This window comes from Scleromatobacter humisilvae (assembly GCF_023231945.1).
In the GTDB taxonomy this organism is placed as follows: domain Bacteria; phylum Pseudomonadota; class Gammaproteobacteria; order Burkholderiales; family Burkholderiaceae_C; genus Scleromatobacter; species Scleromatobacter humisilvae.
The window spans coordinates 110,593-167,309 of record NZ_JAJLJH010000002.1 but is presented as its reverse complement, the minus strand read 5'-3'; the positions used below and the strand labels follow the sequence as shown (position 1 = coordinate 167,309).

52 protein-coding genes and 1 tRNA gene (1 of these 53 running past the window's edge) are annotated in these 56,717 nt (G+C 68.4%); 18 read left to right on the top strand and 35 right to left on the bottom strand.

What is annotated here, in order from left to right; all coding sequences use genetic code 11:
• From LPC04_RS10130 to LPC04_RS10120, 3 genes are all read left to right on the top strand, one after another.
• A protein-coding gene (locus LPC04_RS10130; protein ID WP_275682097.1) for a cobyric acid synthase crosses the window boundary here: on the top strand, positions 1–138 show its 3' end. Its footprint begins 1,353 nt before the window's first position; 138 of the gene's 1,491 nt are visible here — the last part of the coding sequence; its start codon lies beyond the left edge, outside the window; it ends in the stop codon at positions 136–138.
• A gap of 12 nt (positions 139–150) precedes the next feature.
• Positions 151–227: transfer RNA gene (locus LPC04_RS10125), tRNA-Pro, on the top strand.
• Positions 228–289: 62 nt separating this feature from the next.
• The gene (locus LPC04_RS10120) at positions 290–724 is read left to right on the top strand and encodes a hypothetical protein (protein ID WP_275682096.1); all 435 of its coding nucleotides are present in this window, start codon (positions 290–292) and stop codon (positions 722–724) included.
• Positions 725–756: 32 nt separating this feature from the next.
• Here the strand turns inward: LPC04_RS10120 and LPC04_RS10115 are convergent, their stop codons facing one another.
• Together LPC04_RS10115 and LPC04_RS10110 are read right to left on the bottom strand one after the other, a co-directional pair.
• On the bottom strand, positions 757–978 hold the full coding sequence (locus LPC04_RS10115) for an RNA-binding S4 domain-containing protein (protein WP_275682095.1): 222 nt from the start codon (positions 976–978) through the stop codon (positions 757–759).
• A gap of 219 nt (positions 979–1,197) precedes the next feature.
• Positions 1,198–2,928, bottom strand: a complete 1,731-nt coding sequence (locus LPC04_RS10110; protein ID WP_275682094.1) for a thiamine pyrophosphate-binding protein — start codon at positions 2,926–2,928, stop codon at positions 1,198–1,200.
• A 196-nt stretch (positions 2,929–3,124) separates the two neighbouring features.
• Here LPC04_RS10110 and LPC04_RS10105 point away from each other — a divergent pair, with 196 nt between their 5' ends.
• From LPC04_RS10105 to LPC04_RS10090, 4 genes are all read left to right on the top strand, one after another.
• Positions 3,125–3,844 carry a hypothetical protein gene (locus tag LPC04_RS10105; protein WP_275682093.1) on the top strand — a complete coding sequence of 240 codons (720 nt, stop codon included), beginning with the start codon at positions 3,125–3,127 and terminating at the stop codon, positions 3,842–3,844.
• A 79-nt stretch (positions 3,845–3,923) separates the two neighbouring features.
• Positions 3,924–5,051 (top strand): quinolinate synthase NadA, encoded by a 1,128-nt coding sequence (gene nadA / locus LPC04_RS10100; RefSeq protein WP_275682092.1) that lies wholly within the window; start codon positions 3,924–3,926, stop codon positions 5,049–5,051.
• A gap of 56 nt (positions 5,052–5,107) precedes the next feature.
• Positions 5,108–5,968 (top strand): carboxylating nicotinate-nucleotide diphosphorylase, encoded by an 861-nt coding sequence (nadC, locus tag LPC04_RS10095; RefSeq protein ID WP_275682091.1) that lies wholly within the window; start codon positions 5,108–5,110, stop codon positions 5,966–5,968.
• 106 nt (positions 5,969–6,074) lie between these two features.
• The gene (locus LPC04_RS10090) at positions 6,075–6,359 is read left to right on the top strand and encodes a late competence development ComFB family protein (RefSeq protein WP_275682090.1); all 285 of its coding nucleotides are present in this window, start codon (positions 6,075–6,077) and stop codon (positions 6,357–6,359) included.
• Positions 6,360–6,461: 102 nt separating this feature from the next.
• Here the strand turns inward: LPC04_RS10090 and LPC04_RS10085 are convergent, their stop codons facing one another.
• From LPC04_RS10085 to LPC04_RS10060, 6 genes are all read right to left on the bottom strand, one after another.
• Positions 6,462–8,714: an outer membrane protein assembly factor BamB family protein gene (locus LPC04_RS10085; RefSeq protein WP_275682089.1), complete on the bottom strand. Its 2,253-nt coding sequence runs from the start codon at positions 8,712–8,714 to the stop codon at positions 6,462–6,464.
• A gap of 358 nt (positions 8,715–9,072) precedes the next feature.
• The gene (nadB, locus tag LPC04_RS10080) at positions 9,073–10,716 is read right to left on the bottom strand and encodes an L-aspartate oxidase (RefSeq protein WP_275682088.1); all 1,644 of its coding nucleotides are present in this window, start codon (positions 10,714–10,716) and stop codon (positions 9,073–9,075) included.
• A gap of 476 nt (positions 10,717–11,192) precedes the next feature.
• Positions 11,193–13,784, bottom strand: coding sequence for an ATP-dependent chaperone ClpB (clpB, locus tag LPC04_RS10075; protein WP_275682087.1), 2,592 nt, complete (start codon positions 13,782–13,784; stop codon positions 11,193–11,195).
• Positions 13,785–13,950: 166 nt separating this feature from the next.
• Complete coding sequence (locus LPC04_RS10070) at positions 13,951–14,223, bottom strand: hypothetical protein (protein WP_275682086.1); 273 nt, start codon at positions 14,221–14,223, stop codon at positions 13,951–13,953.
• Positions 14,216–14,731, bottom strand: a complete 516-nt coding sequence (locus LPC04_RS10065) for a flavin reductase family protein (RefSeq protein WP_275682085.1) — start codon at positions 14,729–14,731, stop codon at positions 14,216–14,218. Before LPC04_RS10065 ends, LPC04_RS10070 begins: the two co-directional genes overlap by 8 nt.
• An 11-nt stretch (positions 14,732–14,742) precedes the next feature.
• Positions 14,743–15,168 (bottom strand): CrcB family protein, encoded by a 426-nt coding sequence (locus LPC04_RS10060; RefSeq protein WP_275682084.1) that lies wholly within the window; start codon positions 15,166–15,168, stop codon positions 14,743–14,745.
• 341 nt (positions 15,169–15,509) lie between these two features.
• On the opposite strand from LPC04_RS10060, the gene LPC04_RS10055 reads away from it, so the two are divergent.
• Positions 15,510–16,007, top strand: a complete 498-nt coding sequence (locus LPC04_RS10055) for a hypothetical protein (protein WP_275682083.1) — start codon at positions 15,510–15,512, stop codon at positions 16,005–16,007.
• 131 nt (positions 16,008–16,138) lie between these two features.
• Here the strand turns inward: LPC04_RS10055 and LPC04_RS10050 are convergent, their stop codons facing one another.
• From LPC04_RS10050 to LPC04_RS10030, 5 genes are all read right to left on the bottom strand, one after another.
• Positions 16,139–16,828 (bottom strand): hypothetical protein, encoded by a 690-nt coding sequence (locus LPC04_RS10050; RefSeq protein WP_275682082.1) that lies wholly within the window; start codon positions 16,826–16,828, stop codon positions 16,139–16,141.
• A gap of 325 nt (positions 16,829–17,153) precedes the next feature.
• Positions 17,154–17,522 (bottom strand): hypothetical protein, encoded by a 369-nt coding sequence (locus LPC04_RS10045; protein ID WP_275682081.1) that lies wholly within the window; start codon positions 17,520–17,522, stop codon positions 17,154–17,156.
• A gap of 168 nt (positions 17,523–17,690) precedes the next feature.
• Positions 17,691–18,407: a Crp/Fnr family transcriptional regulator gene (locus LPC04_RS10040; RefSeq protein WP_275682080.1), complete on the bottom strand. Its 717-nt coding sequence runs from the start codon at positions 18,405–18,407 to the stop codon at positions 17,691–17,693.
• Between the two features lie 81 nt (positions 18,408–18,488).
• Positions 18,489–19,064, bottom strand: coding sequence for a hypothetical protein (locus tag LPC04_RS10035; RefSeq protein ID WP_275682079.1), 576 nt, complete (start codon positions 19,062–19,064; stop codon positions 18,489–18,491).
• A 181-nt stretch (positions 19,065–19,245) separates the two neighbouring features.
• Entirely contained in the window at positions 19,246–20,694 is a 1,449-nt protein-coding gene (locus LPC04_RS10030; RefSeq protein ID WP_275682078.1) for a hypothetical protein, read from the bottom strand.
• Positions 20,695–20,830: 136 nt separating this feature from the next.
• On the opposite strand from LPC04_RS10030, the gene LPC04_RS10025 reads away from it, so the two are divergent.
• Entirely contained in the window at positions 20,831–23,707 is a 2,877-nt protein-coding gene (locus LPC04_RS10025) for an ATP-binding protein (RefSeq protein WP_275682077.1), read from the top strand.
• A gap of 9 nt (positions 23,708–23,716) precedes the next feature.
• Here LPC04_RS10025 and LPC04_RS10020 read toward each other — a convergent pair whose 3' ends face one another.
• Complete coding sequence (locus tag LPC04_RS10020) at positions 23,717–24,325, bottom strand: hypothetical protein (RefSeq protein WP_275682076.1); 609 nt, start codon at positions 24,323–24,325, stop codon at positions 23,717–23,719.
• A gap of 55 nt (positions 24,326–24,380) precedes the next feature.
• Between LPC04_RS10020 and LPC04_RS10015 the strand changes: the two genes are divergently transcribed.
• Both LPC04_RS10015 and LPC04_RS10010 read left to right on the top strand, forming a co-directional pair.
• Positions 24,381–24,680 (top strand): hypothetical protein, encoded by a 300-nt coding sequence (locus tag LPC04_RS10015; protein WP_275682075.1) that lies wholly within the window; start codon positions 24,381–24,383, stop codon positions 24,678–24,680.
• A gap of 555 nt (positions 24,681–25,235) precedes the next feature.
• On the top strand, positions 25,236–25,370 hold the full coding sequence (locus LPC04_RS10010) for a hypothetical protein (RefSeq protein ID WP_275682074.1): 135 nt from the start codon (positions 25,236–25,238) through the stop codon (positions 25,368–25,370).
• Positions 25,371–25,383: 13 nt separating this feature from the next.
• On the opposite strand, the gene LPC04_RS10005 is transcribed toward LPC04_RS10010, so the two are convergent.
• The 8 genes from LPC04_RS10005 to LPC04_RS09970 form a co-directional block, all read right to left on the bottom strand.
• Positions 25,384–27,009, bottom strand: a complete 1,626-nt coding sequence (locus tag LPC04_RS10005) for a peptide ABC transporter substrate-binding protein (protein ID WP_275682073.1) — start codon at positions 27,007–27,009, stop codon at positions 25,384–25,386.
• A 687-nt stretch (positions 27,010–27,696) separates the two neighbouring features.
• Positions 27,697–28,209, bottom strand: coding sequence for a molybdopterin synthase catalytic subunit MoaE (gene moaE, locus LPC04_RS10000; protein WP_275682072.1), 513 nt, complete (start codon positions 28,207–28,209; stop codon positions 27,697–27,699).
• A complete protein-coding gene (locus tag LPC04_RS09995) occupies positions 28,206–28,463 on the bottom strand; it encodes a MoaD/ThiS family protein (RefSeq protein ID WP_275682071.1) in 258 nt (85 codons plus the stop codon). The genes moaE and LPC04_RS09995 overlap by 4 nt, the downstream gene beginning before the upstream one ends.
• A complete protein-coding gene (locus LPC04_RS09990; protein ID WP_275682070.1) occupies positions 28,460–29,827 on the bottom strand; it encodes a molybdopterin molybdotransferase MoeA in 1,368 nt (455 codons plus the stop codon). The genes LPC04_RS09995 and LPC04_RS09990 overlap by 4 nt, the downstream gene beginning before the upstream one ends.
• A gap of 346 nt (positions 29,828–30,173) precedes the next feature.
• The gene (locus LPC04_RS09985) at positions 30,174–30,665 is read right to left on the bottom strand and encodes a hypothetical protein (RefSeq protein WP_275682069.1); all 492 of its coding nucleotides are present in this window, start codon (positions 30,663–30,665) and stop codon (positions 30,174–30,176) included.
• A gap of 5 nt (positions 30,666–30,670) precedes the next feature.
• Entirely contained in the window at positions 30,671–31,936 is a 1,266-nt protein-coding gene (locus LPC04_RS09980; RefSeq protein WP_275682068.1) for a hypothetical protein, read from the bottom strand.
• A complete protein-coding gene (locus LPC04_RS09975) occupies positions 31,819–32,157 on the bottom strand; it encodes a carboxypeptidase-like regulatory domain-containing protein (protein WP_275682067.1) in 339 nt (112 codons plus the stop codon). Before LPC04_RS09975 ends, LPC04_RS09980 begins: the two co-directional genes overlap by 118 nt.
• Before the next feature lie 297 nt (positions 32,158–32,454).
• Positions 32,455–34,626 (bottom strand): carboxy terminal-processing peptidase, encoded by a 2,172-nt coding sequence (locus LPC04_RS09970; protein WP_275682066.1) that lies wholly within the window; start codon positions 34,624–34,626, stop codon positions 32,455–32,457.
• Between the two features lie 193 nt (positions 34,627–34,819).
• Between LPC04_RS09970 and LPC04_RS09965 the strand changes: the two genes are divergently transcribed.
• From LPC04_RS09965 to LPC04_RS09955, 3 genes are all read left to right on the top strand, one after another.
• Positions 34,820–35,575: a glutathione S-transferase family protein gene (locus LPC04_RS09965; protein ID WP_275682065.1), complete on the top strand. Its 756-nt coding sequence runs from the start codon at positions 34,820–34,822 to the stop codon at positions 35,573–35,575.
• A 232-nt stretch (positions 35,576–35,807) separates the two neighbouring features.
• A complete protein-coding gene (ggt, locus tag LPC04_RS09960; protein ID WP_275682655.1) occupies positions 35,808–37,427 on the top strand; it encodes a gamma-glutamyltransferase in 1,620 nt (539 codons plus the stop codon).
• Positions 37,428–37,599: 172 nt separating this feature from the next.
• Positions 37,600–38,187: a PEP-CTERM sorting domain-containing protein gene (locus LPC04_RS09955; RefSeq protein WP_275682064.1), complete on the top strand. Its 588-nt coding sequence runs from the start codon at positions 37,600–37,602 to the stop codon at positions 38,185–38,187.
• Between the two features lie 67 nt (positions 38,188–38,254).
• Here LPC04_RS09955 and LPC04_RS09950 read toward each other — a convergent pair whose 3' ends face one another.
• From LPC04_RS09950 to LPC04_RS09930, 5 genes are read right to left on the bottom strand one after another with little or no spacing between them, the layout of a single operon-like run.
• Positions 38,255–39,256 (bottom strand): alpha/beta fold hydrolase, encoded by a 1,002-nt coding sequence (locus tag LPC04_RS09950; RefSeq protein WP_275682063.1) that lies wholly within the window; start codon positions 39,254–39,256, stop codon positions 38,255–38,257.
• 60 nt (positions 39,257–39,316) lie between these two features.
• Positions 39,317–40,732: a threonine synthase gene (gene thrC, locus LPC04_RS09945; protein WP_275682062.1), complete on the bottom strand. Its 1,416-nt coding sequence runs from the start codon at positions 40,730–40,732 to the stop codon at positions 39,317–39,319.
• Between the two features lies 1 nt (position 40,733).
• Positions 40,734–42,053 (bottom strand): homoserine dehydrogenase, encoded by a 1,320-nt coding sequence (locus LPC04_RS09940; RefSeq protein WP_275682654.1) that lies wholly within the window; start codon positions 42,051–42,053, stop codon positions 40,734–40,736.
• A gap of 23 nt (positions 42,054–42,076) precedes the next feature.
• Positions 42,077–43,087, bottom strand: a complete 1,011-nt coding sequence (locus tag LPC04_RS09935) for a DUF1176 domain-containing protein (protein WP_275682061.1) — start codon at positions 43,085–43,087, stop codon at positions 42,077–42,079.
• 1 nt (position 43,088) lies between these two features.
• Entirely contained in the window at positions 43,089–44,315 is a 1,227-nt protein-coding gene (locus tag LPC04_RS09930; protein ID WP_275682060.1) for a pyridoxal phosphate-dependent aminotransferase, read from the bottom strand.
• Positions 44,316–44,535: 220 nt separating this feature from the next.
• On the opposite strand from LPC04_RS09930, the gene LPC04_RS09925 reads away from it, so the two are divergent.
• The 3 genes from LPC04_RS09925 (at position 44,536) to LPC04_RS09915 (ending at position 46,389) form a co-directional block, all read left to right on the top strand.
• The gene (locus tag LPC04_RS09925; RefSeq protein ID WP_275682059.1) at positions 44,536–44,916 is read left to right on the top strand and encodes an Mth938-like domain-containing protein; all 381 of its coding nucleotides are present in this window, start codon (positions 44,536–44,538) and stop codon (positions 44,914–44,916) included.
• Between the two features lie 218 nt (positions 44,917–45,134).
• A complete protein-coding gene (locus tag LPC04_RS09920; RefSeq protein WP_275682058.1) occupies positions 45,135–45,608 on the top strand; it encodes a peroxiredoxin in 474 nt (157 codons plus the stop codon).
• A gap of 139 nt (positions 45,609–45,747) precedes the next feature.
• Positions 45,748–46,389, top strand: coding sequence for a LysE family translocator (locus LPC04_RS09915; protein ID WP_275682057.1), 642 nt, complete (start codon positions 45,748–45,750; stop codon positions 46,387–46,389).
• 58 nt (positions 46,390–46,447) lie between these two features.
• Here LPC04_RS09915 and LPC04_RS09910 read toward each other — a convergent pair whose 3' ends face one another.
• From LPC04_RS09910 to LPC04_RS09880, 7 genes are read right to left on the bottom strand one after another with little or no spacing between them, the layout of a single operon-like run.
• Positions 46,448–47,413: a peptidylprolyl isomerase gene (locus LPC04_RS09910; RefSeq protein ID WP_275682056.1), complete on the bottom strand. Its 966-nt coding sequence runs from the start codon at positions 47,411–47,413 to the stop codon at positions 46,448–46,450.
• A 21-nt stretch (positions 47,414–47,434) separates the two neighbouring features.
• Positions 47,435–49,147: a DUF885 domain-containing protein gene (locus LPC04_RS09905; RefSeq protein ID WP_275682055.1), complete on the bottom strand. Its 1,713-nt coding sequence runs from the start codon at positions 49,145–49,147 to the stop codon at positions 47,435–47,437.
• Between the two features lie 2 nt (positions 49,148–49,149).
• Positions 49,150–50,085: a dihydrodipicolinate synthase family protein gene (locus tag LPC04_RS09900; protein WP_275682054.1), complete on the bottom strand. Its 936-nt coding sequence runs from the start codon at positions 50,083–50,085 to the stop codon at positions 49,150–49,152.
• 3 nt (positions 50,086–50,088) lie between these two features.
• Positions 50,089–51,390: an NAD(P)/FAD-dependent oxidoreductase gene (locus LPC04_RS09895; RefSeq protein ID WP_275682053.1), complete on the bottom strand. Its 1,302-nt coding sequence runs from the start codon at positions 51,388–51,390 to the stop codon at positions 50,089–50,091.
• The gene (locus LPC04_RS09890; protein ID WP_275682052.1) at positions 51,383–51,622 is read right to left on the bottom strand and encodes a 2Fe-2S iron-sulfur cluster-binding protein; all 240 of its coding nucleotides are present in this window, start codon (positions 51,620–51,622) and stop codon (positions 51,383–51,385) included. Before LPC04_RS09890 ends, LPC04_RS09895 begins: the two co-directional genes overlap by 8 nt.
• Positions 51,619–52,749: an NAD(P)/FAD-dependent oxidoreductase gene (locus LPC04_RS09885; RefSeq protein WP_275682051.1), complete on the bottom strand. Its 1,131-nt coding sequence runs from the start codon at positions 52,747–52,749 to the stop codon at positions 51,619–51,621. Before LPC04_RS09885 ends, LPC04_RS09890 begins: the two co-directional genes overlap by 4 nt.
• A gap of 58 nt (positions 52,750–52,807) precedes the next feature.
• Complete coding sequence (locus LPC04_RS09880) at positions 52,808–53,761, bottom strand: proline racemase family protein (protein WP_275682050.1); 954 nt, start codon at positions 53,759–53,761, stop codon at positions 52,808–52,810.
• A gap of 80 nt (positions 53,762–53,841) precedes the next feature.
• Here LPC04_RS09880 and LPC04_RS09875 point away from each other — a divergent pair, with 80 nt between their 5' ends.
• Entirely contained in the window at positions 53,842–54,597 is a 756-nt protein-coding gene (locus LPC04_RS09875; RefSeq protein WP_275682049.1) for an AraC family transcriptional regulator, read from the top strand.
• A 42-nt stretch (positions 54,598–54,639) separates the two neighbouring features.
• On the opposite strand, the gene LPC04_RS09870 is transcribed toward LPC04_RS09875, so the two are convergent.
• Entirely contained in the window at positions 54,640–56,628 is a 1,989-nt protein-coding gene (locus tag LPC04_RS09870; protein ID WP_275682048.1) for an OPT family oligopeptide transporter, read from the bottom strand.
• Between the last annotated feature and the right edge of the window lie 89 nt (positions 56,629–56,717).

The window sequence follows — 56,717 nt, the reverse complement described above, 5'->3', positions numbered from 1 at the left end:
GAGTCGCCCGCCTTGCTGCGCGCGATGTGGGGCGCGAGCGCGCCGGCGCTGGACGACAGCTTCGACCGGCTCGCCGATCTCGTCGACGAACAACTCGATCGCGCGCTGCTGGATCGGCTGCTGTCCCCGAGCAGGTAGAATAGCGAGCTTCGGGGCGTAGCGCAGCCTGGTAGCGCATCTGGTTTGGGACCAGAGGGTCGCGAGTTCGAATCCCGCCGCCCCGACCATTCACTTCAAGACCTGACGGCAGCCCGCGCGGTGCGCGGCGCTGGCCGGGCACCGCACGAGGATGGACAGAAACCCGTACGAGCCGCCGCAGACGTCCGTCCAGGTCGCGGCATCGCCCGCCAAGGCACTGCCGTTCCCGTTCGACCTCGTGTTGCGCGTCGTGATCGGCGCGGCCTTGTGCCTTCTCGGCGCGTCCTCGCTGGTCTGGCTCCATGGCCAGTGGGATCGGCTCGCCGACCTGGCCATCATCCAGCCGTCGTCGAGCCCGTGGCTGTTCCTCGTGCCCTTCGTGGCCATGATCCTCACCGGCGTGGCGATGCTGATGCGCTCGCGATTCGCATTCATCCCGTTCGGCGTCTACACCGTGTTCTGCGCCGCGCTGGCGTGGCATCTGTTCGGCTGGCATCAGCCCCGAATCTTCCTGCTCGCTTTCGGCCTGCAACTGGCGTTGCTCGCCTTCCTCGTCAGGCTTCTGTCGCGCAACCTCCTGCGCTGACTCGCGCGATCGCGCGAGACGCAAGCGCCGATTCAGGCCGCCGGGCGCACCGCGACGCGCCGTTCGCCCACCGCGACCTCGTCGCCCGCGCGCACCTTGCGGCCGCGCCGCAGGTCGACCTCGCCGTTGACGCGCACGCCGCCCTGCTGGATCAGCATCTTGGCCTCGCCGCCGCTGCCGGCCAGGCCCGCGGCCTTGAGCAGCGCGTCCAGCGTGATGTGGTCGCCGCGCAGGTCGAAGGCAATGGGATCCATGGGATGTCTCGGCGAATCGAAAAGGGTCGCCAGCGTAACGCCATTTCGGGCGCACAAAGAAAAGAGCCCGGCACAGGGCCGGGCTGAGACCGGCGACCAAAGAGGAGGGAGGGAGGAGGTGCGCCGCCGGAAACCACAGTTTCGACCAGCGTGAATCGCCTTTGTGTAGGACAACGCCTCGCCGGCGTGCCCGGAAACAAACGTTACGCCACGGCCGTGCTAACCGCCCTTTCGAGCGAGCGCCGCCTCGCGCAGCGCGCTGAGCGTCGTCCGCGAGGTGCTGACGTCCGCCGGCAGGAGCACGTGCAGCAGCGTGGGCGCGCCCGCCTCCAGGGCGCGCGCGAAGGCCGGCTCGAACTGCGCGGTCGCCTCGACCCGCTCCGAGCGCCAGCCGTAGGCATGGGCGAGCTGGACGAAGTCCGGGTTGCTCAGCGCCGTGCCGCTGACGCGCGCCGGGAAGTCGCGTTCCTGGTGCATGCGGATCGTGCCGTAGGTGCCGTTGTCGACGACGACCACCACCAGCCGGCCGGCGCCCTGCCCGGCCCCGTGCGCGATGGCCGTCGCGAGTTCCTGCCCGGTCATCAGGAAGTCGCCGTCGCCGGCGATCGCGATGGCGGTGCGGCCAGGAAACAGCAGGTTGGCCGCGATCGCCGCCGGCACGCCGTAGCCCATCGCGCCCGCGGTGGGCGCGAGCTGGGTGCGGCCCTCGCGTTGCAGGCTCGTGTACTGGTGGAAGCGGTGCAGCCAGCCCGCGTAGTTGCCGGCGCCGTTGGTGTAGATCGCGCCGGCCGGGGCCAGCGACTCGATGGTCTTGACGACCACGGCCAGGTCCATCGGCTCGACCGGCGTCGCCTGCAGGTTGGCCAGGTAGTCGGCATGGGCCTGCGCGCCTTCGGCCGGGGAACGCGGCGTCGGGGGATCGACCTCCTCCAGCGCGCCCCCGATCGCCGCCATCGAGCACTGCAGCGCGATGGCCGGCTGGTAGACCCGCCCGAGCTCTTCCGCGCCCGCATGGATGTGCACGAGCGGCTGGCGCGGTACCGGCGCCTCGATCAATGTGTAACCACCGGTGGTCATTTCCCCGAGCCGGACGCCCACCGCCAGGATGAGATCGGACTCGCGGATGCGCTGCGCCAGCTTCGGGGCGATGCCGATGCCGACGTCGCCCGCATACAGGCGGTGGCGGTTGTCGAACACGTCCTGGAAGCGGAACGCGCAGCCCACGGGAATCTCCCAATCCTCGACGAAGCGCTCGAAGTCGCAGGCCGAATCGGCCGTCCAGCCGCTGCCGCCGACGATCGCGAACGGGCGCTGCGACTTGATCAGCAACTGGCGGAACTGCTCGACGACGTGCGGGTCGGGATGCGCGCGCGCCGGCTCGACGTGCGCGAGCACCGGCGCATCGGTGGGCGCCGACAGCATGTCCTCCGGCAGCGCCAGCACCACCGGCCCCGGCCGGCCCTGCATCGCGGTGCGGAAGGCGCGCGCGACGTATTCGGGCAGGCGCCCGGGCGCGTGCACCTCGCCGACCCACTTGGCCAGGCCCAGCGTGCCCGGGCCGAACATCTGCCGGTAGTCGATCTCCTGGAACGCCTCGCGATCGCGCTGGTCGGACGCGACCTGGCCCACCAGCAGGATCATGGGCGTCGAGTCCTGGAAGGCGACGTGCACGCCGATGCTGGCGTTGGTCGCGCCGGGGCCACGCGTGACGAAGCAGACGCCGGGCCGGCCCGTCAGCTTGCCGTGGGCCTCGGCCATGAAGGCGGCGCCGCCCTCGTGGCGGCAGGCGACGAAGCGGATGCGGTCGCGGTGCTCGTGGAAGCCGTCGAGCGCCGCGAGAAAGCTCTCGCCCGGCACGCCGAACACCGTGTCGACGCCTTGCGCGATCAACGCCTCCACGAGGGCATGGCCGGCGAGTCGGGCGGGGGTGCCGAGGGCAACTGAGGACATGGCGTGAGGCTGAACAGGCGTGGAAGGAAAGCGATGGTAGCCGGGTGCAAGCAGGTGCACGAAGCCCACTCCGGGAACAGCCATTGCCGCGCTCTTGGTGCACTGCAAGAACTATCGGCCGTTCCCGACAAGGAAGTCACATCCTTAAACAACTTGGATTCAGGTGCGAACGGCTCTCCGAGTAAGCTCATCTCCCATGTCGCGACCGTCCGTCCTCGCCTTCCCTGCACCTCTGCGCAAGCTGCGCGCGCAGCTGGCGCCGTTGGTGCTGCCCGGCAAGGATCGCCGCTCCGGCCCGGCCTCGATGTTCGACTCGGCGGGTGCCCTGGGCCAGACGGTGGAAGTGCCGGAGAGCGAGCAAGGCGCGCTGGCGCTGCATGCCCACCTGGCATCGTCGCCCGAAGTCAGCGCCATGCTGGTGATCGACCCGGCCGGCGTCTGGGCGCACGGCATGATGCAGACGCTGTCCGACGCCACCGGCTCGCCGGTCGACCGCCTGCGCGTGCATTCGCGCGGCGGCCTCCAGATCCGCGCGGTCGTCGACGAAACCCTGTTGCCCGCAGGCAACGGCCCGCACCGTCTGGTGCGCTGCCTGCACGGCGACGCCAAGCCTGTCGACCGCCGCGCCATCTTCGGCGCGCTGCTGTCGCACTCGCAGATCTGCTCGGTGCTGATCGGCCCGATGCCCAGCCACGAGGCGGTCTCGCTGATCGACGAGATGCACCGCCTGGCACAGCTGCCGTTCGCCGCCGGCGTGCGCTGGCAGTTCTACCTGAGCCCGGAGCACCGCGGCCTGGAAGACCTGGTCGAGGCCCGCGACTGGCCGGTGCGCCCGCGCCTGCTGCACGCGCGCCCGCTCACGCGTTCGGTCACCAACGTCTGGAACCAGCTCTACGAGGCCTGGGTCGGAAGTTGAGGCGGCTGAGCCCCTGACGCCCGGCATCCTTCTGCCCTTGGGCTACGATGGCGTGCCGCCGTCTCCGGCGGATGCAGCCATGACACAAGCCACGTACGAATATTCCCTCCAGGACGCCACCGGCGCCACCTGCACCGCCAATGCCTGGGCCAAGGTGATGCCCACGCCCAGCGCCGACCAGCGCACCCGGCTCAAGGCCCGCGCCAAGGAACTCCTCAAGCAGCATGACGCCGTCCTCGTCGCCCACTACTACGTCGACGGCGACCTGCAGGACCTGGCGCTCGAGACCGGCGGCTGCGTCGCCGATTCGCTCGAGATGGCGCGCTTCGGCCGCGACGCCCCGCAGAAGACGCTCGTCGTCGCCGGCGTGCGCTTCATGGGCGAGACGTCGAAGATCCTGTCGCCGGCCAAGCGCGTGCTGATGCCCGACCTCGACGCCACCTGCTCGCTGGATCTCGGCTGCCCCGCCGACGACTTCGCGACGTTCTGCGACGCCCATCCCGACCGCACCGTCGTGGTCTACGCCAACACCAGCGCCGCCGTGAAGGCGCGCGCCGACTGGATGGTGACGAGCTCGTGCGCGCTGGCCGTCGTCAACCACCTGAAGTCGCAGGGCAAGAAGATCCTGTGGGCACCCGACCGCCACCTGGGCCGCTACATCCAGGAGGAGACCGGCGCCGACATGCTGCTGTGGAACGGCGCCTGCATCGTGCACGACGAGTTCAAGGGACTCGAGCTCGAGCTGCTGAAGGAACAGCATCCGAAGGCGATGATCCTGGTGCATCCGGAGTCGCCGAAGAGCGTCGTGCAGATGGCCGACGTGGTCGGCTCGACCTCGCAGATGCTCAATGCCGTCATCCACGGCGACGCGGCCGAATACATCGTCGCCACCGACAACGGCATCCTGCACCGCATGCGCCAGCTGGCGCCGGGCAAGACGCTGATCGAGGCGCCCACGGCCGGCAACTCGGCGACGTGCAAGAGCTGCGCGCACTGCCCGTGGATGGCGATGAACAGCCTGCAGGGGCTGGTCGACTGCCTGGAGAGCGGCAGCGGCGCCATCGAGGTTCCCGAGCCGACCCGCGCCGAGGCGCTGGGCTGCATCGAACGCATGCTGGACTTCGTCGCCGCCAACCCGGCCGCGATCGCCAAGCCCGCCAAGAACAACACCGCGCCGGGCCTGGTGCCGGGCATCGGAGCCGCCTGAAACACAACAAGCCGCGACGGGCCACGAGTCCGGCACGACGGCGACGGAGACAAACGATGTTCGACCACGACGAAACCCTGGCAGAGGCCCGTGCCCGCAACGTGCGCGACGCGCTGTTCGAGGACATCGGCCGCCAGGACTGGACCGGCCTGCTGATCCCCGCGACCAAGCGCGTGCGCGCAGTCGTGCGCGTCCGCGAGAGCGCGATCCTGTGCGGGCGCGACTGGTTCTGCTCCGTGCTGAGCACGCTCGACCCGTCCAACCGCATCGACTGGAAATACGGCGAAGGCGCGACGATGACCGCGGACACCGACGTCTGCCACATCGACGCCAACGCGCGCGCGCTGCTGTCGGCCGAGCGGCCGGCGCTGAACTTCCTGCAACTGCTGTCCGGCACGGCGACGGTCACGCGCCGCCACGTCGAGGCCATCGAGGGCGCCGCCACCAGCCCGCGCGGCTGCGCCGTGCTCGACACCCGCAAGACGCTGCCCGGCCTGCGCCAGGCGCAGAAGTACGCGGTGCGCGTGGGCGGCGGCCGCAACCAGCGCATCGCGCTGTGGCACGGCATCCTGATCAAGGAAAACCACATCGCCGCGGCCGGCGGCATCGCGCCGGTGATGGCGCAGGCCTTCGCGCTCAACGCCGGCGTGGAGATCCAGATCGAGGTCGAGTCGCTCGTCCAGCTGCGCGAGGCGCTGGCCGCCGGTGCCACCAGCGTGCTGCTGGACAACTTCACGCTGGCCGACATGCGCGAGGCGGTGAAGATCGCCGCCGGCGGCGCGATGCTGGAGGTCTCGGGCGGCGTCACGCTGTCGGCGCTGCGCGACATCGCGGCCACCGGCGTCGACCGCGTGTCGATCGGCAAGCTGACCAAGGACGTCCTCGCCACCGACTTCTCGATGCGCGTCCTCGACTAGGCAACTTTGTCGCACTCTTGCCCGCATCACGGGCGCGAGGCGCGGCACACTCGCAGGATCACGCCGGCCCACCCGCCCGGCGCCCTCGCCACTTGCGGACACTTCCATGGACATCGCGTCGATCCACAACAACCACGAGAAGGCGGTCTTCGCCTGCGTGCAGGAGATGGCGGAACACTTCCCGCACATCCAGGACAACCCGGACATGCTGGCCGACATCGCCTGCGTCGCGCTCAACCGCCTGCCGCCGCGCTACATCCGCCACGACGTCGACTTCGCGTTCTTCCAGACCGACCGCGAGCGCACAGAGACCGAGCGCTCCATCGCCGAGGCGGTGGAGTTCGCGTTCGGCTTCGTGCAGGCGCGCAACGCGATGCGCGCCCGCGCCTGACGCGCGGCCGCACGCGCCCGCGGGCGCCCTCTCGGCCCTCCATGAAGAACGGCCCCGAACCGCGAGGTTCGGGGCCGTTGCCGTTGGACGGCGCCAGCGTCCTCAGGGATTGTTGGACAGCGTGAAGGCGCTGATCTTGCTGGCGAACGGCACGACCAGGATGCCATCGCCGGCGGTCATGCCCGGCTGCAGGATCTCGGTCGGCATGTAGGCGTAGGCCGCGCCTCCCAGCGCCACCAGGCCCAGTTGGGCGCCGGTCGTGGCGTCGATCATGTAGAGCTTGCCCGAGCTGCTGGCGATGAAGACGTAGTTGTTCACAAGGACCGGCGAGGTCACGAGGGAGCTGTCGCCGGCGAACGTCCATTGCGCCGAGCCGTCGGCCAGGCTGAGCGCCTTCAGCGTGCCGCTCTGCAGGAAGTAGCCGATGGTCTGGCCAAAGGCCGGTGCCTGCGCCGAGCGGTACGTCATCGGCAGCGTGGCGCCCGTCGCCGGATCCAGCGCCTGGGCATCGTAGTTGTAGCCGGTATTCGCGAGCGGCGAGTAGTAGACGCCGTTGGCCCAGGCGCCCGTCGCGCCGCCGCCGCCTTCGCAGGGGCCGTTGTTTTGCCAGATTGGCGCGCCCGTCGTCGGATTGAAGGCGTAGACCTGGCACGGATAGGAGACGTAGACGCCGGTGGACGTGACGGTCGGCGAGCTCTCGTCGCCGTTGGCGACGCGCTGGAACCAGAGCTGGCTTCCCGAAGTTTCGTCGAAGGCGAACACGGCGCCGCCCGACTGGCTTTCGCCCACGTAGACGATGCCGTTGTAGGCGGTCGGCGCGGCCGAGAACAACTGGCCGGCCACCACGGTGCTCCACAGCTGCGAGCCCGTGGCCGCATCGTAGGCGGTCAGCGAGCCGGACGTGTTGAGCAGGAAGAGGCGGCCGTTGTCATAGGTGATCGCGCCGCTGCCGGGGAACGTGATCGGGCCCCAGGCGACGGCGCCGTTGCCGGCGTTCAGGGCGAGGAGCTCCGTGGCGGCGCCGCTGGTGGGCTGGACGACGAGGAACACGCGGCCGCCGGCGACCAGCGGATAGTTCGCGGGGCCGTCCAGCGTGGCGGTCCAGGCCGGTGCCGTCGGCAGTGCCGTGGAGGCGACGATGTTGGCGAAGTGGGCCGCGCCGTTGTGCTGCGCATTGACCTGGAGCGCCGTGGCGTCGACGGAGGACGTCGCCGCCGCGATGGTCAAGGTCTTGGCACTGGTCACCGTCGGCGTGGCGCCCCCGCTGCTGACCGTGATGGAACCCGAGCCGACGCTGGCGATGTCGGCCGCGCTGATCGTCATGTGCAACTGGGTCGTCGACTCGAACGTCGTCGGTCGCGCGCTGCCGTTCCACTGCGCGACGGACGAGGCGGTGAAGCCGGCACCGCTCAGGGTCTCGGTGAAGGCCGGGCCGCCCGCCGCCACCAGCGGGGGCGACAGGCTGTTGAGCGCCAGCGCCGCCGGACCGACCGTCACCGACATCGGGGCGGACGCGTTGGCCGAGCCGTCGGAATTCCAGACGGTGATGGGGAAGCTGCCGCTCGCGGCGATGTCGGCGGCGGGCACCGCGGCCGTGACCTGCGTGGCCGACACGAAGGTCGTGACCAGCGGGCTGCCGTTCCAGCTCACCTGCGCGTGGCTGTCGAAGCCGGTGCCGTTGACCGTCAGCGTGTAGGCCGAGCCGCCGCTGACCGCCGTGGCGGGCACCAGCGACGTGATCGCCGGAACGACCGCCGCCACCGAGAACGACCGCGCCGCCGAGACGCCGCCGCCGGACGAGGCATTGGAGACCGTCACGCTGTCCGTCGACAGGGTCGCGACGTCGGCCGCGGTGATCTGTGCGGTCAGCGTGGCCGTCGCGACGTAGGTCGTCGCGCGGGCCTGGCCGTTCCACATCACCGTGGAGGTCGGCGTGAAGTTGGTGCCCGACACCGTCAGCGTGAACGCCGCGCTGCCCGCGGTCACCGAGGTCGGCGACAGGCCGCTGATCGTCGGCGTCGCAGTGGCCGGATTGCCGGCGGTCACGGTATAGGTGACGGGAATCGTGAACGGGCTGTTGGTCACCTGCTGCGTGCACTGCGCGTCGTAGCAGACCTTGACCGTGACCGAATCCTGGTACGTCCCGGCGGCCAGCGCCGCGGGGGCTTCGCCCGTGACCACGACATTGGTGCCGTTGAAGCTGGCGTTCGCGTAGCCCTTGCTGCCGTTGGTGGCGATGACCGTCAGCCGGCCGTTCGGCCCTTCGACGGTCGACAGCGACACCGTGGCGGTCGGCGCCGTGCCGGTCGTGCTCGCCGACAGGGTGGCGGACGTCGGCGAGACGGTGACGGACATCGACGGCGACGACGAGCTCGCGCCGCCGTCTCCCCCGCAACCTGCGACGAGCGCAGCCACGACAAGGCCAGAGGCCCAGCTCTTGAAACTCACGATGTTGACTCCCTCGATGGAACGTATCGGGTTGGCGCGCGCGCGCCAGCTCAGGCGGTGGTCTCGGCCACGCTGCCATCCAAAGTTGCGTAATGTAGCGGCTCGACAGTGACATCGCCACGACTGCCGCCTCTGGACAGTCGATTTACGTGATGAATACCCCAGCCTGTACCCGGCGAGCCGGCATCGATTCAGCCAGGCGCAAGCTGGCGTGACGCGCCGACAACGGCCAGGGTTTTCGCTCGTGGCGAAGTCCGCGAGGCGCTCAGCCCTGCGCCCGGCTCGTCGCCGGCCGCGTCAGCACCGTCGGGAAGCTCACCGGCAGCGTGCGCGGGAAGTCGCGGCTGAAGTGCAGGCCGCGGCTTTCGTGGCGGTTCAGCGCGGAGCGCACGATCAGCTCGGCGCAGACGACGAGGTTGCGCAGCTCCAGCAGGTCGCGCGTGACGCGGAAGTGCGCGTAGTACTCGTCGATCTCGCCCTTGAGCAGCTCGATGCGGTGCAGCGCGCGTTCCAGGCGCTTGGTGGTGCGCACGATGCCGACGTAGTTCCACATCAGCATGCGCAGCTCGTCCCAGTTGTGCGCGATCACGACCTGCTCGTCGGCGTCGTCGACCTGGCTCTCGTCCCATTCGGGCAGCGCCACGACGGGCTGCGGGCCGTCGGCCAGGATCGCGTCGGCGCAGGTGTGGCCGATGACGACGCATTCGAGCAGCGAGTTGCTGGCGAGCCGGTTGGCGCCGTGCAGGCCCGTGTACGTGGTCTCGCCGACGCCGAACAGGCCGGGCAGGTCCGAGCGGCCGCTCAAGTCGGTGACCATCCCGCCGCAGGTGTAGTGCGCGGCGGGCACGACGGGGATCGGCTCCTTGGCGATGTCGATGCCCAGTTGCAGGCAGCGCGCGTGGATGGTCGGGAAGTGCTCCTTCAGGAACGCCTCGCCGAGATGCGTCGCGTCGAGCCAGACGTGGTCGATGCCGTGCTTCTTCATCTCGAAGTCGATCGCGCGGGCGACGATGTCGCGCGGCGCCAGCTCGCCGCGGTCGTCGTGCGCGAACATGAAGCGGGTGCCGTCCGGCAGCTTGAGCTGCGCGCCCTCGCCGCGCATCGCCTCGGTGATGAGGAAGCTGCGCTCCTGCGGGTGGTAGAGGCAGGTGGGGTGGAACTGGATGAACTCCATGTTCGCGGCGCGGCAGCCGGCGCGCCAGGCCATCGCGATGCCGTCCCCGGTGGAGGTGTCGGGATTGCTGGTGTAGCGATAGACCTTGCCGACGCCGCCGGTGGCCAGCACGACGGCCGATGCCGCGATCGTCTCCACCTTGCGCGAGTCGATGTCCAGCGCGTAGACGCCGTAGACGCGCGGTACCTCCTCGCGCTGCAGGTGGCGCGAGGTGATCAGGTCGACCGCGATCCAGCGCTCGCGCAGCGTGATCAGGTCGTTGGCCTGCGCCTGGGCCAGCAGCGACTCGTGGATCGCGCGCCCCGTGGCGTCGGCCGCATGCGCGATGCGGCGCACCGCATGGCCGCCCTCGCGCGTCAGGTGCAGGCCCAGCGGGCCGTCGGCGTCCTCGGTGAACGGCACGCCGTTCTCCACCAGCCATTCGACCGCCCTGGCGCTGTTCTCGGCGATGAAGCGCGCGGTGTGCTCGTCGACGATGCCGGCGCCGGCGTCCTGCGTGTCGCGCACGTGCGACTCGATCGAGTCGTCCGACCCCAGCACGCCGACGATGCCGCCCTGCGCCCACGCGGTCGCGCCTTCGCTCAACCCGCGCTTGGCCAGCACGATCACGCGGCGGCCGTGGCGCGCCAGGTGCAGCGCCACGGTGAGGCCGGCCAGGCCGGCGCCGACGATGACGACGGGACTGGAGGTGGACGGGGCGTGTTGCGAGGCGGCGGAATCGAACGTGGCGGGCATGAACGGGCTCTCGGGACGGCAGCGGGACGGGTCGATTCTACGGAGCACGAGTTCACCCTGCCGACTGGCCTGCCGGAAGGCCTTCAGCCGCGGAAAGAGGCCGGAGCGGCCCATGCGGTCACGACGTCCGACGGAGGCCACGCCGGATGCCGTCGCAAAAGAGGCGGCCTTGCCGGGCGGATCCCCAAGACTCAGCAGAGTCGAGCGCCAATGGCGCCTCGCCGCGCGGCTGGCGACAATCATCGCGCGATCCTAGCCGCGGAGCGACGCCGGACGACGGCAAAGCCCGGCACCCAGGGGTCTGGCCCCTCGCCAGATCGCTCCGCATCGTCGTCGACAGCCATCTCTCTCGTCGCGGCCCGAGGCCGGGCCAGACCCCTCGGCGACCGCGCAGCGAGTTGGAAGCCGCCTCGCTGCCATGAAAAAGGCCCGCCGGCATCGCTGCCGTCGGGCCTGGTCTTGTCAGGCAAGCGCGCTCAGTGCACCACGCGCCCGAAGCTGAACTCGCCGTCCTTCACGTCCACCGGGATCACATCCTTCGGCCCGAAGCGGCCTTCGAGGATCAGCCGCGCGACCGGGTTCTCGATGCGTTGCTGGATCGCGCGCTTGAGCGGACGCGCGCCGAACACCGGGTCGAAGCCGACCTTGGCGAGTTCGCGCAGCGCCGCGGGCGACACCTCCAGCGTCATGTCCATCTTGCGCACGCGTTGCTCCAGCGTCGCCAGCTGGATCTTGGCGATGGACTCGATGTTGGCGCGGTCGAGCGCGTGGAACACCACGGTCTCGTCGATGCGATTGAGGAACTCGGGGCGGAAATGCGCCTTGACCTCTTCCCACACCGCGTCGCGGATCTCCGCGCTCGGCTGGCCGGCCATCTGCATGATCATCTGCGAGCCCAGGTTGCTGGTCATCACGATGACGGTGTTCTTGAAGTCCACCGTGCGGCCCTGACCGTCGGTGAGCCGCCCGTCGTCGAGCACCTGCAGCAGCACGTTGAAGACATCCGGATGCGCCTTCTCGACTTCGTCGAGCAGCAGCACGCTGTACGGCTTGCGGCGCACCGCCTCCGTGAGCGTGCCGCCCTCGTCGTAGCCGACATAGCCCGGGGGCGCGCCGATCAGGCGGCTGACCGAGTGCTTCTCCATGAACTCGCTCATGTCGACGCGGATCAGGTGATCCTCGCTGTCGAACAGGAAGCCGGCGAGCGCCTTGCACAGCTCGGTCTTGCCGACGCCGGTGGGGCCGAGGAACAGGAACGAGCCCAGCGGCCGGTTCGGGTCGGACAGGCCCGCGCGCGAGCGGCGGATCGCGTCCGACACGACCTTGATCGCCTCGTCCTGGCCCACCACGCGCTCGTGCAGCTTGCCTTCCATCTGCAGCAGCTTGTCGCGCTCGCCCTGCATCAGCTTGGCCACGGGAATGCCGGTGGCGCGCGCGACGACTTCGGCGATCTCTTCCGCGCCGACCATCGTGCGCAGCAACTGCGGTGCGCCGCCCGCCTTCGTCTTGCCGGCCTCGACGGCCTGCGCCTCGGCGAGCTTCTTCTCGAGATCGGGCAGCTTGCCGTACTGCAGCTCGGCGACGGCGTTGAAGTCGCCCTTGCGCTTGAGCTCCTCCATCCGGAAGCGCATCTTGTCGATCTCTTCCTTCAGGTGCGCGGAGCCCTGCGCCGCGGCCTTCTCGGCCGTCCAGATCTCCTCGAGGTCGGCGTACTCGCGGCCCAGGCGCACGATCTCCTCCTCGATCAGGCCCATGCGGCGCTGCGAGGCCTCGTCGGTCTCGCGGCGCACGGCCTCGCGCTCGATCTTGAGCTGGATGATGCGGCGGTCGAGCCGGTCCATCACCTCGGGCTTGGAGTCGATCTCGATCTTGACCTTGGCCGCGGCCTCGTCGATCAGGTCGATCGCCTTGTCGGGCAGGAAGCGGTCGGTGATGTAGCGATGGCTCAGCTCCGCCGCGGCCACGATGGCCGGGTCGGTGATCTCCACGCCGTGGTGGACCTCGTACTTCTCCTGCAGGCCGCGCAGGATGGCGATGGTCGCCTCGACGGTGGGCTCGGCCACCAGCACCTTCTGGAAGCGGCGTTCCAGCGCGGCGTCCTTCTCGACGTACTTGCGGTACTCGTCGAGCGTGGTCGCGCCGATGCAGTGCAGTTCGCCGCGCGCCAGCGCCGGCTTGAGCATGTTGCCCGCGTCGATCGCGCCTTCGGCCTTGCCGGCGCCCACCATCGTGTGCAGCTCGTCGATGAAGAGAATGATGCGGCCTTCGTCGAGCGCCACTTCCTTGAGCACGGCCTTGAGCCGCTCCTCGAACTCGCCGCGGAACTTCGCGCCGGCCAGCAGGCCGGCCATGTCCAGCACCAGCACGCGCTTGTTCTTCAGCGTCTCGGGCACCTCGCCCGCGACGATGCGCTGCGCCAGGCCCTCGACGATGGCCGTCTTGCCCACGCCCGGCTCGCCGATCAGCACCGGGTTGTTCTTGCTGCGCCGCTGCAGCACCTGGATAGCGCGGCGGATCTCGTCGTCGCGCCCGATCACCGGGTCGAGCTTGCCCTTGCGCGCGCGCTCGGTCAGGTCCAGCGTGTACTTCTTCAGCGCCTCGCGCTGCCCCTCGGCATCCGCCGAATCGACGGTGCTGCCGCCACGCACGGCGTCGATGGCCGATTCCAGCGCCTTGCGCGTCAGGCCGTGGCCGCGCACGATGCCGCCGATGTCGGTCTTCGAATCGGCCAGCGCCACCAGGAACATCTCGCTGGCGACGAACTCGTCGCCGCGCTTGCCGGCCTCCTTCTCGGCCTGCTGCAGCAGCTGCAGAAGGTCGCGGCTGCCGGAGACCTGGCCGTTGCCCTGCACCTGCGGCAGGCCGGCGATGAGGTTGTCCATCGCGGTCTTCAGCGCCGCGGTGTTGGCACCGGCGCGGTCGAGCAGGGACTTCGGGCCGTCCGGCTGCGCCAGCATCGCGGCCAGCACGTGCGCCGGTTCGACATACGGGTTCTCGCGCGCCACGGCGGCGCTCTGGCCGTCCGCCAGGGCCTGCTGGAACGCAGTCGTCAACTTGTCGAGTCGCATCTTGAAAATCCTTTCAAACTGCCACGCAAGTGGGTGCGGAGCTTGAGTTTTCAAGCGCGAGCAACCGGCGTTCCGAGGCGGCAGGCCGCATCGCGCGGCGCGACCCCGATCTGACCGCGCGCCGCACCGGCCGTCAATGATCCAGCGCAAGCGAAAGGCCGCGGCCTCAGGTGCGTCGCAGGCGTTCCAGCACCCTGGTCAACTCGGCGCGCATCTGCGCCTCGTCGTACAGCGAGTCGCCGCCACCGGGACGGTAGCTCGCGAGCATCCGCACGCGCTCCGACATCCAGTCGTCGTCCGGGAAGGCATCGTCCAGGCCCGCCTCGATCAGGCCCGCGGACTCGACCGACACGTCCGTCCCGTCGACGAAGCGCTCGATGCGCTCGACCAGTTCCGCCCGCCGCACGCGCGCAGGCTCGTTCGGCTGGTACCTACTCATTGAGCGTGCGGTAGTGTCCCGCGTGGTAGACCAGCGGCGTCGAGGCCGAGCCGCCGATGCGCTCGACCTCGCCGATGAACAGCACGTGGTCGCCGGCCGGGTGATGGCTGTGGCGGCGGCACTCGAAGACCGCGACGCAGCCGGCCAGCAGCGGCGCCCCGCCCTGCCCGTCCGTCCACTCGCCGGCGTCGAACTTGGCGCTGGACGGCCGCGCGAAACGGCGCGACAGGTCCACCTGGTCGGCCGCCAGCACGTTGACCGCGAAGTGGCTCGCGTTGGCGAAGGCCTCGATGGTGGAACTCGCCTGGCGCAGCGACCACAGCACCAGCGGCGGATCGAGCGACAGCGCGTTGAACGAGTTGGCCGTCAGCCCGACTGGCTGGCCCTGGTCGTCGCGGCAGGTGACGATGGTGACGCCGGTGACGAAGCGGCCCAGCGCCCGGCGGAGCTCGTCGGGCGCGAGCTCGCTGGCGGCGATTTCCGGCACGGGCGAATGGTCGTCCGACATGTCGTGCCCGCTCAAGCCAGCACCCAACGGCCGATCTGCCAGCCCAGCGCCGCCGCGATCAGCGCGCCGAACACGTGGACGCAGCTGTGCACGATGGCCAGGCCCACCTGCCCCTTGATCAGCAGGCCCAGCGACTCGGCCGTGAACGCGCTGAAGGTGGTCATGCCGCCCAGGAAGCCGGTGATCGCCAGCAGGCGCCAGGCCTCCGACGGATAGCGCGCGAACACGGCCATCAGGAAACCCACCGCCAGGCCGCCGATGACGTTGACCGCCAGCGTGCCCATCGCGATCGGCCAGGGCGGCACATTGAGCCAGACGCCCATGCGCCAGCGCGCCAGGCAGCCGGCGACACCGCCCAGCGAAACGAGACCGGCCTGGCTCCAGGTCGACAGCGTGTTGACCATGGCGGGCGTAGGAACGAGAGGGGTGGCGCTCATGGCGGGGGCGAGGCGAGGACGTGAGATGGATGCAGCAAGGATGCCCGCAGCGACCGCCGGAGGTGGCGCCGGCGGCGCGGTGGCGTGATGCCATTGTCTCAAACGCCGGCGAGCGCCCCGGGTCGTCGTTGCCCGAGCGCCCCGATTCGATCGCCTTCTTGCTCGATCGGTGCCCGGGCGGGCATTGCCATCAAGTCGCAAGTTAGGGACGCGAATCCCCCACCCCACCCGGCGGCCCTCCCTAGTTGTTCGCTTGAGATACCGCAGCAGGTATCCACAAAATCGCGCACCGCCCGGCAAGTGGCCGTGGCGGCGTCAACAACCCACAGGGAGAAAAGATAGTGAACACCAATGTGATCGGCAAGCGCAATTCGTTCAACATTCCCGACGACGACCTTCAGGCCGTCCAGGCCGCGGTGCAGACCTTGCAGGCCAAGCTGGTGCCGCACCTCGTCAACATCGGCCCCGACGACAAGCGGGCGTTGACGAAGATGGGCAGCAAGAGCGTGGATTTCGTGTCCAAGACCCTCACCTACGCCAACACCAACCCGCAGTTCAAGCCAGCGTTCGTCGATATCGACAGCTTCTCGAGCGACGTCAACGCCTTCGGCGTGCTGCGTTCGCTGCAGCAACCGGTCAGCCAGCTCGCCGACATGCTCGACGACAGCCTAGCGCTCACCGGCAGCGACGCCATGACCGCGGCGCTGGCCTACTACCAGTCGGTCAAGGCCGCCAACAAGCTGAACGTGCCCGGCGCGGCGACCATCAGCGATGACCTGTCGACGCGCTTCGCCGGCCAGGGTGTGCGCGCGCCGGGCAAGGCGCCGACCTCCGCCTGAGCCGGGGCTCGCGCGGGCGCCGACTGGAAAAATCCCAGGGGCGCGAGCTCCGGGCGGGCGAACCGCGCGGCGGCACCCGGCGCGTCCGCCCCCGCCCGCGGCGCGAAGGCGGCGCGCTCGGCGCTTGCCGATCAGCAGTTGCCACCGAAGATGCCGGCGACGGCGTTGCACGCCCTGCGTGCGTCGCTGTTGTCGCCGCCCAGGATGCCGTGCTGCTGAATGGCATCCGGGCTGATGCCGGTCGTCCCACGGATGATCTGGCCAGGTACCGTCGACTCGCGCTGCGCCGCGGCGACGTTTCCGCGGATCATGCTGATCAGCGTGTTGTTGTCGCCGAAGCAGCCGCGTCCACCGATGCCATCGGTGAAACACTTGTTCAGCTCGTCGGCGGTCAGACGCCCGGCGATACAGCCACCAGCCGCATAGGTGACGCCGTTCTGCGCAACGCATTCGGCCGCGACTTGCCCCTCATGGTTCACGCCGAACGCGCCCGCAACCTGGCCGGTGGGGCCCATCGGCGGCACCGGGAACGGCGCCGGCAGCCGGGTTTGGCCACCGGGGAAGCCACCAGGCGCTCCCCCGGGGAACGGCAAGGGAGCGGGCATCGGCACCGGGCCCCCTGGGAAGCCACCACCGACGAAGACGGTAATGCCTTGGCCCGCCGGGCCGAAGCACGGCAGCCCGGGTTGGGGGACGCCGCCGGGCATCGGGAACACGCCCGCTGGCGTTTGGCATGCCAGGGTTCGCGCTTGAGCCGACGCGCCGGATGCGAAGCCAGCGGCCAGCAGGACGGCGACGAGCGAGAACTTGAACTTGGTCATTTCGGACTCCTGTGAGACAGGTGAGGATGTGAGAGAACTCGATGGTGGGCCGATGACGATGGCCGGATCGACCGGGAGGGGCTGTGGACAACGTTCGTGCACTGGACGAGAGCGTCGAAGCAACGCGGCACGCGGGACTCCGCGACGCAGATGGCGGGGCGGGACACCGTGAGGTGTTCCCGAGCACCGCCATCGAAGTCGCCCAGATCGCAATGCCACGCGACGTTGACGATGTGGAGGCCGCGGTGGAAATCGTCCATATCGCCAAGGCCAGCATCCTGGCTCGAAATGGAACCCTGCCCGTCAGGCGGCGCGGGACTCGGGCTCAATAGCCCAGCGTCCACTCGACCTGGCGGCATACGTTCATGCGACGCTGCCATTCGCGCCCGTCGGCGCCGATGGCGAGCACGTCCAGGATGCACTCGCCGCGCGCGCTGCGCGAGTTGAAGTTGACGTCGAGGTCGTCGCCGGAATAGATGATCTCGTCGCCCAGCACGTCGACGCCCGGGTCGTCATCGTAGGTCGGCGAAGCGTGGATCTCGACGATCGCCGTCGGCGATTCGTTGTCGACGATGACATGCATGTCCGCGGCGAAGGCGGGCGCGGCGCAGAGCACCGCGCCGGAGAGCACCGCGAGGCCGAAGAACCGCTGCGACACGGCTGCCAGCGTCGCAAGAGTGTGAGAGGTGGTCATGTGAATCTCCTTGGATAGAGGGCTGAGCATCAACTGCAAGTTGAGTGGAAGCGAACCGTTCGAATCCACGACTCCAATGTCTTGCAGGGGGCTCCTGAAACCCAGTACGGAAGTAACTCCCGACAAGTGACGGAAGTCACAACACCGGGAGGAGCGCGCTCGGCGCGCCTAGCGTGCCGCAGGGAGCTTCCGGTGGATCACGTATCGACCTTGCTGCACGGAAACGTATCCGCCCGCCGACAGGTCCTTCAAGACGCGATTGACCATCTCGCGCGACGAACCGACGCGGTCGGCCAGGTCCTGTTGCGTGAGTCGCTCGCGAACCACGAGACCGCTTGCGGTCTCGTCAGAGAGTTCCATCAGCTCCTGCCGGAGTCGGCCGTAGACGTCCTGCAGCGCCAGACGCTTGACCTGCTCTGTCGCGCGGCGAACCATCCGCGTCAGCTTGCACACGAGATGCAGCGCGAACTCCGGGTGCATGGCGAGCACGTCCTGCAGGTCGGGAGACGGAATGACGCAGCAGGTGGTCGGCTCGGCGGCTCGCACGGACGCTGCCCGCAATCCACCGTCGAGCGCCAGTTCCCCCACGTATTCGCCCGAGCCGTGCTCGCCGAGGATCACGTCGCGCCCTTGATCCGAGCTGGCATAGGCCACCAGTCGACCCGTCAGCACGATGTAGAGCGCATTCCCGCGCTCGGCTTCGTTGATGAGAATCGCGTGCTTTCGAAACGACCGCGTCGTTCCGAGCGACCGCATTTCCTCGAGTAGTTTCGGATGAAGACGATCTTCCTGCACGGCACCCCCAGTCACGCAAGAAAGACGCGCGCGTTCGATGCACGACACGGCGTCCCGCGAAATGCTCACGTCGAATGCATGGACTTCCATCGCGCGTTCTCGAAGCAACTTGCCCGGCCGAACGCCGCCGGGCAGGCGTCGCTGTCGGCGCTGCCGCTCATCATGACGCGGTCAGTTGTTCACGATCTTCGGATCTCCGGTCGCGCACACCTCTGGATCGACGGTCTCATCGCCCACGATGATGATCGGCACATAGAACGTCGTGGAAGCCGACAAATTCCAGTGCTTCAAATGGAAGTCATGGGCTCCCGCCTTGGGCTCCTTCAACTGGCTGGCGGAAGTCGACCCGAGGACGAGAATTCCATGATCGGCGTGAAAGTGCACTGGACGCGTAAAGCCATTGGGGACGAGATTCCACTGGATATCCCACTTGTCCTTGTGAGTCTTGTCGTCGATGGTGACGAGGGGTGGGATGGCGGCAACGCAGTAGTCCTTTCCGTCGCTGGCCGTTGCGGTGATCAAATCGATGTTGATCGTGCAGGTGTGCTTCTTGGCATCGCACGGGTCAGGATCACCGCGCTTGTAGATCAATGCCTCATACGTGTCGATGAACTTTGTCAGCTCTGTCTTTGTGAGCATCGGCGCAGCGCCTGTCGGCGCCGAAGGCGATTGTTTTGGTTCCGGAGTCGCACAAATCCCGCCATGACAGACCCCGAGCGCCACCAGGAATGGCAATTTGATTCGCATGAAATAGCGCTCCTCATTGGCTTGACGAAGTAGTTATAAAGGGGCGTTGTTGGTGGGTCAAGCGCGGCAGCGGGAACGCCCCCGGCTGCAGACCGTCCTGTCTCGATCGGCGTCGGCAACTCGGCGCACCTTCGAGCTGTTCGACCCGTCGACTCAAAGGCCTCGGCGAACTTTCAAAAAGTTATCTGCTTACCTGCAGCGTCGCCGGCGGGGCCGCCGCCGTGGACTCCGGCAGGCACATGTTCGTGAAGGTCTGCCTCCACGCGGCGCGTTCAGTGACCTTGCGTGCGATCACGGAAGCCAGGCTCTCGATCGTGTCGGCCGCCGCTTCGTTGTTAAGAGCGGCGATCCCGAAACTGCGAATGAGAATACCCGTCGCCACACCGGTCGCGCTGTCGGCTCTCGACGCCTTCTCATCGACAGCGGACACGCCGTCCTGAAGCAGCTTGTACTTGTCGGTCAGGTCGGACGACAGGCACCGGTCCTTGGGGTAGAGGCCATGGACACACGCGGTCGATGACGGCGCGGCCGGCACGTAGGGGTGCTTGGAGTCGAATCCTGCCTCCATCAGGACACGCGCCATCTGAGGCGCGAAATCCTTGCCCTTCGGATAATCCCAAGCCGTCGTCACGCCGTTTGAGTAGCCGACCGTCAGGGTCACCCCCTGGAAGCGAATGGTCGTTCCGCTGCGAGAGACGAAACCGGTTTCTCCGAGTGCAGCACTGATCAGGCAATTCGTGCTGCTGTCCTTGTTGCACAGCGCCTGGAACTGAGTCTGGATGTCTTTGATGACTTGCTTTCGCTCGTCGTCAGTTGGCGTCAGCTTGAATTTGGCAATGAGCGAATCCACCGCGTGGGTGGCCATCGTGTCGGTTTGAAGCTGGGCCTGAAACAACTTGCCCGCGCGAAAGTAGTCCTTGAAGTACACCCTGGCGAAATGTCCGACCTCGGACTCTTGCCGACGCTGCGCGTACATCCTGACGACTTGGGGCGTGCGTGCAGCTGCCAAGTCTTCCCGCGCGTATTCGGCTTCCAAGGCCGTGAGCCCCGCAAGGGCGCTGTCTCCCCCGGCCTGAATCGCTTGCGAGACTTCCGTTTCCCAGTGGTCCCGCGCGCCAAGCTTGACCAGGACTTGCCGCGGAGCAGCAGCGCCCTGGCTCACGATGGCGTTCTCCGCAGTAGTCGCCTGGGACTGCACCATTGCGATATGCGTCCAAAGCACGCCGGCGGCCTGCCTGGCGGCGGGGTCGAATGCAGGCGTCTGTTCGAGCGGACCGGCCACGCCCATGGCCTCGTAGATCCGTGCATTCGCCTCCGGCGAAAGAGGCCTTCTGTCGCGTGCGTTGCGCAATGTCCAGGAAGGCGCGCCATTGAAGGCGCCGTCCGCGCCGCTGCGCATAACTTCCAGCAAAGGTGCTGGGCTTCCTCTCAGTACCTCAGCGACTTGCTTGTCCTCTTCCGCTGCCGCGTTCCTGTAGTACTCGATCAGCGCAGCCTGCTCACGCTTGCTGGCGTCCAATTTGACGCATCGCCCCGGATCCTGGGCATCGGCCGTCAGCGTGATCGTGCCGCAGCCCACCAGCGGAAAAAAGGCCATGACCATGCAGCTCGCCACCATGGAACGACGCATTTTCGACCTCCCGCGTGAGTCCGACAAGTCTACGTCGTTGCCGGGATTCGCGGCGCTATTTCCGGGGACGAAGCGCGCGTCATTGTTGCCTTTGCGGCTTTGAGCCAATTTTCGCGGCCTATGGCATTCTCACGTCATGCAAGCCTACCGCGCGTTGTTGATGACGGACATCGTCGACAGCACCCGCATCTCGCAGGAGATCGGCAATGCAGAGACGGAAAGGCTGTGGGCCGTTCATGACGAGATGGCGCGGGCCCTGCTCCGCACCTGGAATGGCCGCGAGATCGAGAAGACGGACGGCCTCGTTGCGGTTTTCGGCGGCGCGGCCGAAGCACTCGGTTATGCGATCGACTACCGCCGCGGTCTGATTTCCACGGGTTTTCCCCTGGAGGCGCGGGTCGCGATCGAAGTGGGACAACTCACGGTCAGGGAATGCAGTCCTGAGGATCTCGCTGTCGGGGCCACGCGCTTTGCGGTCGACGGCCTTTCAAAACCGGTTGCCGCGCGTTTGCTCGCGATCGCGCTGGGCCATCAGATATTGCTGACGGCCGACGCGGTCATCGCACTGGGATACACCGAGTTCCGCGTGCAGACGCACGGGCATTGGCGGCTCAAGGGACTGGATCGTCCGATCGAGATCTTCGAGATCGGAGAGAGAAACGCCCATTTCACCTCGCCTCGGGATGACGTGAAGGCGTACCGCGTCGTCCGGGTGCACGACCTGTGGCTGCCCGCACGCGACATTCCGCACAGCCTGCCGGCTGCACGGGACGCGTTCGTCGGTCGCGATGAGTCCCTGAAGCAGATCGCCGACAAGTTCGAAAACGGCGCCCGGCTGCTTTCCGTCGTTGGTGTCGGCGGCACCGGCAAGACCCGGCTCGTCCTGCGATACGCCTGGATGAGCCTTGGCGATCGTCCAGGCGGTTCCTGGTTCTGCGATCTCGCCCAGGCACGGACCATCGACGGCATCCATTTCGCGGTCGCCCAGGGCCTGGGGCTCTCGTTGAACAACGCCGATCCCGCCATGCAGATCGCGCGAGCGTTGGCGGGTCGCGGAACGTGCCTGGTCATCCTCGACAACTTCGAACAGGTCGCGGAACTGGCCGAACAGACCCTGGGCCTGTGGATGGACCATGCGCCCCTCGCCACGTTCATGGCCACGACACGCGAGACCCTGCGCATCGTCGGCGAGGAAGTGCTCTCGCTGGCGACCCTGTCGGACGACGACGGCACCGCACTCTTTCTTCGTCGAGCCGAGTCGGCACGGCAGGACTATTGCCCCAGCCCCGCGGACATGGCCGCCATCCGTGCGCTGGTCCAACGGCTGGATGGCCTTCCTCTCGCCCTCGAGCTGGCCGCGGCGCGTATCCGCGTCCTGCCTCCGCAGGCACTGTTGTCGAGGTTGCATGAGCGCTTCGACCTGCTGGCCGCTCCGGCACGACGACTCGGCCGGCAAGCCACGTTGCGTGCGGCATTCGATTGGTCGTGGCAGCTCTTGAGCGATGCCGAGAAGTCGGCGATGGCGCAGCTCTCCACATTCGAAGGCGGCTTCACGCTCCAGACGGCCGCCGCCGTGCTGGCACCCGTCCGAGCCGGGCCCGCCCGCGACGAGGACATGGTGGAGTCCTTGCTCTCCAAGAGCTTCGTCCAGCAGGTCGACGATCGCCGCTTCCGTCTGCTGGAAAGCATCCGCGCGTATGCGCAGGAGCATCTCGACACGGCGGGCAGCTTCGCCGGGAGCGGGCCGCAAGCTGCCGTCGAAGCGCAGCGGCGTCATTGGACCTACTTCAGCACGCTGGGTGAATCGGCGAACGAGAACGGTCAGTGCGACGAGGCCAACAACCTCGTGGCCGCGTGCCGCCGGGCGACGCTGGCCGGTGAAACCGGTGCCGCGGTCGGCTGCCTGATCGGCGCCTGGACGATCCTGCGCCTGACCGGGCCGCTGCGCGTGGGCGCCGAGCTGGCCGAGAAGCTGCTGGCGAATGCGGCCCTGGGCGATGGCGAACGCGCCCTGGCGCATTGGGTCGCCGGCAACGCACTCGAACTCATGGGCGTGATGAATCCGGCCCGACAACATTTCATCGACGGGCTTCGCCTCGCGAGATCATCCGGCGACGCCGTCTGCGAGGCGCGTTTGCTGATGGCGCTCGGCAATCGTCAGACGATCGATGGCGACCTGCAGGCGGCCTATCAGAACCTGGCGGACGCCGAACAGCGTGCAACGGCCAACGCCAACACCAGCCTGCAGGCCCAGATCCTCAATTGCATCGGCCGGCTGATGGATCACCAGTCGCGCTTTCACGAGGCCCGCATGGCCTACGAGAAAGCGCTCGTGCTTGCGCGCCAGATGGGCGACCACCGGCTCGAGGGCGGCTTGCTCGGCAATCTCGGCGGCCTGCACCTCGATCAAGGACACCTGAAAGCGGCGCGCGAACAATACGACCAGGCCCTGGCGCTGGCGCGCGAGGTCGGGGACCGGCGTTGGGAGGGGAACATCCAATGCAACCTCGGGCTGATCTCGCAGGAGGAGGGCCTGCTCGAGGACGCCCGTGTGCGCTTCGAACGTGCGCTCCAGGTCGCGCGGGAAATCGGCCACGCGTCGCTCGAATACACGGTGCTTTGCAACCTCGGCATCGTTCTCGAAGCCGAGGGGCTCGTCGAGGAAGCGACGAGCAACTACGAGCAGGCGGTGGCGGCGGCCCGTGACGCCGCCGACCCGCGGTCGGAAGGTCAGTTCCAGGGGTATCTGGCAGTCGTCTATGCCAAGCTCGGCCGGGCCGACGAAGCGCAGGGCTGCCTGTCCAAGGGCGAGCGAATGCTGTTGGACATGTCAGATCAACTGGCCTATGCGGTTCTGAACTGCCAGCGCGCCGAGATCGAATTCATGGCGCAGCGGCAGGAAAGCGCGCGAGCCGCCTATGCGACCGCCGAAAAGATTGCCGTTCGGCTCGAGGCGGGGCTGTCGTCGGAGCTGGGTCGGCGTTTGGCAGCGCTTCGTTCGCTCTTTCAGTAGGAAAGCGTGTCAGTTATTGACGATCTTGGGGTCGCCAGATCCGCAGAGCGCGGCCTCCGTACTGGAGGGAACCTTTTGCCAGACCAGGGGGTAGTACACGACGTCCGAAACCACGCTGGAAGGGACAGGTTTGTATTTGTAGGACATTATTATTTCGGTATCCGTGACCGAGTCAGCTTTGCCCGCCGTTTCTTTGGCATCGTCCCTGAGGACAATGAGTGCAAGAGGCGGTTTGAAACTATAGGTGGCGCCCGACGGCGGGCTATGAGGATGCGCGACACCGCCGATCACCCAATGAATCTTCGTCACCGTGCCAGGTATGGGATGTTTCCCAAGAATGATCTTGACTGTGCCGACCTGAGAAGCGCACGTGAGCATGGTGTCCCCATCGAAAACCTCAAGCGGCACGATGGTGACAGTGCAATCCTTGCCGAGCGTGCAATCGACTTCCGGCCCTGCGTACAGCGCACTCCCGCTTTTTTGTACGAGTTCCAAGAATTCGTCAAGCATCAGCTTGTCGAAAGGAAACTGTTGGACCGTAAGCGGCGGCGTGGCTTCCGTAACGCCCGACAGGCCGACGACCAGGAGGCAGGCAGCGAATTTCGACAGCTTGGTCATTGAAGCACCTTTTCGAATGCATTGAAACTACCGAAAGTCGGCAAGCACTCTCGACGTGTCGGCACCTGGAAAGCTCGATTGCTCGCAGGCGAGACTAACGCAAAGCGACGGCGAGAAACAGCCAAATGAACTCATCAAGAGGGTCTTCGATCGCGCGGCACGTGTCGTGGATCAAAGCAGAAGAGCCTCCTATGAAGATTTGGAAAAGAAAACGTACGGCAACGAGACATATCTTGACCCTTCAAATGCGGTGCTGAGCATAGATATTCCACGCTGCCTGCGCATCATCAACAATATGGAGCTGCTTCGAGTCGAACTGCCGCCGTATTCGCATCGCACATCGCAGCACTGGTGAACAAGCCGCCCAGCCTGGGCTTTCGGCTTCAACCCAAGCACCATCCGTCGGCAATGCAACTGCAGAGCGACCCTTGCGTACCGTCACTCGGCCGCCTCTCGCCAGTTTTTCAAGTGGCGATTGACCGGCGAGCCAGCGCAGTCGACCGGACCCGGTCAGGCGCGCGCTCGCACAAGGTGCGCCCCTGCGGCGAATGGCTGTCTTCCCTGCGTCGATTCGTCCACGCGCCGCAGGTGTGAATAGGTCACTCCCAGCCTGACTGTTCCTTACTCCTCGATCGAGCCCGGCGTCTCCAGACTGCATTCACGGCGTTGCGAAATAGGTCGCACCGACGTGAACCACCAAGGAGCCTGCCATGTGGAAAACCATCGACGACGTCGCCAACACCCTGTTCGGCCTGACCCTGTTCGCGGGAACCGTCGCGTTCCTCATTTCCGTGTTCGTCCGATAGGACGCCACAGGTCAAACCAATCGGCCCGCGCAAGCCTTTCGAGACGCATCGAAGCTCGAAGAGGCTTGCCACTGACCTCGGCCACGCGCCGACGGGAGTTCGCCATGTCGTGGACAAGCATTCAAGAGATGTACGTCGAGACCGCGCAAGCGGTGCTCACTTCGCCGAATCTGCCGTTCGCGCTGACCATGCTGGCGCGCGTCTACGGCCTCCTGCTGGGACTCACCCTCGCCCACTGACGCGTCCGCCTGTTCAATGACGGACGATGTAGAAGTCCTTGCTCCGATAGGCATCCTGGTCATTGGCATCGTCGTAGCCACCGACCCACGGCTTGACGAGGCGCGACACCGAGTACTGCAGCAACGGGATCATCGGATAGTCGTCCATCTCGAGGCGCATTGCCTGAGTCATCAGGGTCTTGCGCTTCGCCGGATCAGACATCGCCTTGCCCTGCTCGATCAGCTGGTCAGCCTTCCGGTCGCAGCTCCTGTCGTCGTTGGAGTCCGAGCCGCATTGAACGACCACGAAGAAGCCGGTGACGTCGGGATAGTCGAACAGCAAGCCGGTGCGCGCGATCTGATAGTCGCCCGCATGGCGCCTTTGGTTCAGCACCGTGAATTCCATGCTCTCCATCTGGACGTCGAGCCCCAGCTTGGTCTTCCACTCCGAAGCCATGAAGATCGCCATCTTCTTTTGATAATCGCTCGTGTTGTAGGCCAGCGAGAACTGCGCGCCGGGCTTCACGCCGGCCTCGCCGAGCAACCTGCGCGCCTCGGCCACGCGCTTGTCCATCGGCCACTCAGCCCACTCGTAGGTGAGTGGATCGACGCCCTCGGTGCTCCCGATCGTCAACCCGTAGACGGGCAACTGGCCGTCGGCAGTGATTCGTTCCGCGAGCACCTTGCGGTCGATCACCATCGACAACGCCTTGCGCACGCGAACGTCTTTCAGCAACGGATGGCTGTTGTTCAGCGCGTAGAAGCGCATGCCCATGAGCCGGCTGACGTGCATCTCCCTCGGATACTGCGCCTTCAGCGACTCAAAGGAGCCCGCGGGCACCTGCAGCATCATGTCGTTCTCGCCCGACTGGTAGAGCTTCAGGTCCGCGTTGCCGTCGTCCACCGAGAGGTAGGTGACGCGCGTCAACGCCACGTTTCCCGCGTCCCAGTACATCGGATTCTTTTCGACGACGACCTTGCTGTTGGGCTGCCAATCCTTCAACACGTAGGCCCCATTGCCCACCAGGTTGCCCGGCTTCGTCCATTCCCGGCCGTACTTCTGCACCACGACGCGCGGTACCGGGCTGAACTGCGCGAGAGCGAGAAGCTGCGGCAGGAACGGGATGGGCCTGGGCGTCTTCACTTCGAACGTGAGCGCATCGAGCGCGCGCACGCCGAGCTTGTCGATCGGCATATCGCCCTTTGAGATGGCAACGCCGTTGAGGATGTAGTCGCCATCGGTGGCGGCCTGCGGCGCGGCGGTCTTCTGATCGACAAACCGGCGCCAGCTGTAGACGAAGTCGTCCGCGGTGACGGGCGTCCCATCAGACCATCGGGCGCCCGCGCGCAACTTGAACACCCAGGTCGTCATGTCGGTCTGCCGCCACGACTCGGCGGCGCCCGGGACAAGCGCGCCGTGGTTGTCGATCGCCGTGAGCCCTTCGAACAAGTCGCCCACGATGTGGCTGGCGGGCAGCGACTCGACCAGCGCGGGGTCGAGCGACTCGGGCTCGGCGGCGTTGTTGCGCCTCATCTCCTGCGTTGCTGCGAGCGGCGTGCCTGCCGGGATCACCGCGCCCGAGGCAGCCATCATGAAGCCTGCGCCCAAAGCAACTGCGACGCAGGCTTCTTTCGTCGGGCGGCAGAGATCATGAGTCATCGTATCTACCCCAACGATGGAGGACGCGCTCGGGATCCGAGGGAAAAAACCTTCCACGAGCCAGCAAGGTCTCCGTGTCCGGATTATGCGGCGCAGGCAGCTGAAACGTCGAGCGTGACGATGACCATGCCGTCTGGTTGCACAGGGACACGAGAATGCCCCAGCCGATATCAGCGGGCTGCCTGAGCGTCAGGACCGGTGCAAGCGGCAGCGAAGCGTCGTAGCGGGCTGGGCGACCGAATTCGGGCGTCGAGCCTCCATCGGCGCAGTCATGTCATGCCTCGGACACAAAATTTCTGACAGGCCTCCCTGCGGGCAGGACTCGATTGCACTCCGGCAGAAACGAGTTCGATCCAACACTGAACCGATGCCACTTCATCTGAAGTTCGTCATGTCGCGCATCGAACCGGTTGCTGTCCAAGTGAAACGAGTTCCACTCGGAGACCAACGAACTGCTCTCCGAGTAGAACTCGTTCCATGCAGAGTAGAACTCGTTGCATGCGGAGTGGAACGGGTTCGTGTCGAACACTCGCCGTGTTCACTCCGCATTGAACTCGTTCCACTCGGACATCAACTGACTACCTTCGGAGTCCTGACGTTTCCTCTCGCAGGGAAACGAAGTGCTCTCCGGACAGAACCGCAGCCCGACCGCATGGTTCGTCCGCGTGCGGCCGGCCAGTCGCGCCGTCAGCGCGCTCCGCCTTCGCCACCCTGCCCGCCTCCCGCGTTGGTCGACGCCAGCCCCCACCGCTGCGCCGCCGCATCGTCCGCCACCCGCGCGTCGACCCAGCGCTCGCCCTCCGGCGTCGTCTCCTTCTTCCAGAACGGCGCATGCGTCTTGAGATAGTCCATCAGGAACTCGCACGCCTGGAACGCGTCGCGCCGGTGCGGCGACATCGTCGCCACCAGCACGATGCGCTCGCCCGGCAGCAGCCGGCCGACCCGGTGGATCACGAGCGCGCCCTGGACGCCGAAGCGCGACTCGGCCTCGACGATCATCGCCTCGATGGCGCGCTCGGTCATGCCGGGGTAGTGTTCCAGCGTCAGCGCGGAGACGTCGTCCTCTGTCGTGTGGCCGCGCACGCAGCCGACGAAGCTGGCTACGGCGCCGACGTCGGTGCGATCGCCTTGCAGCGCGGCGAGCTCGGCGCCGACGTCGAAGTCGGCCTCCTGGATGCGCACCCGGCTGGCCATGCTCATCCTCCGGTCACTGGCGGGAAGAAGGCGACCTCGGCGCCGTCGCGCAGCGGCGTGGCCTCGTCGGCGAGCGCCTGGTCGACGGCCACGCGCACCGCGCGCCCGGGCGCGAGCGCCTGGGCGTGGGCGTCGGACTGCGTGCGCAGCCAGGCCCTCAGCGCCTCGGCGGTGGGCTCGCCGGCGGGCTGCCAGTCGAGCGCGCCACCCGGGCCCAGCGTCTCGCGCAGCGACGCGAAGTACTTCAGCGACAGTCTCATGGCGCCAGCTCCGCCAGCGAGAGGTAGCGCACCAGGTCGCCGCGCCGCACGGCCTGGCCGGGCGGGATGTCGGCGAGGCCGTCGCCCCACGCGAGCGACGTGAGCACGCCCGAGCCCTGGTTGGCGTAGAGGTCGAGGCCGCCGGTCTCGTTGCGCCGCACGCGCAGGAACTCGCGGCGCTTGTCGGGGCGCGGCCAGTCGAAATCGGCGCGCATCGGGATGGGCCGGGGCATCTGCGCCTGCGCGCCCTGCAGCCGCGCGAGCACGGGTCGAACGAACAGCGTGAAGGTGACGTGGCTCGAGACCGGATTGCCCGGCAGCCCGATGAACCACGTCTCGGGAACGGCCACGTCTCCGCCCGCCTGCGAGTCGCTCCCGAGGGGCTGCGGCGGCCTTGCTCCGGAGTGGCCGAGCGCGGCGGCCGCCGGGTCGTGCCGCACAGCCCCGAACGCCAGCGGCTTGCCCGGCTTGATCGCGATGGCCCACAGGTCGAGCCGGCCCTCGGCGGACAGCGCCGGCTTGAGGTGATCCTCCTCCCCGACCGACACGCCGCCCGAGCTGAGGATCAGGTCGTGCCCGGCCGCGGCTTCGCGCAGCATCGCGCGGGTGGCCTCGAGGCGATCCGGCACGTTGCCGAGATCGGTGACGTCGCAGCCCTGCCCGCGCAACAGCGCCCCCAGCATGAAGCGGTTGGAGTTGTAGATCGCGCCGGGCGGCAGCGGCTCGCCGGGCATCACGAGCTCGTCGCCGGTGGAGAACAGCGCCACGCGCGGCCGCGCCGCGACCTCCAGCTGCGCCATGCCCACCGTCGCCGCGAGGCCGATGGCCGCGGCGTCGAGCCGATGGCCGGCGCGCAGCACGACGTGTCCGCGCATCACGTCCTCGCCCTGGCGGCGGATCGCCACGCCGGGCGTCGGCAGCTCGTTGACGCGCACGCCGCCGAACGCATCGTCGGCCCCGGTGGAGGCAACGGCCTCGCAGTACTCCTGCATCACGACGGCATCGGCGCCCGGCGGGATCTGCGCGCCGGTGAAGATGCGCGCCGCGGTGCCGGTGGCCAGCGGCTGGCCGGGCCGGCCCGCGACGATGCGCTGGCTGACGGGCAGCAGCGTGCCGGCGCCGTTGGCGAGATCGGCGATGCGCACCGCATAGCCATCCATCGCGCTGTTGTCTTCGGGTGGCACGTGCACGGGGGAGACGACGTCGCGCGCCAGCACGCGGCCCCAGGCCTCGGGCGTGGCGACGGTCTCGGTGCGGCCGGACGGCGCGACGGCGGCCAGCAGGCGCGCGAGCGCGTCGTCGGCGCTGATCAGCGGGCCGCGCGCGGGCGGCTTCGGGGCGGGAGCGGGGGCGGTTTCTGTCATGAGGACTGCATGATGCAACAGCCGCGATGGCCGGGGCGCCATGACCGTCAATCCCGGCTGGTTTCGTCCAGACAGGCGGTCTGCAACCGGCCGGGCACTGCGACTCGCAACGGCCGTCCCGTGGACGGCTGATGACCGACAGGTCCCGGTCTTTCGCGTTCCAGGCCGGCACGCACTCCCATCGACGGGGCCCGGATGACCCCAGCGCACGAATTGCCGGGCGGGTCCAGGCTGGGCCATGCGCAGGTCAACGTCGGCGGAGGCGCCCAGCGGCGTGTCGCGGCTCGCGAATTGGCATCGAGGCGGCCTGCCGGGCGTCGAAGCGCCAGGTATCCGCGGCAGGCCGTCAATCGGCGATGGGCGCCACCTTGCAATCGGCCGGCTCAGCCGGCTTCGGATCAGGCAATGGCCGCAGATTCACCGTGAGCCTCTGCGCGCCTTCCTTGATGCTGATGGAACAGAACGCCGTGACCCACCCTGCCGCCAGGATTCGCACCTTGGCCGACCCCAACGACACCGACTTGAACGTGACCTCTCCGGTATTGCCGGTATTGCGCTCCGGATTCGATGACGTGTCGCCCTCGATCTTGAGTTCGACGGCGGCCCTCGCAACGGGCTGGTCCTTGCCCGTGGCGAGGACCGACAGATCGGCGCTTCGCTTGTGCGCGGCGGCCGTGCTGGCGGTGGATGCCGGTTTGGGGCCGGCCGCCGGATCCTGTGTCGCCGCCGAGGCCGGCGGCTGCGACGCCGGCGCTGCCGTCGCCGATGCGATCGCGCACAGGGAGGCCAGCGAGCCCAGCGCCGTCGAGAGAATCGATGGCGCGAGAGATGTGTACATGGGCCTCATATCTTCGAATCTCCCTTGGCTGCGTGCGCCGGCTTCATGCGCAGCATGTCCGTGAGGATGTCGTCGTAGTCCTGCCGCTCCTTCAGGCTTGCCGCCCCGGCCGGGAAGACGACGAGATGCACGTTCACGAAACTGTTGGCCGCCCGATCCTTGGGGTCGTCGGCGACGACGAAGTCCGAGACGACGACGGCCGCCCTCAAGCCATGCTCCAGCTGCGTGTTGTCCAGCATCGGGAAGTCGTACTGGCCGACCCAGAAGTGGCGGTCGAAATACTGCTTGTCGTCATCGAACTTGACGCGCAGGCGCACTTCGATCTCGCGTTGATCGAGGTCGACATCGACGATCTCGGCCTCGATGCCTACGAGCTTGTCCCCGGCGGACACGGGCACGGTGATCGAGGATGGGCATGTGGACAAGGCCGAGGAGGCTGCGGAGGCGGGGGCGGCTGCGGCAGCGGCAGCACTCTCGTTCTTGCCTTCCTCGAAGTTGGGAACCAGTTGGCGCATCGGCACCTGTTCCGAGATGATCGGGCTGCCCGACATCGCCGGGTCCAGGCCGACCTGGTTGTCGCACTGGAAGCCCCGCCCTCCGAGGCTGGCCACCTGCTTCAGGATGACGTTGGAGGCGCTGGTGTCGAGACGCTTGCGCAGGCTTGCCAGCGTCGCCTTGTCGATGTTCTTCGCGGCGACAAGCCGCCGATTCAGATCCTTGAACAGCGGCGCGAGGTCGAGCGACTCGTTGAAGTTGCTGGCCATCAGCTCGAGCTGAAGCACCCGCGATGCCCAGTCGCCCGACTTCACGTTGGACAGCAATTGACTGATCACGACGCCGAACATGTCCTTGCGGATCACCGAGTCGGACTGTTCCCGCTGCGAGAGGAGCTGCGCGTACAGGTGCTCGTTGCTCTCGCGTGTCTCGCGCTGGCTGGAAAGCGTGGTGAAGTAGTAGCCGCCGATGCTGGTGATCGCCACCGTGACGAGCGGCATCGCAACGGCCTTGACCCAGTCGAGCGCGCTGCCGCCCGACTTGTGCGGGCGGATGCCGGCGCGTCGCACCCGCGTCGGATGAGGGGCGTCGTCGCGCTTGCCGCGCTCCGCGCCGTCGACGCGCGCCTCGGGCTCCGTCGGATCGATCGTCGAGTCCATCACTGTGGCCGGCTCAGGTCGGCATCGACCTGAACGTCGAAACGCAGGGCGTTGTTCGACACGAACACCGCAAACGGATTGCCCTTGTGCGGCCCTTTGCCGACGCGCATCTGGCATCGTCCGACCGAGGGGACGCGAAGCGTGAAGCTTCCTTGGGCATCCGTCGTGGCGGACACCTCGCTATGGGGCGACGTGTTGAACTGAGGGCAGGCCACCTCGATGTCCGCCCCGGCCAATGGCGCGTTGTTGAGCCGGACGGTGCCGTAAAGCGGGCCAGCGAGAGCGACGCACGAGATCCCGACCAGGATGGTGAGGCAGAACCCCGGCTTTGCGTTCATGAGAGCTCCTATGCGAGTCAGCGTCAAGGCGCGACACGGGCGAAAACTTACTCCCTGGTGTATGTGACTGCAATCCTCCCGATTGGGGTGGTGGCGTGCTTTCGCGGTTGACCGCTGCGCCGTCCGAAGTGCGCGGGCCTGATGGCCAGAGTGCGCTCCAGGCTCGAGCCGGCCCAAATCGGCACATCGACCGGGGCCCCGGTCTTGAGGTTTGCCGAGTCAAGCATGTCCGACAAAGAAGGAGCGACCTCGGGCCCCGTTCCCGAACCTGCCGCCCCTGCGCCCGACACCTCGGGACTATTTCTCGGCCGCACCCTTCGGCAAGCTCATGACCACCTCCGGACGAACCGGCAAGGCGCTCGCGGCCACTTGGGACTGGCCCTCCTTCAATGCCGCGCAATCGGAAAGGATGCTGACCGCCTCGTCGAGGAGGGCATCGTCGATGGTCTTCCTCGTCTTTTCCGCGGCGAGGTCCTTGTCGAGCTTGCGTTCGTTGAACTGCAGTCCATCGTCCGCCAGGGCGCTGCTTGCGCCCGATCCGGCGGCGCCCAGCATCGCAGCCAGGCGCTTTTCCGACGCGGCGCGCTCCTTGCGTCGAACCGCTTCGTTGAGCGAAATCACGTTGTCCTTGCGGAATTCCTGGGCCTTGGCGACGTCCTGCAACAGGTTCTGGAAGTCGCGGTCCTGCTGGATGCGGGTCGCGTGCCACGCCGACAGCCGGGGCAACTGGGGTGCGATGTCGCCCACAGGCGCGTAGTCGGCCGGCTTGATGCGGGTCCACGGCAAGGCGTTGTCGTAGCTCGACTCGCCGAACTCGGTGTCGTCGCTGGTCTGCGGATAGAGGATGTCCGGCGTGACGCCACGCAGTTGGGTCGTTCCGCCGTTGACCCGGAAGAACTGCGCGATGGTCATCTTCAGTTCGCCGAACACCGGTGTCGGGTTCTTGGCGATCAGGTCGAGGCTGGCGACGGTCTGCACCGTGCCCTTGCCGAAGCTGCCCTCCCCGATGATCACGCCCCGGCCGTAGTCCTGGATCGCGGCGGCGAAGATCTCCGACGCCGAGGCCGAGCCCCGGTTGATCAGCACGCCGAGCGGCCCGTCCCACGCCACGCCGAGGTTGGCATTCTTCTCCACGTTGATGTCGCCTCTGGCATTGCGAGTCTGGACGACCGGCCCCTTCCCGACGAACAGGCCCGTCAGGTTCACCGCTTCGCGCAGCGAGCCGCCACCGTTGTTGCGCAGGTCGATCAACAGGCCATCCACCTTCTCCGCCTTGAGATCGACCAGCAGCCGGGTGACGTCGCGCGTCGCACTGCGGTAGTCCTTGTCGCCCTTTTGCAGCGCTTCGGCATCCTCGTAGAACGACGGCAGCGTGATGACGCCGACCCGGCGCTTGCCCGCCCCCGTGGCCACCGAATAGACCTTGGCCTTGGCCGCGCTGTCCTGCACCGTGATGGTGTTGCGGACCAGGGCCACGGTCCTGTTCGACGCGTCGGGCCCGTTGTCGGCGGGCAGGATGTCCAGCCGCACCGTCGACCCCTTCGCGCCGCGGATCAGAGCCACCGTGTCATCCAGTCGCCAGCCGACCACGTCTTCCGTGGGGCCTGCAGGGCCTTGCGCGACGCCCACGATGCGGTCGCCGACCTTCAACTGCCCCGACACGCTCGCGGGGCCGCCCGGCACAAGTTCCCGGACGGTGATGTAGCCGTCGATCTCGGTCAGCACCGCGCCGATGCCCACCAGCGACAGCCGCATCGAGATGTCGAAGTTTTCCGCGGCGCGCGGTCCGAGGTAGTTGGTGTGCGGCTCGATCGCCATCGTGTACGCATTCATGAAGACCTGGAAAGCGTCGATGCTGGTGATCTTGCCCAGGCTGCGCGAGGCGCTGTCGTAGCGCTTGTCGAGGATCTTCGCGATGGTCCGGTCATCCTGGCCGGCGAGCTTGAGCCGCAACCAGTCGTTCTTGACGCGCTTGCGCCAGAGGTCGAGCGAATCGGCCTCGGTCGCCGGCCACGGTTGGTTCCTGCGGTCGATCGCCAGCGATTCGTCGCGCTCGAATTCGAATCCCTTGTGAAGCAGGCTGCGGGCATAGCTGAAGCGTTCGGCAGCCCGGCGTTCGTACAGGTTGAACATCTCGAAGGGCGCGCGCAGGTCCTCGGTCAGGATCGCATCGTCGAGCAGCGTGCGGTCCGGCGCCAGGCGATCGATGTCGGACTGCAGAAAGTAGACCTTCTCGGGGTCGAGCGCCTTCAGGTACTGGTCAAACGTCCTGGACGACAAGGCATCGTCGAGCGGCACGGCCTTGTAGTGGTAGCGGGACAGCAATTCCGCAGCCAGATGGGCCGCCTTGGCCTCCCGGGCCTCCGGCCTCAGCGGCGACGGGAAAGCCGCCTCCGAATCCGCGGCAGCAACCTGCGTTGCAGCCGCCAATGCCAGCACGAAGCAAATCAGCGTCTGTTTCAATCTCACTCCACCACCGTTGAACGGCCCATGAAAATTCCGCACCCCGTCCCTGGCCAGGGACGAGGGACGCCTGGCGGCGACATGTCAGTGTCCCCTGGCCAGGCAAAGTTCATTCTCCGGCCCCGTGCCGTGACGGGCTTGACCGGCGGCGGCCGGCCCGGCAAGCTTGCCATGCTCAACCATTCCTGGAGCGTGGCTCATGATTGTCGTGTACCACTTCGGCTACCCAGAGCCGACGTCTCCGGATCTCAGTCCCTTCTGCACCAAGCTGCTGACCTGGCTGCGGATGTCCGGCATCCCGTACGACTCGCGGACGGGGGACGTGGACAAGGTCCCGACCCGGAAGTTGCCGGTCGCGGAGATCGACGGGCAGCTGATTGCGGACTCCTCGAGAATCATTGCCCACCTCCAGCAGCACGATGCACGCGCGTTGCGCGACGAGCATCTCGATCCTCGCGAGCAAGCCAGTGCGGCGGCGCTGCAGGCGATGATGGAGACGAAGATGTACTTCTGCACGCTCTATCTGCGCTTCTGCACCGACGCGGACTTCGCGAAGTACAAGCCAATCCTCATCGACTATGGCAGGCGCCGCGTTCCTGATTGGCAGAAGCCACTCGTGCCTGTCGTTGCGCCCCTGCTGTTGCTTCAGGCTCGACGCAGGATTCGCTTTCAGGCCTGGGCCCAAGGCACGGGACGATGGTCGCTCGACGAGATCCACGAAACCGCGATCGACGGTTGGAATGCCCTCGGCAACTTCCTCGGTGAACGCCCCTACTTGATGGGCGATCGGCCCAGCTCGATCGATGCCACCGGGTTTGCGTGGGTACATACGCTGACCCAGCAGCCGATGGGAGGAAAGATCGCCGAACATGTCCGCCGCGACCCACGACTGATGGGATACCACGACCGCATGCGCGAACATTATTGGAAGCTCGATCTTGCCAGATTGGCGTGATGGCCGACCTGTTCGGCAAGGCCGAAAGCGCCCGGCGACGCTGCCCGCAGCGGGTCGGCAGCGTTACGATCGTATAGTCGGCGCAGGCGGTGAACGCCCACAACTTCACGAACCTCGAGGCCATCCCATGACATTCGATCGAGTTGCCCGATCGCTCCTCTCCGCGGCGCTTGCCGCTTGCTACGTCGACGCGCAGGCCGCATCGCAGCCTCCCGTCGCCGCCGAGAACGGCATGGTCGTCACCGCCCAGCACCTGGCCACGCACGTCGGTGTCGACGTGCTCAAGGACGGTGGCAACGCGGTCGACGCGGCGGTGGCGGTCGGCTACGCGCTCGCGGTGGTCTATCCGGCGGCCGGCAACATCGGTGGCGGAGGCTTCATGACGATCCAGCTCGCCGACGGCCGCAAGACCTTCCTCGATTTCCGCGAGAAGGCTCCGCTCGCGGCCACCGCCGACATGTACCTCGACAAGGACGGCAACGTCATCAAGGGAGCGAGCACCTATGGGCATCTCGCGGTCGGCGTGCCCGGCACCGTCTCGGGCATGGAGTACGCGCTGAAGAAGTACGGCACGATGAAGCGACAGGCCGTGATCGCCCCGGCGATCAGGTACGCGCGGGACGGCTTCGTGCTCGACCAGGGCGACATCGACATGTTCCTGACTGCGACCGAGAGCTTCAAGAAGGATCCGGCGTCCGCGGCCATCTTCCTGAACCACGGCGAGCCGTTCCAGGTCGGGCAGAAGATCGTGCAGAAGGACCTGGCGCAGACGCTGAAGGCCATCAGCGACAAGGGCGAGGACGGCTTCTACAAGGGGCCGGTCGGCGCCGCGATCGTCGCGAGCAGCCACGCAGGCCATGGGATCATCACGCAGGCCGACCTCGACCAGTACCAGACGCGCGAGCTCAAGCCGGTCGAGTGCAACTACCGCGGGTATGGCATCGTCTCGGCACCGCCGCCGAGTTCAGGCGGCGTCGTGATCTGCGAGATCCTGAACATTCTCGAAGGCTACCCGCTGAAGGACCTGGGCTTCCGGTCGGCGCAGTCCGTGCACTACCAGATCGAGGCGATGCGCCATGCGTACGTCGACCGCAACAGCTACCTCGGCGATCCCGACTTCGTCAAGAATCCGCTCGACCATCTGCTCGACAAGAACTACGCCGCGCAGATCCGCGCCGTGATCGCGCCGGACAAGGCGGGCGTGTCGATGGACATCAAGCCGGGCGTCGCGCCGCATGAAGGCAGCAACACGACGCACTACTCGATCGTCGACAAGTGGGGCAATGCGGTCTCCGTCACCTACACGCTGAACGACTGGTTCGGCGCCAAGGTGACGGCCGCCAGGACCGGCGTGCTGCTGAACGACGAGATGGACGACTTCACCTCCAAGATCGGCGTGCCCAACCTCTACGGCCTGGTACAGGGCCAGGCGAACGCGATCGCCCCGGGCAAGCGCCCGCTGAGCTCGATGAGCCCGACCATCGTCACGAAGGACGGCAAGACCGTGATGGTCGTTGGAACGCCGGGCGGCAGCCGCATCATCACGGCCGTGCTGCACACCCTGATCAACGTGATCGACTACGGGATGAACGCACAGGAAGCCGTCGATGCGCCGAGATTCCACCAGCAGTGGCTGCCCGAGACGACCAACGTCGACGACTTCGCGCTCAGCCCGGACACGCGCAAGATCCTGGAGGGATGGGGCCAGAAGTTCAGCGGCCCGCAGCCGGCGAACCATCTCGCGGTCATCCTGGTTGGGGCGCCATCGCTGGAAGGCAAACCGGTCGGCAAGAATCGCTTCTACGGCGCGAACGACCCGCGGCGCAACAGCGGCTTGGCGCTGGGCTACTGACGACGGCGCGGGCTCGGACAGACAACGGGTGGCGGACTAAACCGGTCAACGCAACACATCCGCGGGGATCGCTCGCAGCCTGCTGATTGACACCCCGTCAACCCGGCCGGACACTTCGGGCCGTGCTCGGGGCTGTATCGGCCCCGCTCGCCTGTTGGGCAAGGGGGTCATCGTGACATCGAGAATCGCGAAAACGCTGGCAGCGGCCCTGCTGTTGGGTCTTTCCGGCGCGGCAATGGCCACGACGGCCGTCGATATCTTCGGCACGCCGGGCATCGCGGGCACGGGCGGCTCCGCCACGGTGTCGGGGCCCTGCTACTGCGAGGTGTCCGCCCTTTACTCGCCCGTGCTGTTGCTTGGGCCCGGCACGTATGACCTCGGCCAGGTCCGCGACTGGTGGGTCGAGTCCGGCGCCACCCCGGACGCAGGCCCCGACCAACCCAACCTCTGGATCCTGTTCGGTCCGGTCTCTGTCGCGGGAACCTACCCTTGGGATTTCACAGCGCCGCCATTGGCGTTTCCGACCACCACGGCCTTGTGCGACCAGGCGGACACCGCCTGCAACGCGAGTCACGACGGCGCCTTCGTGGACACGACCATCCTCCTGACGGTCGGGCCGGACCAGGACGCGGTCCAGGTTTCCATCTTCGGACCGTTTGTGTATACGCCGCCTGTGCCGGAGCCGTCCGTTGCAAGCCTGTTGGCGCTGGGCCTGACGTGGTTGGCCGCGATGCGTCGGCGGCGCGCGCCCGTTGGCTGACGACGTCGCGCACGTGCCGGAAGTGGCGGCTTCGAACTCGCTGCCTCCACCGACATCGCCCATCCGCTCAGGGCGCCGCCATGGCGTCGACCAGCCGCTTGTCGAACTCCTCCGGCGCCTGGATCTGCGGCGCATGCCCCAGTCCGTCGAACTCGATCAGCGTCGCGTTCGGGATGATCTTCGCGATCTGCGGGCCCAGCTGGTCGTAGTGCCCGACGCGCGCCTTCACCTCCGGCGGCGCGATGTCGCTGCCGATGGCGGTGGTGTCGCGCGTGCCGATCATCAGCACCGTGGGCACCTGCAGGCGCGGGAAGTCGTGGACCACCGGCTGGGTCTGGATCATGTCGTAGATCAGCGCCGAGTTGCGCGCGACCAGCGCGCGGCCCGGCCCCTGCTGCAGGCCGGCCAGCATCTGCACCCAGCGTTCGTATTCCGGCTTCCACTGGCCGACGTAGTAGGTCTGGCGTTCGTAGTCGCGGATCTTGTCGGCGGTCTGGGCGAGTTCGCGCCGCGTCCACTCGTCGACCGAGCGCGTCGGCACGCCCTTGGCCTGCCAGTCCTCCAGGCCGATCGGGTCGACCAGCACGAGCTGCTCGACGGCCTGCGGCCACATCAGCGCGTAGCGCGTGGCGATCATGCCGCCGGTCGAATGGGCCACCAGCGTGACGCGCGCGATGTCCAGCGAGGCCAGCAAGGCCTGCGTGTTGCGCGCCAGCTGCTGGAACGAATACTGGTAGTGCGCGGGCTTGGTCGACGCGCAGAAGCCGACCTGGTCGGGTACGACGACGCGCCAGCCGGCGTGCGTGAGCGACGCGATCTGGTGCTCCCAGGTGGCGCCGCAGAAGTTCTTGCCGTGCATCAGGACGGCGGTGCGTCCGTTGGCCTTGCCGATGGGCGCGACGTCCATGTAGGCCATCTGCAGGGTCTCGTTCTGCGACGCGAACGAGAAGTGGTGCAGCGGATACGGATAGTCGAAGCCCTGCAACTCGGCGCCGTAGGTCGGCTCGTCGGCGTGCGCCGCGGCGGCGGCGAACGACAGGATCAGCGGCATCAGGAAGACAGGGCGCATCGGGGCTCTCCTCGCGAGGAGACATTGGCGGCAAGCGGGACGCCCGCGTCCCGCGGCCGATCACTCCGCCGGCGCGTGCGCCTCGATGAACGCCTTGACGACGCCGACGTCCGCCTTGACCACGGTGAATCGCTTGGGCCGCGACTCGAGGTCGGCCAGCGCCGGCGGCGTCTCGGGACGGCGGCCGAGCGCCTCCTGGATCGTGTCGGCGAACTTGATCGGCAGCGCGGTCTCGAGCACGATCATCGTCTCGCCGGCCGTCACATGCTCGCGCGCCACCTTCAGGCCGTCGGCCGTGTGGGTGTCGATGACGACGCCGAAGCGGGCGTCGGTGTCGCGGATGGTGGCGAGGCGGTCGGCGTGCGTGCTGCGGCCGGAGACGAAGCCGAAGCCCGCGATGCGGGCCTTCTGGTCGTGCAGCAGGGTGAACGCGCCGTCGCGCTGCAGCGCGCCGTTGAACAGCTCGCGGGTCAGCGCGCCGTCGCGGCTCACCAGGTCGAACACGAAACGCTCGAAGTTGGACGCCTTGGAGATGTCCATGGACGGGCTCGAGGTCTCGAACGTCTCGGCCGCGCCGCGCACGCGGTACGTGCCGGTGCGGAAGAACTCGTCGAGCACGTCGTTCTCGTTCGTCGCCACCACCAGCCTGGCGATCGGCAGGCCCATCATGCGCGCGACGTGGCCGGCGCAGACGTTGCCGAAGTTGCCCGAGGGCACCGCGAAGCTGACCTTCTGGTCGTTGGTCTTCGTCGCCTGGAAATACCCGGCGAAGTAGTAGACGACCTGTGCCAGCAGCCGCGCCCAGTTGATCGAGTTGACGGTGCCGATGCGCCACTTGCGCTTGAACGCGAGGTCGTTGGAGACGGCCTTGACGATGTCCTGGCAGTCGTCGAACACGCCCTCGACGCTGAGGTTGTGGATGTTCTCGTCCTGCAGGCTGAACATCTGCGCCTGCTGGAACGGGCTCATGCGGCCGTAGGGGCTCAGCATGAAGACGCTGACGCCCTGCTTGCCGCGCATCGCGTGCTCGGCCGCGCTGCCGGTGTCGCCGGAGGTCGCGCCGAGGATGTTGAGCGTCTCGCCGCGGCGCGCCAGTTCGTACTCGAACAGGTTGCCCAGCAGCTGCATCGCCATGTCCTTGAAGGCCAGCGTCGGGCCGTTGGACAGCGCCTCCAGCTGCACGCCGGGCTCGAGCGGCTTCAAGGGCACGATGGCGTCGGTGCCGAAGACGTCCGCCGTGTACGTCTTCTCGGCCAGCGCCCGCAGGTCGGCGGCAGGGATGTCGTCGATGTAGAGCGACAGGATCTCGTAGGCCAGCTCGGCATACGACAGGCCGCGCCAGCTCGTCAGGATGCCGTCGTCGACCTGCGGATAGCGGTCGGGCATGTACAGGCCGCCGTCCGGCGCCAGGCCTTCGAGCAGGATCTCGCTGAAGCTTCGCGGCGTCGGATCGCCGCGTGTGCTGATGTACTGCATCTCAGGCCAGGTCTTCCTTGCGCAGGCTCACGATCGGCGCCAGCACCGTCGACAGCGCCTGCATCTTCGCGATGGCCGTGCGCATCTTTCCTTCGACGGTGTTGTGCGTGAGGATGATCAGGTCCTGCTCGCCGGCCTTCTGGTCGGAGCTCGGGCGCTGCAGCACGGCGTCGATGGAGATGTCGTGCTCGGCCAGCGTCGTGGTGATCCGCGACAGCACGCCCGCCTCGTCGGCCACGCGCAGGCGCAGGTAGAACGCGGTGACGGTCTGCGCGATCGGCAGGATGGGCGTGTCGGACAGCGAGTCCGCGCGGAAGGCCAGGTGCGGCACGCGATGGTCGGGATCGGCCGTGTGCAGGCGCGTGATGTCCACGAGGTCGGCGACGACGGCCGACGCCGTGGGCTCGGCGCCCGCGCCCTTGCCGTAGTAGAGCGTGGTGCCGACCGCGTCGGCCTGCACGACGACGGCGTTCATCGCGCCCTCGACGTTGGCGATCAGCCGCTTGGCCGGCACCAGCGTCGGGTGCACGCGCAGCTCGATGCCGTTGGCGTCCGCGCGGCGGCGCGTGATGCCCAGCAGCTTGATGCGGTAGCCGAGCGACTCGGCGTGCCTGATGTCGGCCGCCTGCAGGCCCACGATGCCCTCGACGTGCGCCTTGTCGAACTGCATCGGGATGCCGAACGCGATCGCGCTCATCACGGTGGCCTTGTGCGCGGCGTCGATGCCCTCGATGTCGAAGGTCGGGTCGGCCTCGGCGTAGCCCAGGCGTTGCGCCTCCTTGAGCACGACGTCGAAGTCGAGGCCCTTGTCGCGCATCTCGGACAGGATGAAGTTGGTCGTGCCGTTGATGATGCCGGCGATCCACTCGATGCGGTTCGCGGTGAGGCCTTCGCGCAGCGCCTTGATGATGGGGATGCCGCCGGCCACCGCGGCCTCGAACGCGACCATCACGCCCTTCTCGCGCGCGGCCGCGAAGATCTCGTTGCCGTGCACCGCCAGCAGCGCCTTGTTGGCCGTGACCACATGCTTGCCGGCGGCGATCGCCTCCAGCACCAGCGCCTTGGCCACGCCGTAGCCGCCGATCAGCTCGACGACGATGTCGATGTCCGGATTGGCGATGACCTCGCGGCCGTCGGCCACCACCTTGATGCCGTCGCCGACGATGCTCCTGGCGCGCTCGACGTCGAGGTCGGCCACCATCGTGATCTCGATGGCGCGCCCCGCGCGGCGGCGGATCTCTTCCTGGTTGCGCGTGAGAACCTTGTACGTGCCGGAACCGACGGTTCCGATGCCCAGCAGGCCGACCTGGATCGCTTTCATGTTCATTTCACCTCGTGCTGCATTCAGTTGCCCTGGACCACGTCCGTGACCACGCTCGGGAGCTGCCACGCCCCGCCCGCCTTGACGCCGCGGCACAGGCCGCCGGTCGCCGCGAAGGTCTGCTCGAACCGGTAGCCGTTCCACGTCCAGGCCTCGATCGTCCCGCAATCGCCGGCCGGGCCGTCGAGCCGGCGGGCGACGATGGTGCCCGAGCCGTCGTAGTCGCCGCCCGACGTCGTCATCGGCTTCGCATCGTACGGCGGACGCAGGTTGGCGAGCCAATAGCCGTTGTTGCCGACGTTGGACGCCGGCGCCTGGCAGGGCTGCGTGACCAGCAGGCGGTTGGCGTCGATGTGCCACAGCCGCGCCTTGGCCTGCGCGTTGCCGTCGTCCAGCAACGGGCAACTCGGGCTGCTCTGGATGGAGGCGAGCACGCGCACGGCCAGCGCGCGGTCGTCGGGCTGCGCGGCGGTGGGGATGAACACGCCCTGCAGGCGCGGCATCGCCATCGCCGAGGCGACGTCCCCGTCGCTGCCGTTGCCGCGGCGCACGATGGCCGAGGTGCGGCCAGCACGGCCCTGCACGTCGTCGATCTGCGACAGCACGTCGACGGCGCCGCTGGCCGACAGTCGCCACGCGGACTTGCCGGCCGTGAAGGACACATCGGTCCCGCCGACGACCGCGCGCAGCAGCGCCGCGATCACCGGCTGCGACAGCGCGGCGTGGTTGTCGCGGTCCAGGCGGATCGGGCCGGCCGGCTTGCCGGCGATGGTGAGGAAGACGCTGCCCGGACGCACGGCGCCCGCGCCCAGCGTGCCCAGCTGCAGCTCGCCCACGAGCGGCATGCCCGGCCCCGAGGCGCGCGCCAGCATCACCGACACGGGCATGTCGCTGCCCTCGACGCTGTAGCCGGCCGCGCGGCAGGCGCGGGTGTTGTCGCAGACGACCTGCCAGTCCTTGCTCTCGAGCGACTGCGCGCCCGCCGCGACCGGCGCCGCGAGCGCCGCCCACAGGATCAGCGTGAACCTGCGCATGTCAGACCGCGTGGCGCTTGCGATAGCCATCGAGGAAGCGCGCGATGCGCGACACCGCCTCGGTGAGGTCGTCGGCGTTGGGCAGGAAGACGACGCGGAAGTGGTCGGGCTGGCTCCAGTTGAAGCCGGTGCCCTGCACGATCAGCACCTTCTCCTCGGCGAGCAGCTCGTAGGCGAACTGCTGGTCGTCGGCGATCGGGTACAGCTTCGGGTCGAGGCGCGGAAACATGTACAGCGCGGCCTTGGGCTTGACGACCGTCACGCCCGGGATCTGCGTCAGCAGGTCGTAGGCGAGGTCGCGCTGGCGCGCGAGACGTCCGCCCGGCGCGACGAGATCCTTGATGCTCTGGTAGCCGCCGAGCGCGGTCTGGATCGCGAGCTGGCCCGGCGTGTTGGCGCACAGGCGCATCGAGGCCAGCATGTTGAGCCCCTCGATGTAGTCCTTCGCGTCGCGCTTCGCGCCCGACACCACCATCCAGCCGGCGCGGTAGCCGCACGAGCGGTAGTTCTTCGACAGCCCGTTGAAGGTGACGCAAAGCACGTCGTCGGCCAGCGACGCGATGCTGGTGTGCGTCTCGCCGTCGAACAGCGTCTTGTCGTAGATCTCGTCAGCGAAGATCACCAGCTCGTGCTTGCGCGCCACCTCGACGATGTCCTGCAACACGCTCACCGGATACAGCGCGCCGGTCGGGTTGTTCGGGTTGATGATGACGATCGCCTTGGTGCGCGACGTCACCTTGCGGCGGATGTCCTCGAGGTCGGGCAGCCAGCCGGACTGCTCGTCGCAGACGTAGTGCACCGGCGTGCCGCCCGACAGGCCGACTACGGCCGTGTACAGCGGGTAGTCCGGCGACGGGATCAGCACCTCGTCGCCCGAGTCGAGCAGCGCGTTCATGCTGAAGGCGATCAGCTCGGACGCGCCGTTGCCGAGGTAGACGTCGTCCACCGCCACGTGCGGGATCTTCTTTTCCTGCGTGTAGTGGACGATGGCCTTGCGCGGGGCGAACAGGCCCTTCGAGTCGGTGTAGGCCGCGGCGTGGGGCAGGTTGCGGATCATGTCCTGCACGATCTCGTCGGGCGGCTCGAGGCCGAACGCGGCGACGTTGCCGATGTTCAGCTTGATGATGTGGTGCCCCTCGTCCTCCATCTGGCGGGCCTTGTCGAGGACCGGGCCGCGGATGTCGTAACCGATGTTGGCGAGCTTGCTGGACTTGGCGATCGGCTTCACGGCCGGGCATCCTGTGAAAGAAGGAATCGGCGGCGATCGACCTGCGACCGCCGGAGCGAAGGCCAAGTTTCTCATAGGGAAACCTCTGCCCGGCCGCAACGCCGCCATTGAATCGTCGCTTGCGCAATCGCGAAGGCAGGCCCGGCGCATCCCCGCGCGCGCGGCCCGGCGAAAGACGCGTTTCTATAATCGAAGCTCGCCACAGCATCAGGACGACCCCTTGAAATTCCAACCCGACACGCTCGACGGGGTGAACAACATCACCCGCTACGACGTCGACAACCTGCGCGTCAACGCCGACCTGCACACGAAGAGCGTGCTGGTGCCGTGGGTGGGCCAGGCCAGGGATTGGGACGCGAGCAGCGTCGAGCAGCTGACGCAGGCCCATTTCGACGCGATCCTGGCGTTCGATCCCGAGGTGGTGATCTTCGGCAGCGGCCCGAAGCTGAAATTCGTCTCGCCGGCGCTCTACCGCAGCCTCATCGACAAGCGAATCGGCGTCGAGACGATGGACTCGGGCGCGGCCTGCCGCACCTACACCGTGCTGGCCAACGAGGGCCGCCGCGTGGTCGCGGCGATCCTGTTGACGCCCGCGGCCTGAGGGTCTTCACGCGGCGGAAACAAGCGGTTTCCGCGCAGTTTCAGAGCTGTCGAACAGCCTCGCGTCCGCCCCCGCGGCGGCCCATCCAGGGCACGTGGGCAGTTCACTCTATAATCGATGGTTGTGCCTGATCTGGACCGATGTCATCTCGGGCCAGATCGCCAGGCCTTTATACGTCACGCACCCCAGATCGACCGACGGCTCGACCGAGACCCTACATGACGCCTGCACTGAACAAAGCGCTCCCTGAATTTGAAGCACTCGCCACCAACGGTGTCAAGTTCACGCCGCATGCCTTCCAGGGCCGCGCCGTGGTGCTGTATTTCTACCCCAAGGATCACACGCCGGGTTGTACCACCGAGGCCATGCAGTTCCGCGACATGCACGCCGAGTTCGTCAAGGCCGGCGCGGTCGTATTTGGCGTTTCGCGCGACAACATGGCGTCGCACGACAAGTTCAAGCAGGCCGTCGACCTGCCCTTCGAACTGATCGCCGACACCGAAGAGAAGCTCTGCCACATGTTCGGCGTGGTCAAGAACAAGATCATGTACGGCAAGAAGGTCAAGGGCATCGAGCGCTCCACCTTCCTCATCGACGGCAACGGCGTGCTCGTGGCCGAATGGCGCGGCATCAAGGTGGCCGGCCATGTCGAGGAAGTGCTCAAGGCCGTCAAGGAACTGAAGAAGGCCTGAGCGCCCTGCTCCGCCGCACGAAAGCCGCCCTCGGGCGGCTTTTTTCATGGCCGTCGCCACGCCGTCGCAAATCATGCCAGGCCCTGGCAGATATCGGATCCGATGATGGCGCATCGCTCCACTTCCGGCCCGCATCGTCATGTCGCCCCTGACCGCTTCCAGCCCGCTGTGGCTCTACTTCCTCCTCGTCGCCGGCATCATCGTCCTGCCCGGCATGGACATGGCCTTCGTGCTCGCCAGCGCGCTCGCCGGCGGCCGCCGCGCGGGGCTGGCCGCCGTCAGCGGCCTGGTGGCCGGCGGCTGGATCCACGTCGCCTTCGGCGCGCTGGGCATCGGGCTCGTGCTGCAGGCCGCGCCCGGTGCCCTGCAGGCGCTGCTGGTGGTGGGCTCGGCCTATGTCGCGTGGATCGGCTGGACGCTGCTGCGCGGCACGACCGCGCTCGGCGAACAGGCCACGGCGGCGCGGCCGGCGCACGCGACGTTCGGCCGGGCCGTCGCCACCTGCCTGCTCAATCCCAAGGCGTACATGTTCACGCTGGCCGTGTTCCCGCAGTTCCTGCGCGGCAGCGGCGCCGCGGTCGCGTCCCAGATGCTGGCCATGGCGGCGATCACCTCGGCGACGCAGCTGGCCGTCTACGGCGGCCTGGCGCTGGCCGCGGGACGCGCGCGCTCGTGGCTGCGCGGCAATCCGGCGCTGCAGCGCGCAGCGGGCCGCGGCGTGGGGCTGCTGCTGGTCGCGGCCGCTGCCTGGACGCTCGCCCACGGCCTGCTGCCGCGCTGACGGCCGCTTGCTCAAGAACAGCTTCGCGCGCTGAGCACGCTCGGCCGTCCGCGGGCAATCAGTTCGCCGGCGCCTTCGCCTCGATCTTCACCGGCACCGTGATGTTGCACAGGTCGATCGCGCCGGCCGGATGCACGTACCACGCGTCCTTGCGATTGCGGCGCGACTCGATCACCTCGTTCCACTGCGGCGTGTCGGTGCGGAACACGCGCACGTCGGGCCGCGCGGCCTCGGGCATGTCAGCCAGGCGCTCGACCTTCGTGATCTTCACGTTCTGCTCGGGCTTGTCGTAGAAGCCCATGTTCTGCCCGCCGCGCGGCAGCGACGACAGCAGCTCCATGCCCTGCAGCACGCGCGCCACCGGCGCGATGTTGAGGTCGAGGCCGCGCGGCGACTGGCCGATCACCGCGTAGAGCTCGGCGCCGCTGCCCGAGTCGACCGTCATGCCGCGGCCTGCGCCAATGGTGCCGTAGCAGTGCGCGATCCAGGCGCGATGCGTCCTGGGGTCGGCCGCCACCGGAAAGCCGTCGACGAAGCCGGTGACCGGCGCGAACACGTCCTTGTCCTTGAGCCTCGCGATCTTCAGGCCCTTGTCGCTGATGAAGAACTCGGGCGCCAGCGTGCGCTTCGCGTCGCCGAGAGACCGCCCCTTGGTCGCGTCGTCGTCGTCGGCCGCCGGGTCGCCCCACTGCGCGACGAAGTTGTCCTGCACGCGCACCACGGCCAGGCCGTCGAAGTAGTGCTGGGCGACGAGCTTGCGGATGTTGTCGGCGTGCAGCGGCGCGAAGCGCGGCGCGAGCTCGATCCAGACGATGCCCGAGGGCAGCGTCATCGCGAGCACGTCGTTCGGGTCGGGCCGGCGCCAGGCGCTGTCGGGTGCTTCGCGCACGATGTCGGCGGCGGTGCGCAGCTTGGGCGCGGACGCGGCCGGCGCGGGCGCGGAGGCCTGCGCATGGGCGGCGGCGGCCGCGACGAGAAGGCCGGCGACGGCGGCGAGGCGAAGAAACGGAAGGCGGTTCGGCACGGGACTCCTTGGGTGTCGGGTTCAGGCGGCGAGGCGCGACGCGATCCAGGCGTCCACTTGCTGCTCGAGGATGCCCAAGGGTACCGAACCCAGGCCCAGCACGGCGTCATGGAATGCACGCAGGTCGAAGCGCGCGCCCAGCGCGCCTTCAGCCCGCGCGCGAAGCTCGCGGATGCGGATCTCGCCGATCTTGTACGACAGCGCCTGTCCCGGCCAGCTGATGTAGCGGTCGACTTCGGTGGCGACCTCGTGCTCGCTGAGCGCGGTGTGCGCGAGCAGGTAGGCACGCGCGTCCTCGCGGCTCCAGCGCTTCGCATGCAGGCCGGTGTCGACCACCAGCCGCGCCGCGCGCCACATCTCGTAGGTCAGGCGGCCGAACTGCTCATACGGGGTGAGGTACACGCCCATCTCGTCGCCCAGGTGCTCGGCGTACAGCGCCCAGCCCTCGCCGTAGGCGTCGACGAAGCTGTGGCGGCGGAACGCCGGCTGGCCGTCGAGCTCGGCGGCCAGCGCGATCTGCAGGTGATGGCCGGGCACGGCCTCGTGCAGCGTGAGCGCCGGCAACGTGTAGAGCGCGCGCGACTCCAGCGCATGCGTGTTGACCCAGTACATGCCGGCGAAGCCGATCGGCTGCGGCGCGAGCACGTAGCGGCCGGTCGTGTAGAACGGCGCGATGTCCTCCGGCACCGGCGCCACGCCGTAGGGCTGGCGCGGCAGCACGCCGAAGAACTTCGGCAGCAGGCCGTCGACGCGCTTGGCGATCCACGACGCGTGCGCCAGCAGCTCGTGCGGCGTGCGCGCGTAGAACTGCGGGTCGGTGCGCAGGAACTGCAGGAAGGCCGGCAGCTCGCCGTCGAATCCGGCTTGGCGCTTGACCTCGTGCATCTCGGCCAGGATGCGCGCGACCTCCTGCAGGCCGCGCTGGTGGATCTCGTCGGCCGTCAACGGCAGCGTCGTGTAGTGGCGGATCTGCGCGGCGTAGAACGCGTCGCCGTCGGGCAGGTCGCAGGCGGCGGTCGTCCGGCGCGCGCCGGGCACGTAGGTCTCGCGCATGAACGCGAGCAGCTCGCGATACGCCGGCAGCACCTGGTCGGCGATCACCGCGCGCGCCTCGTCTTGCAGCGCCGAGCGGGCCTCGACGGGCACGCCCACCGGGAATGTCGCGAACGGCCGCCAGAACGGCGTGGCCGTGGCGTCGGTCAGCTGCGCGATCGCCACGAGCGGCTGGTCGCGGCCCTCGAGCACGATCTGCGGCACCGTGAACCCGGCCGCGAGGCCTTCGCGCATCAGCGCGATGTGCTCGCGCATGAAGCGCGGGATGTCGGCCAGGCGCGCGAGGAAGCGGCGATGGTCGGCCGCATCGTGCAACGGCTGCGCGTCGCAGAGGTCGACCAGCGGCCCGTAGAAGCTCGAGTCGCTGTTGAGCGGCATCAGGTCGGCGTGCGACTCGATCGCCGCGATGAAGCCGTGCAGCTGGTTCTCGAACACCGCGCGGTCGATGCGCGCTGCGGGCGACATCTCGTCGACAGGAATCGCGGCCAGCGCCGCGCGCGTGTCGCGCCAGCGCGCGAGGCGTGCGGCGCGCGAGCCGGCGTCCACCTGCTCGAGGCGGTCGTCGTGCGACGCGTCGCCGACGCTGGTGGCGAGCTGCGGAAACTGGCCCAGGCGCCAGGCCCATTCGTCGGCGGCCAGCTGCGCGAAGCGCGCGTCGGCCGCGGTGGCGTGCGTCGTCATCGTCAGGCGACGTTGCGCGGACGCGCGGCCAGCTTGTCGGCGATCAGCGCCAGCGTCGCCTCGCGCTCGGCGCCCTCGAGCACCAGCCGCGGCGCGCGCACGCGTTCATGGCCCTGGCCGACCTGCTGCTGCACGAGCTTGATCAGCTGCACGAACTTGGGCACCGTGTCCAGCGTCAGCAGCGGCAGGAACCAGCGGTACAGCTCGTCGGCCGCCTGGCGCGCCTGCGCGGCCGTCGCGGCGTCGCCCGAGTTCGCGCGCATCGCCAGATCGAACAGCCGCACCGATTCGAGCGGCATCGCGTTGACCAGGCCCGCGACCCAGCCGGTGGCGCCGGCCGCGATGCCCTCGACGATCACGTCGTCCACGCCCACCAGGATGGCGAGCCGGTCGCCCAGGCGATGGCGGATCGCGGCGATGCGGCGAATGTCGGCGCTCGACTCCTTGACCGCCACGAGGTTGCCGTGCGCCCGCGCCAGCTCCTCGACGTGCTCCGGCCTGAAATCGGTGCGGTAGGCGATCGGGTTGTTGTAGAGCATGCATGGCAGCGGCGTCGCCTCGATCACGGCCGACACGTGCGCGCGCATCTCGCGCCAGTCGGTCGAATAGACGTACGGCGGCAGCACCATCAGGCCGGCGCAGCCGACCTGCTGCGCCTCGTTGGCCAGGAAGCAGGCCTCGTCGGTCGACAGTGCCGCGATGCCCGCGACCAGCGGCACTCGGCCGTCCAGGGCCTTGGCCAGCGTGCGCAGCACGTCCAGCTTCTCGGGCACCGACAAGGTGGCCGCCTCGCCGAGCGAGCCGAGCGCGACGATGCCGGTGCAGCCGGCCTCGATCATCCACAGCGCGTGGCGCGCCAGGAAGGCGTGGTCGACGTCGCCGTCGGCGGTGAAGGGGGTGGTGATGGCGGGCATCACGCCGTTCCAGGTCATGCTCATGGCTCAGGTCTCCAGGTGGGATGGGGGTTGGTCGATCGCCAGCAACGTGGCGAGCGGCGCCGGTGCCAGCGGCGGGCGGACGGGCAGGCGCGGCCAGTGCATCACGGCCGCGAGGGTGTCATGGCAGAGGCGTCCTTGGCAATGCCCCATGCCGCAGCGCGTGGCGAGCTTGGCGGCGCGCAGGTCGGGCTGGTCGCGCAGCGCCGACCAGGGCACGTCCTCGCAGCGGCAGACGAGCGTGTCGTCGCGCAGGCGCGCGGCCCAGTCGGCGGGGGCGGGAAACCTGGCGGCGACGGCCGCGGCGAAGGCGTGCTCGCGGGCGAGGCGGCGGGAAGGTCTTGCGGGTTGGTCGAGGGCGACGGCACATCCGGCGGCTTCGCCTTGCAGCTGCGCCGCCACGGCGCCGGCGATGCCCGTGCATTCGCCCACGGCCAGAACGCCGTCGACGCTGGTGCGCTGGCGCTCGTCGACCACGATCGCAAGCGCGCCGAGGCGCATCGCGAGCGCGCAACCGAGCGACTGCGCCAGCTCGGTCTGCGGGATCAGGCCCCAGCCGGCAGCGAGCGCATCGCAGTCGACGACGCGGGGGCGACCGCCCTCGCCTTGCAGCACGACGCGTTCGACGCGCCCATCGCCCTCGGCCGCGATCACGCGCGTGCCGACGTTCGACGGCACGCCCAGCAACGACGCGCCCAACCGCATGGCCTGCAGCGCCTTGCGCGGATGCGCGGCCAGCGTGCCCGCGAAGCGCGCCAACGCGACGGCCGAGGCCTCCTCGACCAGCCCGACGACCTGCGCGCCCTCGCGCCGCAGCGTCGCGGCCGCGGCCAGCAGCAAGGGACCGGTGCCGGCGACCAGCACGCGCCGCCCGCGGATCGGCCAGCCGCCCTTGACCAGCGCCTGCAGCCCGCCGGCACCGAACACGCCGGGCAGCGTCCAGCCAGGGAACGGCAGCAACCGCTCGCGCGCGCCGGTCGCGAGGATCAGCTTGTCCCAGCGAAGGCGTCGTGCGCCGTCCGGGCCGTCGATCAGCAACGTGCGCTCCGGCAGCGCCATCACGACGCGCGTGCCGGACAGCACGCGCACCCCTGTGGCCGCCAGACTCGCCAGGGCACGCGCGACCGGTTCCGCCGCGACCCCCTGCCGCGCCCGCCAGACCTGGCCACCGGGCAGCGGTGCCGCGTCGAGCAACAGCACGTCCAGGCCCGCGGCCGCCGCGACCCGCGCCGCGGCCAGGCCTGCGGGGCCGGCGCCGACGACGACCACGCGGGCGCGCAGTTCGGCGAGGTTGTCCGACTCAGGCATCAGTTCGGATCTCCATCCCCGCCACGCACAAGGTCTGGCAGCCGAGTCGATGCGCGCGGCCATCGACGTTGACACGGCACTCGCCGCACACGCCCATGCCGCACAGCGGCTGCCGCCGCGCGCCGCCGGGCGAGACGCGCCCGCCATGCCCCGGCGCGCCGATCTCGACTGCCGCGGCGACCAGGGTGCCCGCCGGGACGTCGACAGTCCGGCCGTCGACGCGGACCTTCATGCCGCCACCTCGACGAAGCGCTCGGGCGAATACGGCGCGGCGTCGATGGCGGGCGCACGTCCCAGCAGCAGGTCCAGCCAGAGGCTCGCGGTGCCGCTGGCGGTCGTCAGGCCGAGGCCTTCGTGACCGGTCGCGACCCAGTGGTTGCCCCGCGCGCTCGCCGGGATGAGCCCGATGATCGGCCGCCCGTCGGGCGTCGCCGGCCGGAAGCCGGCCCAGCAGCGCAGCATCTGCAACGTGCCGATCCCGGGCAGGAAGCGCTGCGCGCGGCGCACCATGCGGGCCAGCAGCGCGGCGTCGACGTCGACGCTCGTGTCGGAAAAGCTGCGCGACGACCCGAGCAGCAACTGGCCCGACTCGCGCGGCTGGGCATTGAACGCCACCGATTCGTCGGCATCGCCGTGCGCCGCGTCGATGTAGCCCAGCTCGACGAGCGCATGGCGGATGTAGCCGGGATAGCGGTCGGTGATCGCGAGCTGGCCCTTGCGCGGACGCAGCCGCAGCGGCGACTCTCCCGGCCACAGGCGTGCGCTGTCGCAGCCGGCCGCGAGCAGAACGTGGCCCGCGACGACACGACGGCCATCGGCCAGCAGCAGGCCGTCGTCTCGCAGCGCGGCGACCGGCGTCATCTCATGGATGGCACCGCCGGCCGCGCGCACGTCGGCGGCGAGCCGCGCGGCCATCTCGGGGCCATACGCGACCTCGTCGCCGCCCACGCGCAAGGCACCGGCCAGGTCGCGCGCCAGGCGCGGCTCGGCAGCGTGCAGCACGTCGGGCTCCAGCCACTCGGCCGACAGCCCGGCGGCCTGCAGGCGCGCGAGCTTGGCGTGCGCCGCGGCGCGCTGCGCGGCCGTCTCGGCCAGCCACAGCGTGCCGGTGGCGCGGCGCTCGATCGCCTGCCAGCCGCTCCACTCGCGCCACAGCCGCATCGACAGCCTCGCCAGCGCGAATTCGGCCGGGTCGTCGTCGATGGTCACGAGATGGCCCATGCCCGCCGCGGTGGCGCCGGCGCCGATGCGCTGGCCTTCGAACACCGCCACGCGCAGCCCCGCGCGTGACGCGGCGCGCGCGCAGGCGCAGCCGACGATGCCGCCGCCGACGATCGCGACGTCGACCGACTCGCTCATCAGGCAACCCTCCGCCCGACGGCTGCGGTGCGAGCGCCTTCGGACGGCCGGGCGTCGCTCATGCGCGGATGCCGTCGCGGAACGGATCGTCCTCGGCCAGCAGCAAGGTCGACTCCGCCGTGATCCATGCCCGGCCGCTGACGGCCGGCAGGATGCGGCCCGGCTCGCCGTCGGCCGGCGCCCAGCGCCCTTCGAAGCGGCTGCCGATCACGCTCTCCTGCACCCATGTGGCGCCGGCGGCGAGGTGACCGTCGGCGGCCAGGCAGGCCAGCTTGGCGCTGGTGCCGGTGCCGCACGGCGAGCGGTCGTAGGCCTTGCCGGGGCACAGCACGAAGTTGCGCGCGTCGGCGGTGGGGGACGGCGCGAACAGCTCGACGTGGTCGATCTCGGCGCCGTCCGCGCCGGCGATGCCCTGCGCGGCCAACGCGCCGCGGATGCGCCAGGTCAGGTCGGTCAGCGCCTCGACGTGCGCCAGCGCGAGCACCGGCAGCGGGTCGAACTGCTGCGCGTCGACCAGGAAGAACCAGTTGCCGCCCCAGGCGACGTCGCCGGTCACCGGGCCGATGCCGGGCACGTCCAGCGTCACGCCCGCGCGATGTCTGTACGCGGGCACGTTGAAGACGGTGACGCGGCCGTCGGCGTGCAGCTCGGTCTCGACCGGGCCGACCGGCGTGTCGAGCCGGTGTCGACCCGGTGCGATCCGGCCCAGGTGCGCCAGCGTGGCGACGACGCCGATCGTGCCGTGGCCGCACATGCCCAGCATGCCGACGTTGTTGAAGAAGATCATGCCCGCCACGCAGCCGGGCGCGCGCGGCTCGACCAGCAGCGCGCCCACCATCGTGTCGCTGCCGCGGGGCTCGCAGGCGACGGCGGAGCGGAAGCCGTCGTGGTGGCGCGAGAAGTCGGCGCGCTGCTCGGCGAGCGTGGCGCCGCGCAGCGCGGGCGCGCCGCCCAGCACGACGCGCGTGGGCTCGCCGGCGGTGTGGGAGTCGATGACGGAGATCCTGTGCATGCCGCGATTCTGGGACCGCCGCGCCGCCACGGCTTGATCGATTGCTCGCGTCGCCATGACGATTTCAGCACAATGGCGGCATGCACGACCTGACCGCCATCCCGCGCCTGCCGCTCTCGATGCTGGAGCGCCTGTTCGACACGCTGCCCGACGTCGTCTTCTTCGCCAAGGACGCCGAGGGCCGATACACGCACGCCAACCAGACGCTGCTCGATCGCCTGCGGCTGACGAAGCGCGCACAGCTGGTCGGGCGCCGCACGGACGAACTCTTTCCGGGCGGACTCGGCGACCGTTATCGCGAGCAGGACGAGGCCGTGCTGCGCGGCGGCGCCGAGATCGCCGGGCAGCTGGAGCTGCATCTCTACCCGAACCGCGCGCCCGGCTGGTGCCTCACGCACAAGTTCGCGTGGCGCGAGCCCGGCCCCGCGGGCAGCCGGCGGCGTGAACAGGTCGTCGGCCTGGTCGGCTTGTCGCGCGACCTCGCCACGCCGGGCTTGAGCCACGCGACGCCGCCGGCGACGTACGCGCGCGTCGCCCGCGTGGTCGAGCGCCTCCAGCGCGACTTCGCGGAGCCGCTCCAGATCGGCGAGCTGGCCCGCGAGGCCGGGCTGTCGATCGCGCAACTCGAGCGCCACGTGACGCAGCTCTACCGCGTCACGCCGCGCCAGCTGCTGGCGCGCGCGCGGCTCGATGCGTCGTTGACACTGCTGTCGGGCGACGCGTCGATCGCCGCGATCGCGCACGCCTGCGGCTACACCGACCACAGCGCGTTCGCGCGCCAGTTCAGGCGCAGCACGGGCCTGAGTCCGCGCGACTGGCGCGCACATCGGCCATGAAAAAGGCGGCCGAGGCCGCCTTCGCGAGAGGGCCGCTCGCGCTCAGCCCATGACCACGTTGAGGATCGCGTCGCAGATGCCCATGAGCGCCGCGGCCGAGATCAGGCCCGCGCAGATCGGCTCCGCGCCCTCGACCCAGATGTCGTGCGCCTTGGTGCCCGGCGTGCGATAGATGCGGCCCAGGATCCAGAAGCCCATCGCGCCGATCCACATCGAGACGCAGGAATCGAACGGCAGCACCACGCCCAGGCCGATCGACACCGCCGACAGCGGGAAGCGGCCCTTGGTCACGACGCGCAGCGCTTCCAGCACGACGGCCGCGACGGCCGCGATGCCGGCCGCCCAGATCGCCGTCACCGGCGCGCCCTTGAAGCCGTGCGAGATGATCTCGGCGACGCCGCGCCACTGCACGGCCGCCGGCATCGGGAAGGTGTCGGAGATGATCTTCGTGGCGTCGACCGCGCCGTTGGCGTCGGGCCGCAGGAACAGCAGGAAGAACAGCGGCACCGAGAAGATCGCGCCCGAGAAGATGCCGATCACGTGGCCCCACACCTGGTGGCGCGGCTTGCCGCCCAGCATGTAGCCGGGCTTGATGTCGGACAGCAGGCTGGCCGCGTTGCTGACGATCGTGCCGGTCATCGAGGCCGGCAGCAGGTTGCTGGCCGGGTTCGCGCGGTCGATCATGCCGACGGTGAACTGCGTGACCTTGGCCAGCGGGCCGGACGGCATCCACGACGTCAGGCCCATCGAGTTGGCGCAGATGATGGTCAGCACGTAGATCAGCGGCAGCGACACCAGCGACAGCAGCCACGGCACGCCGAAGAACGCATGAGTGACCCAGGCGCCGGCGAGGCCGAACACCGGCACGCCGACCCACGACACCCACAGCGGCACCTCGATGTGCTTAAGGACGTCGCTGCGCTGCGCCGGCGCGTCGGCCCTCTTCGACATCGACTTGAACGCCTTGGTGAAGATGTCGGGCTTGGCGAACAGGCCCACCATCGCGCCCACCACCATCATCGACACGCCCCACCAGATCGACCACTGGTTGACGATCTCGGCGCGCGAGATGTTGACCACATGGCCGTTGGCCAGCGTGCGCGCCACGATGTCGCCGCGCTCGATCATGATCGGCGCCAGCACGGCGAGATTGAGGATGCCGCCGATCAGCACGCTGGAGGCCACCGCCAGGCCCATCAGGCCGCCGACGCCCAGCATCGAGAAGTCGAGCGTGAAGCGCAGGCCCAGCTGGCGGATATCGGTGCCGAGGATCTTCGGCGCGGCCACGTGCAGCTTCGCGAGCCACATGTAGTAGTAGTCGTCGAGGTGGTCGTGCAGCACCCACGGCTCCTTCAGGCCGGCCCACACGTTCATGCGCAGGATCTTGAACTGGATCAGGCGCTGGAAGCCGTCCAGCACCAGCAGCTCCCAGATGGCCGTGATGCCGGCGGTGACGTAGAGCAGCTTGGCCTTGAACAGGCCGACGTCGGCGCCGCCGCTGTAGAGCGAGTCCAGCACCACGCCGCAGGCGCGGCCTTCGGGGAACGGCAGCTGGTCCTCGTTGATGAAGCGGCGCTTCATCGGGAAGGCCATCAGCACGCCCGTGATCGACACCACGACCAGCCAGACCATCATCTGCCACCACGACAGCACGTTGCCCGTCATCGCCATGTAGGCCGTCAGGCCCGCGCCCAGCGGCGTGATCACGTAGCCCGCGGAGGTGGCGATCGACTGCGTGCAGTTGTTCTCGAGCACGCTGAAGTCGCTCGCGATGCGGGCGTTGGACAGCGCACGGAACATCGCGAACGACAGCAGCACCGAGGTCAGGCCCACGCCGATGCCGATGCCCGTCTTGGCCAGCACGTACATCGCCGTGGCCGCGAGGATGCCGCCGAGCAGGAAGCCCGTGACGGCCGAGCGCACCGTCAGCTGGGGCATGTTGCCGCGGAAGACGTTGGCGAGCCACCATTCGTCCTTCTGCGCGCGCGTCCAGGTCTTGATCTGTTCTTCGTTGAGTTGCAGCAGGGCCATGGTCGAATCGTGGTCGATGTCTGGGGGCGGCGGCTTGTGGCCGCGACGCCGGATGGGGCCGGATTCTCGCAGCCGGCGGCCGCCGGCGC

Coding starts and splice junctions, on each gene's coding strand:
- LPC04_RS10065 (WP_275682085.1), bottom strand. CDS start 14,731: ATGTCGGACGACCATTCGCCCGTGCCGGAAATCGCCGCCAGCGAGCTC.
- LPC04_RS09870 (WP_275682048.1), bottom strand. CDS start 56,628: ATGGCCCTGCTGCAACTCAACGAAGAACAGATCAAGACCTGGACGCGC.
- LPC04_RS10040 (WP_275682080.1), bottom strand. CDS start 18,407: ATGGAAGTCCATGCATTCGACGTGAGCATTTCGCGGGACGCCGTGTCG.
- LPC04_RS09900 (WP_275682054.1), bottom strand. CDS start 50,085: ATGAGCATGACCTGGAACGGCGTGATGCCCGCCATCACCACCCCCTTC.
- LPC04_RS09875 (WP_275682049.1), top strand. CDS start 53,842: ATGCACGACCTGACCGCCATCCCGCGCCTGCCGCTCTCGATGCTGGAG.
- LPC04_RS10090 (WP_275682090.1), top strand. CDS start 6,075: ATGGACATCGCGTCGATCCACAACAACCACGAGAAGGCGGTCTTCGCC.
- LPC04_RS10060 (WP_275682084.1), bottom strand. CDS start 15,168: ATGAGCGCCACCCCTCTCGTTCCTACGCCCGCCATGGTCAACACGCTG.
- LPC04_RS09885 (WP_275682051.1), bottom strand. CDS start 52,749: ATGAGCGAGTCGGTCGACGTCGCGATCGTCGGCGGCGGCATCGTCGGC.
- LPC04_RS10005 (WP_275682073.1), bottom strand. CDS start 27,009: ATGACTCATGATCTCTGCCGCCCGACGAAAGAAGCCTGCGTCGCAGTT.
- LPC04_RS09950 (WP_275682063.1), bottom strand. CDS start 39,256: ATGCGCCCTGTCTTCCTGATGCCGCTGATCCTGTCGTTCGCCGCCGCC.
- LPC04_RS09895 (WP_275682053.1), bottom strand. CDS start 51,390: ATGCCTGAGTCGGACAACCTCGCCGAACTGCGCGCCCGCGTGGTCGTC.
- ggt (WP_275682655.1), top strand. CDS start 35,808: ATGGTCGTCACCGCCCAGCACCTGGCCACGCACGTCGGTGTCGACGTG.
- LPC04_RS09920 (WP_275682058.1), top strand. CDS start 45,135: ATGACGCCTGCACTGAACAAAGCGCTCCCTGAATTTGAAGCACTCGCC.
- LPC04_RS09995 (WP_275682071.1), bottom strand. CDS start 28,463: ATGAGACTGTCGCTGAAGTACTTCGCGTCGCTGCGCGAGACGCTGGGC.
- LPC04_RS10115 (WP_275682095.1), bottom strand. CDS start 978: ATGGATCCCATTGCCTTCGACCTGCGCGGCGACCACATCACGCTGGAC.
- moaE (WP_275682072.1), bottom strand. CDS start 28,209: ATGAGCATGGCCAGCCGGGTGCGCATCCAGGAGGCCGACTTCGACGTC.
- LPC04_RS10070 (WP_275682086.1), bottom strand. CDS start 14,223: ATGAGTAGGTACCAGCCGAACGAGCCTGCGCGCGTGCGGCGGGCGGAA.
- nadC (WP_275682091.1), top strand. CDS start 5,108: ATGTTCGACCACGACGAAACCCTGGCAGAGGCCCGTGCCCGCAACGTG.
- LPC04_RS09965 (WP_275682065.1), top strand. CDS start 34,820: ATGATTGTCGTGTACCACTTCGGCTACCCAGAGCCGACGTCTCCGGAT.
- LPC04_RS09880 (WP_275682050.1), bottom strand. CDS start 53,761: ATGCACAGGATCTCCGTCATCGACTCCCACACCGCCGGCGAGCCCACG.
- LPC04_RS09915 (WP_275682057.1), top strand. CDS start 45,748: ATGTCGCCCCTGACCGCTTCCAGCCCGCTGTGGCTCTACTTCCTCCTC.
- LPC04_RS10110 (WP_275682094.1), bottom strand. CDS start 2,928: ATGTCCTCAGTTGCCCTCGGCACCCCCGCCCGACTCGCCGGCCATGCC.
- LPC04_RS10045 (WP_275682081.1), bottom strand. CDS start 17,522: ATGACCACCTCTCACACTCTTGCGACGCTGGCAGCCGTGTCGCAGCGG.
- LPC04_RS10020 (WP_275682076.1), bottom strand. CDS start 24,325: ATGACCAAGCTGTCGAAATTCGCTGCCTGCCTCCTGGTCGTCGGCCTG.
- LPC04_RS10030 (WP_275682078.1), bottom strand. CDS start 20,694: ATGCGTCGTTCCATGGTGGCGAGCTGCATGGTCATGGCCTTTTTTCCG.
- LPC04_RS10085 (WP_275682089.1), bottom strand. CDS start 8,714: ATGTCCGTCACCGTCTCGCCGACGTCCGCCACCCTGTCGGCGAGCACG.
- LPC04_RS09905 (WP_275682055.1), bottom strand. CDS start 49,147: ATGACGACGCACGCCACCGCGGCCGACGCGCGCTTCGCGCAGCTGGCC.
- LPC04_RS10050 (WP_275682082.1), bottom strand. CDS start 16,828: ATGACCAAGTTCAAGTTCTCGCTCGTCGCCGTCCTGCTGGCCGCTGGC.
- LPC04_RS10120 (WP_275682096.1), top strand. CDS start 290: ATGGACAGAAACCCGTACGAGCCGCCGCAGACGTCCGTCCAGGTCGCG.
- LPC04_RS10010 (WP_275682074.1), top strand. CDS start 25,236: ATGTCGTGGACAAGCATTCAAGAGATGTACGTCGAGACCGCGCAAGCG.
- LPC04_RS09975 (WP_275682067.1), bottom strand. CDS start 32,157: ATGAACGCAAAGCCGGGGTTCTGCCTCACCATCCTGGTCGGGATCTCG.
- LPC04_RS10025 (WP_275682077.1), top strand. CDS start 20,831: ATGCAAGCCTACCGCGCGTTGTTGATGACGGACATCGTCGACAGCACC.
- LPC04_RS09985 (WP_275682069.1), bottom strand. CDS start 30,665: ATGTACACATCTCTCGCGCCATCGATTCTCTCGACGGCGCTGGGCTCG.
- LPC04_RS09980 (WP_275682068.1), bottom strand. CDS start 31,936: ATGCCAGATGCGCGTCGGCAAAGGGCCGCACAAGGGCAATCCGTTTGC.
- nadA (WP_275682092.1), top strand. CDS start 3,924: ATGACACAAGCCACGTACGAATATTCCCTCCAGGACGCCACCGGCGCC.
- thrC (WP_275682062.1), bottom strand. CDS start 40,732: ATGCAGTACATCAGCACACGCGGCGATCCGACGCCGCGAAGCTTCAGC.
- nadB (WP_275682088.1), bottom strand. CDS start 10,716: ATGCCCGCCACGTTCGATTCCGCCGCCTCGCAACACGCCCCGTCCACC.
- clpB (WP_275682087.1), bottom strand. CDS start 13,784: ATGCGACTCGACAAGTTGACGACTGCGTTCCAGCAGGCCCTGGCGGAC.
- LPC04_RS09935 (WP_275682061.1), bottom strand. CDS start 43,087: ATGCGCAGGTTCACGCTGATCCTGTGGGCGGCGCTCGCGGCGCCGGTC.
- LPC04_RS09890 (WP_275682052.1), bottom strand. CDS start 51,622: ATGAAGGTCCGCGTCGACGGCCGGACTGTCGACGTCCCGGCGGGCACC.
- LPC04_RS09990 (WP_275682070.1), bottom strand. CDS start 29,827: ATGACAGAAACCGCCCCCGCTCCCGCCCCGAAGCCGCCCGCGCGCGGC.
- LPC04_RS09940 (WP_275682654.1), bottom strand. CDS start 42,053: ATGAAAGCGATCCAGGTCGGCCTGCTGGGCATCGGAACCGTCGGTTCC.
- LPC04_RS10035 (WP_275682079.1), bottom strand. CDS start 19,064: ATGCGAATCAAATTGCCATTCCTGGTGGCGCTCGGGGTCTGTCATGGC.
- LPC04_RS10105 (WP_275682093.1), top strand. CDS start 3,125: ATGTCGCGACCGTCCGTCCTCGCCTTCCCTGCACCTCTGCGCAAGCTG.